The organism is Pseudoalteromonas sp. KS88 (genome assembly GCF_004766475.1).
Classification (GTDB): domain Bacteria; phylum Pseudomonadota; class Gammaproteobacteria; order Enterobacterales; family Alteromonadaceae; genus Pseudoalteromonas.
Map to the genome: position 1 here is coordinate 202720 of NZ_PYHV01000004.1, position 47427 is coordinate 250146.

Annotated in this window: 45 protein-coding genes and 7 tRNA genes (1 of these 52 only partly in view); 36 read left to right on the forward strand and 16 right to left on the reverse strand. The window is 39.1% G+C overall.

The annotated features are described in order from the left end of the window. The 4 genes from C7Y70_RS02120 to C7Y70_RS02135 form a co-directional block, all read left to right on the forward strand. On the forward strand, positions 1–895 hold the final stretch of the coding sequence (locus C7Y70_RS02120; RefSeq protein WP_099296588.1) for a multidrug efflux RND transporter permease subunit. It extends 2216 nt beyond the left edge of the window; the window shows 895 of its 3111 coding nt (coding positions 2217–3111); the start codon falls outside the window, past its left edge; the stop codon is at positions 893–895. Positions 896–1007: 112 nt separating this feature from the next. Then, positions 1008–1328 carry an HI1450 family dsDNA-mimic protein gene (locus C7Y70_RS02125; protein WP_099296589.1) on the forward strand — a complete coding sequence of 107 codons (321 nt, stop codon included), beginning with the start codon at positions 1008–1010 and terminating at the stop codon, positions 1326–1328. Positions 1329–1388: 60 nt separating this feature from the next. Further along, a complete protein-coding gene (locus C7Y70_RS02130) occupies positions 1389–2204 on the forward strand; it encodes a DUF481 domain-containing protein (RefSeq protein WP_099296590.1) in 816 nt (271 codons plus the stop codon). A gap of 17 nt (positions 2205–2221) precedes the next feature. Further along, positions 2222–2671: a hypothetical protein gene (locus tag C7Y70_RS02135; RefSeq protein ID WP_099296591.1), complete on the forward strand. Its 450-nt coding sequence runs from the start codon at positions 2222–2224 to the stop codon at positions 2669–2671. 58 nt (positions 2672–2729) lie between these two features. Here C7Y70_RS02135 and C7Y70_RS02140 read toward each other — a convergent pair whose 3' ends face one another. Together C7Y70_RS02140 and C7Y70_RS02145 are read right to left on the reverse strand one after the other, a co-directional pair. Beyond that, positions 2730–3215 carry a peptidylprolyl isomerase gene (locus C7Y70_RS02140; RefSeq protein ID WP_099296592.1) on the reverse strand — a complete coding sequence of 162 codons (486 nt, stop codon included), beginning with the start codon at positions 3213–3215 and terminating at the stop codon, positions 2730–2732. 12 nt (positions 3216–3227) lie between these two features. Beyond that, a complete protein-coding gene (locus C7Y70_RS02145; RefSeq protein WP_135473211.1) occupies positions 3228–4139 on the reverse strand; it encodes a transcriptional regulator in 912 nt (303 codons plus the stop codon). A gap of 448 nt (positions 4140–4587) precedes the next feature. Here C7Y70_RS02145 and C7Y70_RS02150 point away from each other — a divergent pair, with 448 nt between their 5' ends. Beyond that, positions 4588–4839 carry a succinate dehydrogenase assembly factor 2 gene (locus tag C7Y70_RS02150; RefSeq protein ID WP_099296594.1) on the forward strand — a complete coding sequence of 84 codons (252 nt, stop codon included), beginning with the start codon at positions 4588–4590 and terminating at the stop codon, positions 4837–4839. Positions 4840–5219: 380 nt separating this feature from the next. Here C7Y70_RS02150 and nadB read toward each other — a convergent pair whose 3' ends face one another. Beyond that, complete coding sequence (gene nadB, locus C7Y70_RS02155; protein WP_099296596.1) at positions 5220–6836, reverse strand: L-aspartate oxidase; 1617 nt, start codon at positions 6834–6836, stop codon at positions 5220–5222. 265 nt (positions 6837–7101) lie between these two features. Between nadB and rpoE the strand changes: the two genes are divergently transcribed. The 10 genes from rpoE to pdxJ all read left to right on the forward strand — a co-directional run bounded on the left by rpoE (position 7102) and on the right by pdxJ (position 15582). Further along, a complete protein-coding gene (rpoE, locus tag C7Y70_RS02160) occupies positions 7102–7683 on the forward strand; it encodes an RNA polymerase sigma factor RpoE (RefSeq protein ID WP_058560042.1) in 582 nt (193 codons plus the stop codon). Positions 7684–7685: 2 nt separating this feature from the next. Further along, on the forward strand, positions 7686–8291 hold the full coding sequence (locus C7Y70_RS02165; protein ID WP_099296597.1) for an RseA family anti-sigma factor: 606 nt from the start codon (positions 7686–7688) through the stop codon (positions 8289–8291). Between the two features lie 4 nt (positions 8292–8295). Then, the gene (locus tag C7Y70_RS02170; protein WP_099296598.1) at positions 8296–9252 is read left to right on the forward strand and encodes a MucB/RseB C-terminal domain-containing protein; all 957 of its coding nucleotides are present in this window, start codon (positions 8296–8298) and stop codon (positions 9250–9252) included. Positions 9253–9258: 6 nt separating this feature from the next. Then, complete coding sequence (locus C7Y70_RS02175; RefSeq protein ID WP_135473212.1) at positions 9259–9708, forward strand: SoxR reducing system RseC family protein; 450 nt, start codon at positions 9259–9261, stop codon at positions 9706–9708. 69 nt (positions 9709–9777) lie between these two features. Further along, complete coding sequence (lepA, locus tag C7Y70_RS02180; protein WP_135473213.1) at positions 9778–11565, forward strand: translation elongation factor 4; 1788 nt, start codon at positions 9778–9780, stop codon at positions 11563–11565. 25 nt (positions 11566–11590) lie between these two features. Next, positions 11591–12526, forward strand: coding sequence for a signal peptidase I (gene lepB / locus C7Y70_RS02185; RefSeq protein WP_135473214.1), 936 nt, complete (start codon positions 11591–11593; stop codon positions 12524–12526). 2 nt (positions 12527–12528) lie between these two features. Further along, entirely contained in the window at positions 12529–13206 is a 678-nt protein-coding gene (gene rnc, locus C7Y70_RS02190; protein ID WP_135473215.1) for a ribonuclease III, read from the forward strand. After that, the gene (era, locus tag C7Y70_RS02195; RefSeq protein WP_099296603.1) at positions 13196–14128 is read left to right on the forward strand and encodes a GTPase Era; all 933 of its coding nucleotides are present in this window, start codon (positions 13196–13198) and stop codon (positions 14126–14128) included. The genes rnc and era overlap by 11 nt, the downstream gene beginning before the upstream one ends. Before the next feature lie 19 nt (positions 14129–14147). Then, the gene (gene recO, locus C7Y70_RS02200) at positions 14148–14834 is read left to right on the forward strand and encodes a DNA repair protein RecO (protein WP_099296604.1); all 687 of its coding nucleotides are present in this window, start codon (positions 14148–14150) and stop codon (positions 14832–14834) included. 16 nt (positions 14835–14850) lie between these two features. Continuing rightward, on the forward strand, positions 14851–15582 hold the full coding sequence (pdxJ, locus tag C7Y70_RS02205; RefSeq protein WP_135473216.1) for a pyridoxine 5'-phosphate synthase: 732 nt from the start codon (positions 14851–14853) through the stop codon (positions 15580–15582). Positions 15583–15635: 53 nt separating this feature from the next. On the opposite strand, the gene C7Y70_RS02210 is transcribed toward pdxJ, so the two are convergent. Together C7Y70_RS02210 and C7Y70_RS02215 are read right to left on the reverse strand one after the other, a co-directional pair. After that, positions 15636–15827 (reverse strand): hypothetical protein, encoded by a 192-nt coding sequence (locus C7Y70_RS02210; protein ID WP_064666403.1) that lies wholly within the window; start codon positions 15825–15827, stop codon positions 15636–15638. Between the two features lie 49 nt (positions 15828–15876). Continuing rightward, positions 15877–16047: a DUF1328 family protein gene (locus C7Y70_RS02215; RefSeq protein ID WP_087531995.1), complete on the reverse strand. Its 171-nt coding sequence runs from the start codon at positions 16045–16047 to the stop codon at positions 15877–15879. Positions 16048–16566: 519 nt separating this feature from the next. Here C7Y70_RS02215 and C7Y70_RS02220 point away from each other — a divergent pair. The 10 genes from C7Y70_RS02220 to C7Y70_RS02260 all read left to right on the forward strand — a co-directional run bounded on the left by C7Y70_RS02220 (position 16567) and on the right by C7Y70_RS02260 (position 27035). After that, complete coding sequence (locus C7Y70_RS02220) at positions 16567–16812, forward strand: OadG family transporter subunit (protein WP_099296606.1); 246 nt, start codon at positions 16567–16569, stop codon at positions 16810–16812. Between the two features lie 10 nt (positions 16813–16822). Continuing rightward, positions 16823–18604: a sodium-extruding oxaloacetate decarboxylase subunit alpha gene (gene oadA / locus C7Y70_RS02225; protein WP_099296607.1), complete on the forward strand. Its 1782-nt coding sequence runs from the start codon at positions 16823–16825 to the stop codon at positions 18602–18604. Positions 18605–18615: 11 nt separating this feature from the next. Then, on the forward strand, positions 18616–19746 hold the full coding sequence (locus tag C7Y70_RS02230; protein WP_099296608.1) for a sodium ion-translocating decarboxylase subunit beta: 1131 nt from the start codon (positions 18616–18618) through the stop codon (positions 19744–19746). A 149-nt stretch (positions 19747–19895) separates the two neighbouring features. Further along, entirely contained in the window at positions 19896–20072 is a 177-nt protein-coding gene (locus tag C7Y70_RS20480) for a hypothetical protein (RefSeq protein WP_167850782.1), read from the forward strand. Between the two features lie 499 nt (positions 20073–20571). Continuing rightward, the gene (locus C7Y70_RS02235; RefSeq protein WP_135473217.1) at positions 20572–21258 is read left to right on the forward strand and encodes a response regulator transcription factor; all 687 of its coding nucleotides are present in this window, start codon (positions 20572–20574) and stop codon (positions 21256–21258) included. Continuing rightward, positions 21255–22592, forward strand: a complete 1338-nt coding sequence (locus C7Y70_RS02240; protein ID WP_135473218.1) for a sensor histidine kinase — start codon at positions 21255–21257, stop codon at positions 22590–22592. The genes C7Y70_RS02235 and C7Y70_RS02240 overlap by 4 nt, the downstream gene beginning before the upstream one ends. 90 nt (positions 22593–22682) lie before the next feature. Continuing rightward, positions 22683–24818: a TonB-dependent receptor gene (locus tag C7Y70_RS02245; RefSeq protein ID WP_135473219.1), complete on the forward strand. Its 2136-nt coding sequence runs from the start codon at positions 22683–22685 to the stop codon at positions 24816–24818. Positions 24819–24866: 48 nt separating this feature from the next. Then, on the forward strand, positions 24867–25157 hold the full coding sequence (locus C7Y70_RS02250; protein ID WP_135473220.1) for a DUF3649 domain-containing protein: 291 nt from the start codon (positions 24867–24869) through the stop codon (positions 25155–25157). 25 nt (positions 25158–25182) lie between these two features. Further along, complete coding sequence (locus C7Y70_RS02255; protein ID WP_135473221.1) at positions 25183–26730, forward strand: PepSY-associated TM helix domain-containing protein; 1548 nt, start codon at positions 25183–25185, stop codon at positions 26728–26730. Between the two features lie 2 nt (positions 26731–26732). Next, the gene (locus C7Y70_RS02260; RefSeq protein WP_135473222.1) at positions 26733–27035 is read left to right on the forward strand and encodes a DUF3325 domain-containing protein; all 303 of its coding nucleotides are present in this window, start codon (positions 26733–26735) and stop codon (positions 27033–27035) included. 236 nt (positions 27036–27271) lie between these two features. Here C7Y70_RS02260 and C7Y70_RS02265 read toward each other — a convergent pair whose 3' ends face one another. Beyond that, complete coding sequence (locus C7Y70_RS02265; protein WP_099296615.1) at positions 27272–28585, reverse strand: peptidoglycan DD-metalloendopeptidase family protein; 1314 nt, start codon at positions 28583–28585, stop codon at positions 27272–27274. Between the two features lie 149 nt (positions 28586–28734). Here C7Y70_RS02265 and tyrS point away from each other — a divergent pair, with 149 nt between their 5' ends. After that, positions 28735–29934, forward strand: a complete 1200-nt coding sequence (tyrS, locus tag C7Y70_RS02270) for a tyrosine--tRNA ligase (RefSeq protein ID WP_135473223.1) — start codon at positions 28735–28737, stop codon at positions 29932–29934. Between the two features lie 93 nt (positions 29935–30027). Here the strand turns inward: tyrS and C7Y70_RS02275 are convergent, their stop codons facing one another. The 4 genes from C7Y70_RS02275 to folE2 all read right to left on the reverse strand — a co-directional run bounded on the left by C7Y70_RS02275 (position 30028) and on the right by folE2 (position 33386). Next, positions 30028–30972, reverse strand: a complete 945-nt coding sequence (locus C7Y70_RS02275) for a cobalamin biosynthesis protein (protein ID WP_135473224.1) — start codon at positions 30970–30972, stop codon at positions 30028–30030. Between the two features lies 1 nt (position 30973). Beyond that, a complete protein-coding gene (gene mtnN / locus C7Y70_RS02280) occupies positions 30974–31681 on the reverse strand; it encodes a 5'-methylthioadenosine/S-adenosylhomocysteine nucleosidase (RefSeq protein WP_099296618.1) in 708 nt (235 codons plus the stop codon). A gap of 110 nt (positions 31682–31791) precedes the next feature. Next, entirely contained in the window at positions 31792–32385 is a 594-nt protein-coding gene (locus C7Y70_RS02285; RefSeq protein ID WP_099296619.1) for a DUF2726 domain-containing protein, read from the reverse strand. Between the two features lie 80 nt (positions 32386–32465). Further along, on the reverse strand, positions 32466–33386 hold the full coding sequence (gene folE2 / locus C7Y70_RS02290) for a GTP cyclohydrolase FolE2 (protein WP_135473225.1): 921 nt from the start codon (positions 33384–33386) through the stop codon (positions 32466–32468). Between the two features lie 466 nt (positions 33387–33852). Between folE2 and arcB the strand changes: the two genes are divergently transcribed. Further along, a complete protein-coding gene (gene arcB / locus C7Y70_RS02295; RefSeq protein ID WP_135473226.1) occupies positions 33853–36177 on the forward strand; it encodes an aerobic respiration two-component sensor histidine kinase ArcB in 2325 nt (774 codons plus the stop codon). 24 nt (positions 36178–36201) lie between these two features. Here arcB and arcA read toward each other — a convergent pair whose 3' ends face one another. The 5 genes from arcA to trmB form a co-directional block, all read right to left on the reverse strand. After that, positions 36202–36918, reverse strand: a complete 717-nt coding sequence (gene arcA / locus C7Y70_RS02300; protein ID WP_099296622.1) for a two-component system response regulator ArcA — start codon at positions 36916–36918, stop codon at positions 36202–36204. A gap of 106 nt (positions 36919–37024) precedes the next feature. Beyond that, complete coding sequence (locus C7Y70_RS02305) at positions 37025–37543, reverse strand: YfiR family protein (RefSeq protein WP_237114038.1); 519 nt, start codon at positions 37541–37543, stop codon at positions 37025–37027. Between the two features lie 2 nt (positions 37544–37545). Further along, complete coding sequence (locus C7Y70_RS02310; RefSeq protein ID WP_099296624.1) at positions 37546–39171, reverse strand: ATP-binding protein; 1626 nt, start codon at positions 39169–39171, stop codon at positions 37546–37548. A 339-nt stretch (positions 39172–39510) separates the two neighbouring features. Further along, entirely contained in the window at positions 39511–40536 is a 1026-nt protein-coding gene (rsmC, locus tag C7Y70_RS02315; protein ID WP_135473227.1) for a 16S rRNA (guanine(1207)-N(2))-methyltransferase RsmC, read from the reverse strand. Positions 40537–40579: 43 nt separating this feature from the next. Further along, positions 40580–41305 (reverse strand): tRNA (guanosine(46)-N7)-methyltransferase TrmB, encoded by a 726-nt coding sequence (gene trmB / locus C7Y70_RS02320; protein WP_099296626.1) that lies wholly within the window; start codon positions 41303–41305, stop codon positions 40580–40582. A 161-nt stretch (positions 41306–41466) separates the two neighbouring features. Between trmB and mutY the strand changes: the two genes are divergently transcribed. Then, the gene (gene mutY / locus C7Y70_RS02325) at positions 41467–42528 is read left to right on the forward strand and encodes an A/G-specific adenine glycosylase (RefSeq protein WP_135473237.1); all 1062 of its coding nucleotides are present in this window, start codon (positions 41467–41469) and stop codon (positions 42526–42528) included. A gap of 39 nt (positions 42529–42567) precedes the next feature. After that, positions 42568–42840 carry an oxidative damage protection protein gene (locus C7Y70_RS02330; RefSeq protein ID WP_099296627.1) on the forward strand — a complete coding sequence of 91 codons (273 nt, stop codon included), beginning with the start codon at positions 42568–42570 and terminating at the stop codon, positions 42838–42840. A 58-nt stretch (positions 42841–42898) separates the two neighbouring features. Here C7Y70_RS02330 and C7Y70_RS02335 read toward each other — a convergent pair whose 3' ends face one another. After that, positions 42899–45673: an ATP-binding protein gene (locus C7Y70_RS02335; RefSeq protein ID WP_135473228.1), complete on the reverse strand. Its 2775-nt coding sequence runs from the start codon at positions 45671–45673 to the stop codon at positions 42899–42901. 363 nt (positions 45674–46036) lie between these two features. On the opposite strand from C7Y70_RS02335, the gene C7Y70_RS02340 reads away from it, so the two are divergent. From C7Y70_RS02340 to C7Y70_RS02370, 7 genes are all read left to right on the forward strand, one after another. Then, positions 46037–46112: transfer RNA gene (locus C7Y70_RS02340), tRNA-Phe, on the forward strand. A 69-nt stretch (positions 46113–46181) separates the two neighbouring features. Continuing rightward, positions 46182–46257: transfer RNA gene (locus C7Y70_RS02345), tRNA-Thr, on the forward strand. Positions 46258–46391: 134 nt separating this feature from the next. Next, a tRNA-Phe gene (locus tag C7Y70_RS02350) sits at positions 46392–46467 on the forward strand. Between the two features lie 56 nt (positions 46468–46523). Next, positions 46524–46599 (forward strand) — tRNA-Thr (locus C7Y70_RS02355). Positions 46600–46733: 134 nt separating this feature from the next. Next, positions 46734–46809: transfer RNA gene (locus C7Y70_RS02360), tRNA-Phe, on the forward strand. A gap of 94 nt (positions 46810–46903) precedes the next feature. After that, a tRNA-Thr gene (locus C7Y70_RS02365) sits at positions 46904–46979 on the forward strand. 220 nt (positions 46980–47199) lie between these two features. Next, positions 47200–47275, forward strand: a tRNA-Phe gene (locus C7Y70_RS02370). Positions 47276–47427: the final 152 nt, after the last annotated feature.

Here is a 47427-nt window from a genome sequence, read left to right on the forward strand (position 1 = left end):
TGATATATTTATTACCTTACAGGCTCAATTAGGGTCACTGTATATTAATGATTTTAATCAGTTTAGCCGAACTTACAAAGTAATCATGCAGGCTGAAAGTGAGTTTAGGAAAAACCCCAGTGATCTACAGCATTACTTCGTCCGCAACGATCAAGGTGATATGGTTCCGCTGACTACGTTGGCTAAATTAGAGCCTATCCTTGGTCCTACCACATTGAACCATTTTAACTTGTACAGAAGTGCCAGTATTAGTGGCCAAGCAGCAACTGGGTTTTCCAGTGGTGATGCCATTGCGGCTATGGAAGAGCTTGCAGCGCAATTACCAAATGGTTATATATTTGAATGGGCAGGACAGTCAAAGCAAGAGATTGAAGCGGGGAATATGGCGCCAATTTTATTTGGTTTAGCGGTTATTTTTGTCTACTTGTTTCTCGTGGCACAGTATGAAAGTTGGACTATTCCGTTTTCGGTTATCGCTGCTATACCGCTGGCTATGTTTGGTGCAATGCTTGCGTTATATGTACTGGGGATGGAAAACAATATTTATGCCCAAGTTGGCTTAGTGCTCTTAATTGGTATGTCGACCAAGACAGCCATTTTAATTGTGGAATTTGCGATGGAAGAGCGCCTCGCTGGCAAGAGTATTTTTGAGGCTGCGCTAAGTGCGGCAACAATGCGATTTAGAGCTGTATTGATGACGGCATTTTCATTTGTATTGGGTGTATTGCCACTGGTTTTCGCAACGGGGGCTGGCGCAGGTAGTCGAGTATCGTTGGGTATTACTGTTTTAGCAGGCATGTTAGCTGCCACGATATTTGGTACATTATTAGTCCCGCTGTTTTATAGTTTGGTACAAACCATGCGAGAGAAAGTCAAAGGCACTGCTAATACTTAAAACTTAAAAAGACGCTATTTAAAAAAGTCAGGGAAACCTGGCTTTTTTTTGGCAAAAATTTTTTTAGGTTTGATACTATAAGGCAATTGATAATGTTGAAGGGTCCACTGTAATGACTGGTCCACGTTTATACAGCGAAGAAGAAGTAACACATCAAGCATATGATATCTTTTTAGAGTTAGCACCAGATAACTTAAGCGAACAAGATATTGAAGATTTTAATATGCACCGTGAAGAGCTTGGCTTTATTGAAGAAGGTGAGCCAGATGAGCAATGGCAAGATTTTGTTGCGCTTGAGATTGAACCGGAGCACTTTTTACAGGTATTAGTCGGTTTGGAGTTTGAGAACCAAGATATTCTATTTGCCAAAATTTTAATTAGTCGCGATAAAGATGCCCCTTTTTGCCACATTTTATGGAAGGATAGCGAATAATCAGATGATCAATTTAGTACACCAAATAGTTAATTTCCTTACCATGTTAGTGGGTAAATAGTGAATCGTTTTATTCTGTTACTCTGCGTATTCGTCAGTTTAAAAAGCTGGGCAGTCGATCCATTTGAAGACTTCCATGAGTATGGACAACTATCAGAAGAGGAAATACATAAAATTCACCAAGGTGAATTACTTTATGGTGATACTGAATTTGGTTTTATTGTCAGCAGTGGTAATACAAATTCGACCAGCTTTAAACTTAAAGGCAATTTATATCAAGACCTCGAAAATTGGCGCAATCAATTTAAAATAGACACGCTTTATAAACGTGATGAAAATGAGGCAACAGGTGAGAATGAAGTTTCTGCTAATCGTATCTTTATATCTGCTCAGGGAAACTACAAGGTAGGTGTCAAAGATGCATCATTCTTTATTTATGGCGATTATGAAAACGATGAGTTTAGTGGCCTTGCATTTAAAAGCACATTAGCAACAGGTTACGGTAATCGTTTATATGAGGGTGAAAAAAACCAAGTCGATTTTGATATTGGGCCGGGCTTATATCGCTCAGTTGCAGATAGCGAGACCGAGCTTGAAGAGGGGGAAGATGCCACGAAAACAGGTTATCTTTTACGTCTAGCCCTTCAGTGGGAACGCACGGTATCTAAACGCACACGCTTTAACCAGGATGTAAGTATTGAGCAGTCTTTATCCGGGCTCAATTCACGTTTAAAATCTGAAACATCATTGATCAGTCAGCTTATGGGTGACATGTCTTTAAAGTTTACTTACTTATATCGCTATAACTCAAAACCTGAAGACGATAAACTCAAATACGATTCAGAGCTTAGCGCGACTTTGGTTTATAGTTTTTAACTCCTATTGAGATTTTTATGTATAAAAATAAGCAGTATGCATTATTCATTTTTGCGGTCCTTGCTTGGATTGGCAGTTTTGTTGGACTTGCTTGGTATTTAATTGGCGCAGATATGCCTTTAATGGTGTTTGCTGGCATATTAATTCTGGTTGGTTATGTATTCCATGGCTTGACCATTAAAGTGGATCACACATCTATTAGCTGGGGTTTTGGTCCTGGTCTATTTGGAGATACTTTATTGTTGCAGGATATTGTGGAAGCGAAAGCTGTGGAAAATTCATTTCGCCATGGTATAGGCTTACGCATAACTCATGACGGTTGGATTTATACTGTGTCAGGGTTTAGTGCGGTGCAGTTAACAATGAAAGACGGTAGTCAGTACAGGTTAGGTACAAATGACCAAGCGGGATTACTTGCTGCATTAGATGGTAAGATTTGTCCGTTAGAAGCAACTGAGGCTGCTTAAAACTGCCCAAAAAAAGCGCCTTAGGCGCTTTTTTTGTAACGACCTAAACTCAAGTTATTTAGTGCTCGTGGCCACAGCCGCCTTCACCATGAACATGGCCGTGAGCAAGCTCATCAGCGCTAGCATCACGGACTTCAAGAACTTCTACATCAAATTTCAAAGTAACGCCAGCAAGCGGGTTATTTCCATCAACAATCACTTCATCTTCTTGGATATCAATAATCATAACTGATTGATCACCATCATCAGTCGTTGCTCTGAACTGCATGCCAACTTCAATTTCCATGCCTTCAAACATAGACTTAGGCACAGCTTGCATTAATTCATCATGGCGCTCACCATAACCATTTTCAGGTTCAACAGTTACGCTTAATGTATCGCCTGCCTGCTTGCCTTGCAGCGCATCTTCTAGACCTGGAATCAAATAACCAGTTCCAATGATAAACACGAGTGGCTCGCCATCAAAAGAATTATCGATAGAGTTATTGTCATTATCCGTCACGGAGTAATGCATTTTTACCACTTTATTTTCTGCAATGATCATAGTCATTCCTATTTATTCGTCTTCAAGAGAGTAAGGCAGGACTTGAATGTTCAGCCCTACTTGTGGAGCATGTTTTACACGCAGTGATTGACTAGGTTCACTGTCGTTTGGCAACACAACAAGGCCATAAAAAGTACCTGATTCTTTATTGTATGCTTGCGCTATGATTTTTCCAGCTCGACGCCAGTTTTCGCCGATTTGGGTTTCTACATCTAATTCTTCAAATATGCCATCGCTTTTACCTGATACGATAAACATAGCGCGTTTATTTTTGCCTAAATACTTCATGCGAGCGACAGTTTCTTGACCTGTGTAGCAGCCTTTACGAAAGCTAATGCCACCAATCGCTTGTAAGTTAACCATTTGTGGTACATATTCACCTATAGCTTCATTGTTTAGCTGCGGCTCGCCAGTTAAAATTGAATGCTGTTGCCATAGTGCATCGTCCTCTAAACGGGTAACCGTCTCAGGTAATTTAAAGCCATCATTGAGCATAAGTAATAAGCGGTTTTCTGCTAGCTTAAGTGCTTTTCCTCCAGCAAAATCACAGGCAGTGATTTGCTCTGAAAAATCAAGCCCTAATTGCTCCTCTACTGAGCTTAAATCTTCTGCGATTAAACCGACCAATTGGTTTGCAGATAACTCAATATCTACCTTTGAAAAGACAGCATATTTCTTAAGTTCACCTAATGATTGTTCAATTTCTGGTTCAGAGGCAACAAGAAAGTAACTATCTTTAAATGCAAATAATTTAGCGACACTCCACAGTTTGCCTTTTGCATTACAGTGACCGGCCCAAAGAAAGTTATCTTGCTTAAGTATATTTATATCTTGGGTGATTTGGCCATGGAGATAGGCGAGTTTATCTATACCACTTATGCTGATCAGCTTGTGTGATAATGGGCATGCATATACAGTCGACATAAAAACCTGCTTTGCGAGAAATTTAGGTACTTATAATAACGTAGATGCTTCGATGGGTATATACTCAGGCCGCCTCAAGATGCGAGTTTCAGTTGGAATTAAAAGCGATTTAGGCAAGGCATTGATTGCAGGTAATAGTGGTTCTATTGTTAATATCAATAACGCAGAATAAATCGCTTTTAAACCAACCCTTTGGGGGGTTAATAGACACTTACTTTCATCGTTGTTACTTCTTAAAAGGGACTGCTATTGTTGCAAAGTAACGCCTTGATGTTAAGCCCCTATGAAATGCTGAATTCTGTATCTTTAGGTGGTTTGGGTGTAGATGCACTAAATGATAAATCAATACATTAGAAATTATTTCACGCAAAGATATGAAGTATTATTTAAAGCTGTTTATTCATAGGCATTTTGTTAAACTCAGTAACAACTAAGTACGAGGTAAAAAATGACTGAAATTCATAGTAAAGCACGTATTCGTTGGGCTTGTCGTCGCGGGATGTTAGAGCTTGATGTATTGTTTATGCCATTTGTTGAAGAAGCGTTTGATTCATTGTCAGCAAAGCAACAAGCAGTGTTTCAACGTTTATTAGAAGCGGATGATCCCGACTTATTTGCTTGGTTCATGGGCCATCAACCTTGCAAAGACGCTGAACTAAACGAGATGGTGCAGCTTATTTTAAATCGAGTTCGTGTATAGATTTTGTGTTACAAATAATAAAGCAGATCATAAAGCATTTGTGGTCTGTTTTGGTTTATTTGCGTGTTGTTTCAGTGCCTTTTTAACCACACTGTTTGCTCAAGTTTTGACTTTATGTTTGAGTTTACTAGTTGGGTTGTTTTGTTGGCGATGGTATACGCATCAACATCCGATAAAAGGTACGTTGATTATTGATTCTCCACACTGTCACTTTGTGAATTCAGAAAAAGAAATCACGGGTAAGATAGGCTGCAAAAGTAGAGCGTATCAGCATAGTGTTTGGTTGAACATTATTGGACTAAGTCGCACCCATTGGCTAATTATTAATGCTAATGGGTGCGATGAGCAAAGTTTTACCCGCCTAAAGCGAGCTGTATTGATTAGTTCTGCTGATGTGTCGGTGTCAAAATAGTTGGTTTAGGGTTGTTATCTTTATCTGGGTAATCAATGGTGTAGTGAAGGCCTCGACTTTCTTTTCGCTGCATTGCACTGCGAATAATAAGCTCCGCTACTTGCACTAAGTTACGTAATTCCAGTAAGTTATTAGAAACTCTAAAGTTTGCATAATACTCAAGAATTTCTTGTTGTAATAACTCAACACGATGAAGAGCTCGCTCTAAACGTTTTGTTGAGCGCACAATACCAACATAATCCCACATAAAAAGTCGTAACTCATGCCAGTTATGTGTAATTACGACCTCTTCATCCGAATTAGACACTCTGCTTTCATCCCATACTGGCAATGCTTGTTGTTCAGGGCTTTGATTAATTTTTGCTAGTATATCTTTGGCTGCTGCATGGGCAAAAACAATGCATTCAAGCAGTGAGTTGCTCGCCATGCGATTTGCACCGTGCAAACCAGTATAAGCGACTTCACCAATAGCATATAAGTTATCCAGATCTGTTTTGCCATTAAAGTCAGTCATCACGCCACCGCATGTGTAATGTGCTGCAGGTACAACCGGTATTGGTTCTTTCGTAATGTCTAAACCTACACTTAAGCATTTTGCATATATAGTGGGAAAGTGCTCAATGATAAAGTCTTTTTCTTTATGGCTAATGTCTAAGTAAACACAGTTAGCACCTAAGCGTTTCATTTCAAAGTCTATTGCGCGAGCAACGATGTCGCGCGGTGCAAGTTCTTCTCTTTCATCAAAGTCTTTCATAAAACGTGTACCATCGGGGCGCTTTAAATATGCCCCTTCTCCACGCATTGCTTCAGTAATTAAGAAGTTTTGTAGTTCTGGATGATACAGGCTTGTTGGGTGAAATTGGTTAAACTCCATATTTGCTACACGGCATCCTGCGCGCCAAGCCATAGCGATGCCATCACCACTTGATACATCAGGATTTGATGTGTACAAGTACACTTTACTTGCGCCACCAGTGGCTAATGCAACAAATTTTGCAGCAACTGTCTCTACACGTTTTGCTTGGCGGTTCCACATATATATACCGTGGATATGTTGCCCTTGTCGGCCTAATTTTTTGTCACCAATTAAATCTATTGCATTGTATTGTTCTAAAATTGTTATATTGGGGTGGGCTTGGACTTGGCTAATAAGAGTTGTTTGTACAGCACGGCCTGTAGCATCTGCGGCATGTAAAATACGTCGATGGCTATGTCCACCTTCACGGGTTAAGTGAAAACGTTCTTTGCCTTGACTATCAAACTCCATATCAAATGGAACACCTTGTTCAATTAACCATTGTAGGCAATCTTGTGCATTACTTGCTGTGTAATGCACCACTTCGCGCTCACATAAGCCGCCACCTGCATCTAATGTATCTTGAACGTGTGATTCAATGCTGTCATTTTTTTTATCAAAAACGGCGGCAATACCCCCTTGGGCATAAAGGGTTGAACCTTCCTTTAATTCACCCTTACTAATAACGATAACGTTGCAGTGATTAGCTAGCGATAAAGCTAATGAAAGTCCAGCCGCGCCGCTTCCAATAATAGCAACATCTGTGGTGTGGTGTTTATTTTGGTTCATGTCCGTGGTCTTTGCGGTTACAATGCCCGAGATACTAATTTATGAAATTGGTACGAGCAATCAATATTATTGTATATGCGTATATGTATCATATTTTAGGGCGACACAATTAGTCATTTTAAGCCCTCGTCTACATATTTATGAGCTATTTTATAAAAAAATAATATTAAATGAACTTTTTATTCACCCCCCAGTCAGAGTATTTGTGAACAATGACTAAGATATGAATAACAAGTAATAATTAGATATAGGAGTACCGGCTCGAATGAGCGAGCAGGATTTGGATTTAGCGCTGGTAAAAAGAGTTCAGCAAGGCGATAAGAATGCCTTCAACTTATTAGTAAAGAAGTATCAGAATAAAATAGCCGGATTGATATCACGTTATGTATCTAATCATGGTGACATTGCTGATGTTGCACAAGAAGCGTTTATTAAAGCTTATCGTGCACTTCCGAACTTTCGTGGAGACAGTGCTTTTTATACTTGGTTATACCGTATCGCAGTTAATTGTGCTAAAAATTATTTAGTGGCTCAAGGCCGCAAACCGCCAGCAAATGATGTTGATGCTGAGGATGCAGAATTTTATGAAGGTGCTGATGCGTTACGCTCAAATGCATCTCCAGAAAATTTGTTACTCAGTGACGAAGTTCGTGCTGTAATTTTTAACACAATTGATAGTTTGCCTGAAGATCTTAAAACCGCGATCACCTTACGAGAAATCGAAGGGATGAGCTATGAAGAAATAGCCGTGGTTATGGATTGCCCTGTAGGTACGGTGCGTTCGCGCATATTTCGTGCCCGAGAGGCAATTGATAACAAAATAAACCCATTAATAGGCGAGTCTTAAATATGACAAAAGCACACGTTAACAAGTTGGATGATCAAGACCTATCCGCGTTACTTGACGGCGAAGAGTTTTTAACCGATCAGGAAATTGCTGCTAAAGAGTCTGCAACACTAGGGCGTTATGCTTTGATTGGCGATGTTATGCGTGCTGAGTCTGAAGATGACTTTGTTTTAGATATTAGTGATAGCGTTGCCAAGGCACTTGAAAGCGAACCCGTATATGCTGATTTCAGCCAAAAACAAAACACTGAGCAAACAACCCAGGCCAGCGATAATGTCGTTGCTTTTAACTGGCGTAGACCTGTTGCACAGTTAGCAATTGCTGCAAGTGTTGCAATGTTTGCTATTGTAGGGGTTCAGACATTGCCACAAGGTGATGATTCACCAATGAATGAAATACCGATGTTGCAAAGCACGCCTCTAACAGGAGTTGCGTCGCCAGTGAGTTACTCGTCGGAGCCTGCACTTGAAAATGCAGAAAAAGGATTTCGTGAGTTACAGCAACAACGTATTGGAGCTCTTGTATTAGAGCATCAGCGTCAAGCACGCGTTGCATATTCATTAGAAAAGGCTCAAACTAAGGCGCAAGCCGAAGAGGAAAAAAAATAAGTAGATGAAATTCATTACCTTTATTTTATCGCTGGCATTAATAGCTCCTGCCTATTCTAGTGATGAAAAATCAGCAAAAGAGCTTTTGCTCAATATGGCTGAAGCCGTTCATAACCGCAACTTTGATGCATCATTTGTTGTTGTTAAGGGCAAATCTATGGAGCCCTATCGTTGGCTCCATGCAAAACAAGGTGAAACCGAGTTAGAGCACTTAAGTTTACTAAACGGTGCTGGCCTTGAAATAATTAGAATTGATGATCAGGTAACCTATTTCGAACCCCAATCAGCTCCTTATTCTATTGCCACAGATTCAATTGCAGGGCCAATACCTGAGGTTCTTTTTAAAAACATAGAGCGTTTAAATCAAGAATATGATTTTGTATTAGGTGGTAAAGGGCGCATTGCAGGCAGACCAGCACAACTCGTACGTATTGAGTCAAAAGATGAGTATAAATTTAACTATTGGCTTTGGATAGATGCGGAGTCATCGCTGATTCTAAAGTCAGCCTATGTGAATCACAATGGTGACATGCTCGAGCAACTACAGCTAACACATATTAGTGTGACAGAAGAGCCAGCACCTTTGTTACTTGAAATGCTTAACAAAGAGTTTCCAACACCGCTACCTAGTGATGCAATAGCACAAAAAACTGACAATTTAGCGAGTAACAATTGGCAAATAGGCTGGTTGCCCGACGGCTTTAGCTTATTAAAATCAGACAGGCATAAGCTTGATTTAAATAATGAGTTAACCGATTACTATCTGTATTCCGATGGTTTTGTAGAAGTGTCTGTATTTGTGCAGCGTCCGTTGCCAGGACGCAGACCAAGCGGTGCGTTATCATCAGGCGCTACAACTATTTATGTTCACAATGCTGGCAGTTTCGATGTGTCGGTGGTGGGTAATATCCCAGCGTCAACAGCCAAAACTATCGCAGAGTCTGTGGCAAGGCCCCTATAATTCAACATGATTGAACAAACCCTTACAGTGGTGTCTATTAAAGGCACCACTGCTAATTTAGAAGCTCAACAAAAAAAAGCATGTGAAGGATGCAATGGGCGCTGTGGTTCTCAAGTATTTGGTAAGCTTTTCGGCACTGCTAAAAAAACATTCCCATATAAGTTTGATACGCCCGTTGAGGTTGGTCAAAAAGTAACCTTAGCATTAGATGACAGCCATATGGTTAAGCATGCTTTTGCTGTTTACATGCTGCCTTTACTTTTAAGCCTTATATTTGCACTTGTTGCTAGTGAAATATTCGATGTTGCTGAGTGGATACAAATATTAGCCGCTGTTGTAGGTGGTTTTACAGGCTTTAGAATTGCTAAAAGTCGTGTTAAAAGCCTTAAGCACGATATAAAAGTAATAAAAATTCACCCAATTAGCCTTCCTTTAACTCAAATAGATGGTGATTGAGGCCAATTAAATGTAAAATTGCGCCTTTATACACTTATTCCATTAAAATAGAAGTTTAGAATCCAGTTTATGAAGCATATCCGTAACTTTTCGATCATCGCCCATATTGACCACGGTAAATCGACCCTTTCTGATCGTTTAATCCAAGTTTGTGGCGGTTTAACCGACCGTGAAATGCAAAAGCAAGTATTGGATTCGATGGACATTGAGCGTGAGCGTGGTATTACCATTAAAGCGCAAAGTGTAACGCTAAATTATACAGCCAATGATGGCGAAACATACCAATTAAACTTTATCGATACCCCAGGACACGTTGACTTTACTTATGAAGTATCACGCTCATTAGCAGCATGTGAAGGTGCTTTGTTAGTTGTAGATGCTGGTCAAGGTGTAGAAGCGCAAACATTGGCGAACTGTTACACCGCAATTGAAATGGATTTAGAAGTAATTCCAGTTTTAAATAAAATTGATTTACCGCAAGCTGATCCGTTACGTGTCGCAGAAGAAATCGAAGATATTATCGGTATTGACGCCTTAGATGCCGTGCAATGTAGTGCTAAAACCGGCGTAGGTATTGCCGAAGTATTAGAAATGATCGTGAAGGATGTTCCGCCACCGGTTGGTGATAAAGATGAACCTCTACAAGCACTGATCATCGATTCATGGTTTGACCCATATCAAGGCGTTGTATCACTTGTTCGCATCAAGCATGGTGAGCTGCGCGCTGGCGACAAAATAAAAATCATGTCGAATGAGCAAGTTCATATTGCTGATCATGTGGGTATATTTACGCCAAAACAAACCAATACTGGCGTTTTAAGAACCGGCGAAGTTGGGTTTGTGATTGCGGGTATTAAAGAGATTCACGGCGCACCGGTTGGTGACACTATTACGCATCAAAAAAATGCGGCACCTGAACGTTTACCTGGTTTTCAAAAAATAAAACCGCAGGTTTATGCAGGGATGTTCCCAATTGCATCTGATGAGTACGAATCTTTCCGTGATGCACTTAACAAATTAAGTCTAAATGACGCATCGTTATTCTTCGAGCCGGAAAACTCAACGGCACTTGGCTTTGGTTTCCGCTGTGGCTTTTTAGGCATGCTACACATGGAGATCATTCAAGAGCGTTTAGAGCGCGAATACGATATTGATTTGATCACCACCGCACCAACAGTAATTTATGAAGTAGTGACTAAAGAAGGTACTACGCAAATAGATAACCCATCAGACTTACCACCAGTGAATGATATCATAGAGATTCGTGAGCCTGTAGTGGAAGCCAATATACTTGTACCACAAGAATATTTAGGTAGTGTTATTACTTTGTGTGTCGACAAGCGTGGCATGCAAACGAAAATGAGCTATCACGGTAAACAAGTTGCAGTCACTTACGAACTGCCAATGGCTGAAGTGGTCATGGACTTTTTCGATAAGTTAAAATCTACTAGTCGTGGTTTTGCATCACTTGATTATAACTTCAAGCACTTCCAAGTTTCAGACATGGTTAGAGTTGATATCTTAATCAATGGTGATCGTGTTGATGCGTTGGCTATAATTGTACACAGAGAGAGTGCGCAATCACGTGGCCGTCAATTAGCTGATGCGCTTAAAGAGCTTATTCCTCGTCAGATGTTTGATATTGCAATTCAAGCAGCAATTGGTCAGCATGTAATAGCGCGTACCACCGTTAAGCAGTTACGTAAAAATGTAATCGCAAAATGTTATGGTGGTGACGTGAGCCGTAAGAAGAAACTTCTTCAGAAACAAAAAGACGGTAAAAAGCGAATGAAGCAACTAGGTAATGTTGAAGTACCGCAAGATGCTTTCTTAGCTATTCTTAAAGTTGGTAAATAAGTTTCGTAGATAAAGGGATTAATGCATGGCCGGTTACTTTTCAATATTTTTAGTGCTTTTAACTTTAGGTTCAGGCTTAATTTGGTTAATTGACCACTTTATTTTTGCACCCAAAAGGCAAGAGCGTATCGCCTTAGCGAGTAACTCTGCAGGTGGGGAATTAGATGAAGATACTGTTGCATTAATCGCGCCGGAGCCGGCAATAATAGAAACTGCAAAATCAATCTTCCCGATGATTGCAGCAATCACGATATTTAGATCGTTTTTGTTCGAACCATTTCAAATTCCATCGGGTTCAATGATGCCAACATTACTTGTTGGCGATTTTATACTAGTGCAAAAGTATTCATATGGGGTAAAAGACCCTGTTTGGCGTACTCAATTAGTTGATGTTAGTGAGCCTGAGCGTGGTGATATCGTGGTATTCAAATACCCACTCGATGAACGGGTTGATTACATTAAACGCGCAATTGGTTTGCCAGGTGATAAAATTGTATATCGAAATAAACGTTTATATATTCAGCCTAATTGTGAACAAGGACAAACACAAAAGGGTGATTTAATGTGTAATGAGTTTAATAAAATTGACATGGAAATCATCAATCGTGACGAATTTAAGCAAGGCTCAATGGATTTAGTGCGTATTAATGAAAATTTAACCACATTAGAGCATGATATTTTAATAAACCCAGAAGCGCTTGAAATGAAAGGGCGTTACTATCAACAACCGGGTACACGTTCAGATGAATGGGTAGTACCGGCAGATCATTATTTTATGATGGGTGATAATCGCGACAATAGCCAAGATAGTCGTGTATGGGGCTTTGTACCAAAAGAAAACTTGGTGGGTAAAGCTGTCTTTATATGGATGAGTTTTGAATTTGATAATGGCCCAGGTGACATTTTACCAGGCTGGGTTCCAACTGGAGTTCGTTTTGAACGCCTAGGTAACATTCAGTAACAATGAAAAAAAACGTAACAGAGTTATATAACAAAATAGGGTATACATTTACTGATCAAGGACTACTTGAACAGGCGATGACCCATCGTAGTCACAAAGGGCAGCATAATGAACGCTTAGAGTTTTTAGGAGATTCTATTCTAAGCTTTGTCATTGCCAATGCGCTTTATGGCAAGTTTCCAAAAGCCCGTGAAGGTGATTTAAGCCGTATGCGCTCTACTTTAGTGCGTGGTCAAACTCTCGCTGAGTTTGGTCTTGAATTTGGTTTAGGTGACTATTTACGTTTAGGCCCAGGTGAACTTAAAAGTGGTGGTTTTAGACGTGAATCTACACTTGCTGATGCTGTTGAAGCGATTATTGGTGCAGTATTCTTAGATTCAGGCATTGATGCATGTGGTGATTTAATTTTGCAGTGGTATGAGCCAAGACTCGATGCAATATCACCTGGATTAAACCAAAAAGATCCTAAAACATTGCTGCAAGAATACTTACAAGCACGCAAATTGTCTTTGCCAGGTTACACAGTCGTTGATACCAAAGGCCAAGCTCACAATCAAACATTCACGGTTGAATGTATTGTTGAAGGTATGGATAGCATAATCTCAGTAGGTAGCTCTCGTCGTAAAGCTGAGCAAAAAGCCGCTGAAAAAGCATTGAAGATACTTAAAAATGAATCTTGATACACTTATCCAACCTCATGAAGGTGAGCTAGACACTTATTGTGGCATGATAGCAATTGTCGGTCGTCCTAACGTTGGTAAATCAACCTTACTTAATGAAATCATTGAGCAAAAAGTAAGTATTACATCACGTAAACCACAAACTACACGTCACCGTATTATGGGTATTCATACAGAAGGTCAGCATCAAGCTGTTTATGTTGATACACCTGGGTTGCACGTTGAAGAAAAACGCGCCATTAACCGTTTAATGAACCGCGCAGCATCAAGTTCAATCGGTGATGTTGAATTAATCATTTTTGTGGTTGAAGGCACTCATTGGAATGCTGATGATGAAATGGTACTCAATAAGGTAAGCCAAAGTGGTAAGCCAGTTTTATTAGTTATTAATAAGATTGACCAAGTTAAAGATCGTGATCTTGTATTACCGCACATGAAGTTTTTAGGCGATAAGTTTGACTTTATAGGTATTATGCCTGTGTCAGCGACACAAGGTAAAAATATTAACTTGATTAAAGATGAAGTAACGAAGCGCCTTCCTCTGTGTGAATTTTACTTCCCAGATGACTATGTAACTGACCGCTCAATGCGCTTCATGGCAGCTGAAGTTATTCGTGAAAAGCTAATGCGATTCATGGGTGAAGAGCTTCCTTATTCAGTAACTGTTGAAATCGAGCAGTTTAAATGGCAAGACAACGGTGTTTGGCACATCAACGGCCTGATTTTAGTTGAGCGTGAAACACAAAAGCGCATGGTTATTGGTAATAAAGGTGAAAAGCTAAAAGTTATTGGCCGTGAAGCACGTAAAGATCTTGAAGAAATGCTTGATAATAAAGTGTTCTTAGAGCTTTGGGTAAAAGTAAAATCGGGTTGGGCTGACGATGAAAGAGCCCTGCGTAGTTTAGGCTATGGTGAAGATTAACTTCAGCCTAAATTAACCTATGGATAGCGACTTCTACACAGCATACTTATTACACCGGCGTCCTTATAGCGACTCACAAGTAATGCTTGATATGCTAGTAGAAGGCGTTGGCCAATTGCGAATGTTAGCCCGTATCAGTGGCCGACAAGCAACAAAGCATAAAGCACAGTTACAACCCTTCCAAACCTTACTAGTAAATTACACTGGTAAACATGATTTAAAATATATCCAACGCTTTGAATTACATGGTGGACAATCGCCACTTGTAGGTGATCAGCTTTACTGTGGCTTTTATTTAAATGAACTCACTAACCGCATTGTGCCAATTAATGAGCCAATTGATTATGCTTATCAGCTTTATAAAACTCACCTAACGCAACTAAACCAGCATCCAAACTTACAAGCCGTGTTGCGCTCTTATGAGTTTCAGTTACTAGAGTTGCTCGGTTATGGTGTTGATTTTACGTTTGATGCGGCGGGCGATCCAATTGATGCGGCGCACACGTATAGTTACTTTGCTGAATATGGCTTTGTGATTCAGGATTTAAAAGGCAGTGGATTTACTGGTGCACAACTAAATGCAATTGCAGATCATGACTTTAGTGCACCTGATGTGCTATATATGGCGAAACAATTAAGTCGTCATTTAATGAAGCCATTACTTGGGAAAAAACCATTAAAAAGCCGCGAGCTTTTTATTAAATAATTAATATAGGTAAAAAATGAAAGACATTCTGTTAGGTATAAACGTTGATCATATCGCAACCTTACGTCAAGCACGCGGAACAAATTATCCTGATCCGGCTCATGCAGCCAGTGTAGCTGAACATGCTGGCGCTGATGGTATTACAATTCATTTGCGTGAAGATCGTCGTCATATTCAAGACCGCGATGTTTATGTTATGGCTAAAACCATTCAAACACGCATGAATTTAGAGATTGCCGTGACAGATGAAATGCTCGATATCGCATTAGATGTTAAGCCTGAGTATGTATGCCTAGTACCAGAAAAGCGTGAAGAGCTAACAACTGAAGGCGGCTTAGATGTTGTAGGTAACCTTGAAAAAATTAAAGCAGCTACAGCAAAATTGACTGCTGCGGGGATAAAAGTATCACTATTCATAGATGCTGATAAAGCACAACTCGATGCTGCTAAAGCATGTAATGCTCCGTTTGTTGAAATCCATACAGGTGCATACGCAGATGCTGAAAATGATATTGATATGAATAAAGAACTTGAGCACATTCGCCAGGGTGTTGAATATGCGGCTAGTTTAGGTATGACGGTAAACGCAGGACATGGTTTGCACTACCACAACGTTAAACCTATTGCTGCAATGAAAGATATTTATGAACTAAATATTGGCCATGCGATTATCGCCCGTGCAGCCATTGATGGCCTCGATAAAGCCGTTCGCGATATGAAACGCTTAATGTTGGAAGCAAGAGCATAAACTTAACCAATAAAAAACGACTCTAATGAGTCGTTTTTTATATTATGCTTGGATTAGCAGTTAGTTTCTTCGGCGTTTACGCCTTCTTTAACTTCTTCACATGCATCTTCTACTTTGTTTTGAACGTCTGTTACAGCTTCATCAATGCGTTCACCGGCTTCTTCAGCGTGGTTGTCTTCACAACCCATAATAAAGAAACTTGCAAATAGTGCGATAACGGCAGTTTTTACTGTTGTTGATTTCATAATGTAATTCCTTGTAAATAATAAATAAATTAGTATGTATGTGTTTCGACTAAGGTGTTTTGCCTCGTAGCGCACCTGAAACTAGCGAAATAACTAATAATACTAAAAAGATAAAAAATATAATTTTGGCAATTCCTGCTGCGGCACCTGCGATACCACCAAAACCTAACACTGCAGCAATAAGTGCAATAACTAAAAATGTAATTGTCCAGCGTAACATTGTCGTCTCCTTGGTTTGTTAATTTGTACAAACTAGATTAAGCGAGTAACGTGCCATAAATTTAACTGTTATTTTTCAAAGGTTTAAATTGTATTGGAGAGCGGCTGAAAAGTTTGTAAGTAATATTTACTTTGTTACGTGTAACTTATGCTTGCTGTTGTATATTCTTTAATTAAACACTTTCTTTTTGGTAAGACCAATTTAACTTTATTTTTATTTGACTCTTAAACCAGTTAGTTTTACGAGCTTGAAATTAAAAACAGTCATGTTGGTTAAGCTGGAGCATAACTTTTAGCTATATTCACTATTTTTGTAATCTATATAACGTCAAATAGTACCAATATAGAGAGTGTTAACTTAAGTGTGGTTATGTTATTTTAATATTAATTGGTTTTACCAATTTACAAAGGTTGGATAGGGTTGATATCTTTGTTATGATTGTTGAATATTTATTTATATAAACTGGTTTATTATCCATTTGTGATAAATGGGTTCAAATTTTGTATTAAGGGAGTCTGCATGGATATTGGTCAATCACTTGCAACAGCTGCAAATTTAATGGTTACTGGCATGGTGGGGGTTTTCATTTTTTTATCATTGCTAATCTCAGCAATTACGCTTATGTCTAAGTTAATGAGCCGGTTTGAAGAGCCTGTGGCTGAAGCTGCTCGCACTCCATCGCTTAAAGCTCAAGGTGTGCCTAGTGGCCATATCGCTGCAATCAGTGCCGCGATTGCTCAATACAAAAATAATCAAAAACAATAAGGGGTGTTCTATGGCTAAATTAAAACTTACTGAGTTGGTACTCAGAGATGCACATCAGTCTTTGCTAGCAACACGCATGCGATTAGATGACATGCTGCCTATTGCTGAAAAATTAGATAACGCGGGTTATTGGTCTATAGAATCTTGGGGCGGGGCTACATTTGATTCTTGCATTCGTTATTTAGGCGAAGATCCATGGGAGCGTATCAGAGCACTTAAAAAAGCCATGCCAAATACTAAGCAGCAAATGCTGCTGCGTGGTCAAAACCTTTTAGGGTATCGTCATTACGCTGATGATGTAGTCGAAAAGTTTGTTGAGCGCGCCCACAAAAATGGGGTTGATGTATTCCGTATTTTTGATGCGATGAATGATGTACGCAACCTTGAAACGGCGATTAAAGCTGCTATAAAAGTAGGTGCACACGCACAAGGTACTATTTCATATACAGTTAGCCCAGTGCATACACTTGATATGTGGCTAACCTTAGCTAAGCAGCTAGAAGATTTAGGTTGTCACTCAATTTGTATTAAGGATATGGCTGGTCTACTTAAACCTTATGACTGTGAGCAGTTGATCAAAGGGTTAAAAGAGACGGTTTCAATTCCTATCGCAATGCAATGTCATGCAACTACAGGCTTAAGCACCGCGACTTATCAAAAAGCAATTGATGCAGGCATTGATATGCTTGATACCGCTATTTCATCTATGAGTATGACTTACGGTCACAGTGCAACTGAAACGATTGTTTCAATTGTTGAAGGAACTGAACGCGACACCGACTTGGATCTCAATCAGCTTGAAGAGATTGCTGCCTATTTCCGTGATGTTCGTAAAAAGTATGCGGCATTTGAAGGTAGCTTAAAAGGGGTGGATGGTAGAATTTTATTAGCGCAAGTGCCAGGCGGTATGTTGACTAATATGGAAAACCAGTTAAAAGAGCAAGGTGCAGCTGATAAGCTAGACCAGGTACTTCTTGAAATACCACGTGTACGCGAAGACTTAGGCTTTTTGCCATTAGTAACACCTACATCGCAAATTGTGGGCACACAAGCTGTATTAAATGTACTAACTGGCGAACGTTACAAAACCATCACAAAAGAAACGGCGGGCGTGCTTAAAGGTGAGTATGGTTCAACGCCAGCACCGATGAACAAAGAACTTCAAGAGCGCGTACTCGATGGCGGCGAAGCTATTACGTGTCGCCCAGCTGATGTACTTCAGCCTGAGCTTGAAACACTTCACACAGAGTTATTAAAAGAAGCGCAAGAGCAAGGGTTAGCGCTTGCCGATGAGCAAATCGATGACGTTCTAACATACGCACTGTTTCCTCAAATTGGATTGAAATTCCTTAAAAACCGTAACAACCCTGATGCATTTGAAGCAGTACCAAGTGCTGACTCTGCTAAGCAAGAGAAACCTTCTAGTAACAAGCCTAATAACAACACCGTTAAAGCTGAGCAATACAGCGTTAAAGTGGATGGCAAAGTATATGATGTTGTTGTAGCCCAAGGCGGTGAATTAAAAGAAGTAACCCTTAAAGATAGTGAGCTAATTCCTCAATCTGCATCGGTTGCATCTGGTGAAACATTAAATGCTCCACTTGCTGGTAACATTTTTAAAATCAAAGTTAAAGCTGGTCAAGCAGTGAACGCGGGTGATGTTGTGATGATCATGGAAGCGATGAAAATGGAAACTGAGATCCGCGCAACACACAGTGGAACGATTGCAGAAGTTCTCGTTGCTGAGGGTGACTCTGTCACAACTGGTGACGCCATGATTGCAATGGCTTAGGAGTGTAGAGGATGGAAGCATTACTAAATCTTTGGCAGGCAACGGGTATAGCAAACTTCACGTTTCCTGCATTAATAATGATTGCAGTAGGGTGTTTATTATTGTACCTCGCGATTTCGCGTAACTTTGAACCATTATTATTGGTGCCAATTGGCTTTGGCGCAATATTAACTAATATCCCTGTTGCTGGTTTATCAGATCCAGGTGGTTTGTTGTACTACGTTTACCATATTGGTATTGATACCGGAGTCTTTCCGTTATTAATCTTTATGGGGGTTGGGGCGCTTACTGATTTTAGTGCCCTGATAGCAAATCCGCGCATGATGTTGCTGGGTGCTGCTGCTCAGTTTGGTATTTTTGCGACATTATTTGGTGCAATTTTACTTAACTATGTACCAGGATTTGAGTTCTCATTACAAGATGCATCGGCGATTGCAATTATCGGTGGTGCTGATGGCCCAACAGCTATCTTTTTAGCATCAAAGTTAGCGCCTGACTTGCTCGGTGCTATTGCTGTAGCTGCATATTCTTATATGGCACTTGTGCCTATTATTCAGCCGCCTATTATGCGCGCACTTACAACGCCAGAAGAGCGCAAAATTCAAATGCCACAATTACGTACAGTGTCTAAGAAGGAAAAAATCATTTTCCCTCTAATGGTATTGGGCTTAACTATGTTGTTTTTACCCGCCGCAACACCGCTTGTTGGTATGTTTTGTTTAGGTAACTTAATGCGAGAGTCAGGTGTGGTTGATCGCTTAAGCAACAGTGCACAAAATGAGATTATCAATATCACAACGATTTTCTTAGGACTCGCTGTAGGGTCTAAATTAGCCGCAGATAAATTCTTAACTGTCGAAACACTGGGTATTTTAGCGCTAGGTGCATTAGCATTTTCTATCGGTACAGCCTCAGGTGTGTTTATGGCAAAAGGTTTAAACAAGTTATCTAAATCACCAATAAACCCCTTAGTGGGGGCGGCGGGTGTTTCTGCCGTACCAATGGCTGCACGAGTAGTTAACAAAGTAGGCCTTGAAAATAACCCGCATAACTTCTTATTGATGCATGCAATGGGGCCAAACGTAGCAGGTGTACTAGGTAGTGCCGTTGCCGCGGGTATTTTGTTAGCACTTGTTGGTTAAAAAACCGCGGTGCTCATTCATCTTGAGGTGGTTTGAGTATATTTAAGTAAACTTTTACTTCCAACCGACTGGCGCAGTTTAAACTGCGCTTTTTTTTGGGCGCTTTTTGGGTATACTCAACGTTAGTTTTACAAATTTAAAGGAGTGGTATGAATATTTTTGTGATTTTAATATCTTTGGTTGTCGCTCTTGTCATTCTTGTGCCATTACTTGAAAAGTACCAATCAAAAATGGGTTTAGATGGTGCAACTAAATATGCTAAGTATATTTGGCCATTGGTCATGATTTCATTGGTTATACAATTGATTTATGTATTGGTGCGATAGAGCATAGCCGTCAACCGTCAAAATTGGATGCGTACGTAGACTTGCGCATCACGAAACGAAACCCAACGAATAATATTCTTTCAGTCTTTATTAAAGCACAGCATTATCACGTGTTTTAATTATTCAGTTTACTCTGAGTCGTGGGAAAATAATTTTAAATATTTATTTAAAACCAGTGGCTTAGATTTCCATGTGAAATTATAGAAATACCATCGTTTCTTTAGGTTTATCCTGTGCAATTAAGGTGCAGGATTTGAATTTCACACAATGCCTTAAACTTATATTGTCACACCATAATAGTTTCTTTTAATACATATTAGCGAAAATAGATCATGTTGCTTAGGGAAGTGCTCAGGAGATAAATCGCTTTTCTATACTCGTTTTGCAATATGGCTAAGCTGTTCCTTTTTTAAATCCCTAGCTACTTATTTACATTACATAGCTCAGTGATTACCATGCAAATAATAATAATTACCATTTCTATTGGTTTGGATTTCTAGTGTCAAAAATAAAAGTTTTATTAATTGAAGACGATAATACGTTAAATCATTATCTCACCGATTTATTGGTTAAATCAGGTTACTGTGTTGAACAGTGCTTTGATGGTTTAACAGGGTTAGAAATAGCTCAGCGTCGGCAGCACCACCTTATTTTACTTGATAAAATGCTCCCTAAGTTAGACGGTGTATCACTTTTAAAAACACTGCGAGAGACCAGCCAGCAGCCTGTTATTATGGTTTCAGCCAAAGGTGCAGAAGAAGAGCGTATTTTAGGCTTGAGCCATGGCGCAGATGATTATGTTGCCAAGCCATTTAATACCCAAGAGCTGTTACTCAGAATTGAGAGCCTATTAAGACGAAGCCAAGCAAGCGTCAAACCAAGCAGTCATGTAGAAATAAATATTGATGGCCTCATGCTCAACGTTCTCAAACAGGTTATTTATGTAAATGGTGAAGAGCTTGAGTTCACACCAATTCAGTTTAAATTACTTTGGGAGCTGGTTTCGCAACAAAATCAAATAGTCAGTAAATCAGATTTATACCAAGCAGTGCTTAATAAAAAGTTAGGCGCTTATGATCGTAGTATTGATATGCATCTTAGTCGAGTAAGAAGAAAACTAACAGACGCTAACTGGCTTGGGGAGCGCTTACAAACGGTGCATGGTAAAGGATACTGTTTTAAATGAAGCGAAAGTTACTTTGGAAATTATGCCTAATTTTGGCTACAGGTTTAGTTTCATTTTTTTATTTATTACACATATTTACCTTAAAAACAGAAGAGAGCATGAGTTTTATTGCAGAGCAAGATCGCATGCAATTACAAGCGTGGGGAGCACATGCTGAAAAGCTCTATACCACTGGAAAAATAGACCAATTAAATGCGTGGTTGGCACAGTTAAAAACTCAAGAAAACACTTGGGTATCCATAGCTGGTTTTACGGTAAGCCACATAGCTGGTGAATCATTTGATCAAAATATTGTTGGTGGTTATCACTTTGGGCGCAGCATTGAATGGAAAATTCATCTCTACTTTGAGCAAAATCCCATAATGGAAATTCCTTTCATTCATACTAATGGCAGCTTATTAATAAAATTACCTGAGCGTATGCGCCCAGGTAACTACTGGACAACAACTAAGTTTATGTTGCAAATAATAATGCCAATGCTGGTTTTAGTCGTGTTATCGATTATTTTATATCGCCATATTATTACGCCTCTACAGCAATTAGAAAAAGCGACTGCAGAATTTAGCCGTGGTAACTTTTCAGTTAGGGTGGCGAAATATTTAGGAGGGCGTAAAGATGAACTTGCCCAGCTTGCATTTACCTTTGATAAAATGGCTAGTCGTATTGGTGAGCTCATTAACAATCAAAGACAATTAATTTCAGACCTATCCCATGAATTACGCACACCACTTACGCGTTTAGATATAGCAGTTGAAAACTTTGATGAGCACGAAAGTAAACAGCACCTTGAGCGAATCACTCGCGAGTCAAAACATATTCGCAAACTCGTTGAAGATAGTTTAACCCTTGCATGGCTTGAAAATGAAAAGCCGATAATTAAACAAGAGCCCGTTGATCTGGTAGACCTGCTTGATGTGTTAATTGAGGATGCTCGTTATGAATTTCCTGATCGAAAGCTGGTTGTTCATGCTCCAGCAACCGCAGTGATTGAAAATAGCTGCCATCGTGCATTATGTCCACCCATCGAAAACGTGATTAGAAATGCGCTGCGTTATACACCGGTCAATGAGCAAGTTACTATTAGCATATCGTTGGAGTCTAGTTTTTACAAATTACAGATATGCGATCAAGGTCCTGGTATCCCTGAGCAATTTTTAAAGAAAGTATTTGAGCCATTTTTTAGAGTCGACGACGCACGAATAAGTGAAGGAGATAGCTTTGGTTTAGGTTTGGCCTTGGCTAAACGCCATTTAGCCAGTGTTAGGGCAAAGATCTACGCACAAAATGAGTTAGGTGGAGGGTTGGTAGTGGTGATAATGATTCCTATTTCTTAAATGTAACAATTGTAAAAGTCATATCATTAGTGACCTTAAATGGTAATAATTCTTAATTAAGTATTTAACACTTATTTTGAGATTTAATTCATGCCATCTGTATTAATAAATAAACCGTTTGTAAAAACCAGTATTGCCTGCGCTGTAATTGCGCTTTGTTTTAACGCCAATGCGGCTACTCAAGAAGAGACTAAACAAGAACAGAAGATAGAAAAAATCACAGTCGTTGGTGCTACAACAAATTCAGAAATCACACCACTTGAGCTTGAAAACTACCAGGCGAACGATTTAGATGATATTTTTCGTCATACACCATCGGTTACTGTAGGTGGATCATTAGGCATAGCACAAAAGATATTTGTACGTGGTATGGAAGACTCAATGGTGAACGTAACAGTTGATGGTGCGCCGCAAACCAGCACGCTGTTTCATCATATTGGCCGTGTTGCAATTGAACCTGAACTATTACAAAGTATAGAAGTTCAAGCCGGTGCGGGTGAAGCAACAGCGGGTACAGGCGCTGTGGGCGGAGCAATTCGTTTTAAAACAAAAAGTGCTGATAATTTACTCCGCGATAACGAGCAGTTTGGTGGTATTGCCAAAGCGAGTTATTTTAGTAATGACGGCCACAAAGAAAGCCTATCATTATACGGCAAGTTAACTGATGAAATAGGGGTGTTAGCGTCCTATGTTAATGTTAGTCGCAATGACATGGATGACGGTGATGGCAGAAATCTAGAAGGGACAGCAGCCGATCAAACCCTTGCATTCATAAAAGTAAACGCCGAGCTTACTGAAAACCAAAATCTTACGCTAAGCTATGAAAATCGCCAAGAAGAAGGTGAGTTTGGTAAACAAACTAACTGGGCCCAAATTGCTGGAGCACCATTGTTTGAATCATGGGGAGAGCGCGAAACCATTGTATTAAATCATGCCTGGTACTTAAATAGTTTCGTAAACCTTGAAACGACTATTTACCAAACAGAGTCTTCATTTAAACGCGAACTTTATACCTGGTATGCTGCAATCGAAACAACGGGTTTTGATATCCGAAATACCAGTGATTTAGGCAATCATACTCTGACTTACGGTGTAGAACAAAAAGTAGATAAAGTTCATGCTGCTTCGTATGAAAACTTTGGTGGTATTTTTGATGAAGAAGGCACGGTGACGGGTGTATATATTCAAGATCACTGGCAATTTAGCGATGCTTTATTACTTAGCTTTGGTGCGCGTTATGATGCTTATGAACTTGATCACAGCGGTGTTGAAGTTAACTGGGTTAAAGTTGATGGTGTCTGGGTCATTGAAACCGACGCAAGTGGTACGCCAGTGACTTCGTCGGATGAGTTTTCAACTAAAAAACAAGATGGCATTAGTGGCAATATTGGTTTTGAGTATAGTTTTACCGAGTCATTAAAGTTGTCTGCTGGTTATGCACAAGCGCTTAGAGGTAGGCAAGTTGCAGATGCTTTCACTGTAGGTGAGTTGACATATAATCAAAACTTATCACCTGAAGAAGTCGATAATACTGAGCTTGGCTTAGTGTATAACGATGGCACTTGGTTGTTTGAAGCATCATTGTACCTAAGTGTAATAAACGACGTGGTGTTTGATAAGTTCAAAGGCCGTGAAGGTGTATTTAACGAAAATATCGGTGATTTAGAAACCAAAGGTATTGAACTTGTATCGGGTTATCAAGGCGATAATTTTGATGTTATCGTAAGTTATAGCCATAACGATGTTGAACTAAATAATGCCTCATTTGTGTGGCCAGACGCTAATGATGCCACTGGTTATAGCACTGTTATTATCGATGGTATTGATATGGCAGCCTATGAATATGGCGGTTTAGGTAATGCAATTGGCGATTCTATCAATCTTAACTTTAACTACCACGTGAATGAGAAAATTAAGTTTGGTCTAAACTATAACCATGTTGCTAGCCTCAATGATATTGAAGTATTCCACCGTTCGATTGAACTTGGTTGGTTGAATGAGCTCGAAACAATCAATAAGCCAGGCTACGATTTATTTGATGCCTATGTAACCTATGAGCCACTCACCAATCTAAGGTTTGATTTATCAGTGCAAAACTTACTAGACGAATCTTATTTAAGCCACGGTAGTGTTGCTGACTACGGACATATTACGGGTTATGAAGGTGTTGTAGGTATTAAAGAGCCAGGGCGTGATATACGTCTTAGTGTGTCGTATACATTTTAACTCCTGAATTAGTTAGGTGCTTTAAGAAAGCACCTAACGGGCTTATTGATGAATATCACAAAAAAACACCTCTCAGTATTTCATGTAACTACTCGTGTGCTTATTGCTTTAATTGGCGGTTATTTTGTGGCAATGCATGGTGCTATCTTGATTGGCAATCATTTATTAAGTGATAAGACTAACAGTATTATCACAGGATTAATGTCTAGCTTTATCATTTACCTCATCACAGTGCTATTTATATTTGCTACTAAAACAACGTTACGCGCTTTTGCCGTTGTATTGGTTTCATGTATTTTACTTTACTTTTTGAATTACTATTTGCAGGGGCCGCAATAGTATGAGACCTCGATTTAGACAATCTATGAGCTGGCTACATACGTGGTCTGGCTTTGTATTTGCTTGGCTACTGTTTTTTATTTTTATTACAGGCACTGCAGGCTATTTTGAAAATGAAATAGACCGCTGGATGAAACCAGAAATAGCCATAGTAAATGAACCCATCGATGACTTAGCAATACTTGATATTGCTCAGCAACAACTCACAGACAATGCAGAAGATGCAACTCAGTGGTACATTAGTTATCCATCAGCACGTAATCCTTATATTGATATTTCATGGTTGCAGCCAGCAAATAAAGAGACTGGGGCACGTAGGCAGTGGTATGAAAAAAACCTTGCGCCTGATACCAGCGAGCTTATAACAACCAGAGAAACCAGTGGTGGCGAAGCGTTATACCGACTGCACTATAGTTTACATTATGTACCGATTGTTGTTGGCTATTTGGTCACTAGTTTAGCCACGATGCTGATGCTGATTGGTTTAGTCACTGGGGTGATTATTCATAAAAAAATATTCATTGAGTTTTTTACTTTTCGTGCCAATAAAGGGCTGCGTAGTTGGCTCGATATACATAACATTTTTAGTGTGTTGCCACTGCCTTTTCATTTAATGATCACATACAGCGGACTTATTTTATTAATGGGTATTTCATTTGCCCCTGTGGTGGATGCAACCTATGGCGAAGGACAAAAAATGCATCGCCAGTTATACAATGAAACGCAAGCCGAAAACATTACAAAGCAATTTATAGCGTTACCCGCTGAAAACTTATCACTTGAATCAGCATTAAATGATGCGAAGTCGCGTTTTAAAGATCAAGCAGTAAGTTATTTAGGCTTAATAGACCGAAATACTGAGCAGCCAGGGTTTGAAGTGTGGTTCGATGCACAAGAGGGCATCGAGTTTGCAAAGCTTATTACTTATCGCGCTGTCGGTGGACAAGTTCAAATAGAACAAGCCACAGGAAAAAAATACAGTGCGGCAGAGGTTTATGATGTGCTGGAGCATTTACACGAAGGATTGTTTGCTGATACTTATTTAAGGTGGTTGTACTTTCTATCTGGCTTGCTAGGGGCTGGAATGATAGCAACGGGAATGATTATTTGGGTGCAAAAACGTAAAAAGCAGCAATCTAGGTTTATCAATGTTATCGATAAGCTTAATGCAGCTGTGGTCGTTGGCTTACCCATAGGCATCGCGGCTTATTTTTGGGCAAACCGTTTATTACCTGTTGAAATGGCCAGTCGTGCACAGTGGGAAATGCATAGTTTATTTATTGTATTTGCATTGTGTAGCTGTTTTTGTATTACGCGAGCAGCAGAAAAAGCTTGGCAAAATATGCTGTGGTTAGCAGCTGTAGCCTATGCCTTGATACCACTTGTTAATATGCTCACAACAAAGCACAGTATATTATCGAGCTTACAGAATAATGATTGGTTAATGCTGGGGTTTGATTTAAGTATGCTGGTTTTTGCTGGGGGCTTTGCTGTTACGGCGATTGTGTTGCAAAGGCGAAGTGTTATTGGCTCTGCAAACGCACATATAAAGCAAACAGTAAAAGGTATTTAAATATGTTGATATTACTACAAATAATGCTGCAATTAGTGGGCTTTACACTGCTGAGTTTGTCATTACAACGCTATTATAACCATGTATTTAGTCAAGCACTGGGCTTAAAAAAAAGCACCTGTATATTGTGTAGATGTGCAGGCTTTGCATTACTTATTGTTGCAGCAATTCATGCAATCAGTCTGTGGGGCAATTCACTTGGCTTAGTCTATGTTTTTGCAACCGCAACACTAATAACGACTTTATTAGCTGTTTTATTAGCTTATATTACTTACAAGAGCAAAGATAATCGCCAAATAAATTAGCATAACAGTAACACTCATCACGGTTGTGATTTATCAGTAATTATTAAATACGGTTGAGTCATTATACCGTTAATTGGTAGAGCACATTTGGTAATATTATTCTTTACTGTTAGTTTAAAGTCTTACTTCAATTGCAAAAAAGTCGATCACAAACGCAACGATTGACTTTGTTTAGACATTAAAAAACCGTTGCTATGTGAATAGCAACGGTTTTATTTTCTGACGGCTGACCGCTCTTATTTAAGCGCTAGCTGTAACTCTCTGTTGCGCTCTAACTGTGCTAAGAATGTATCTGCAATCGGCTTAAACTTCGCAAGCTCTGCGCGAGGTAATGGCTCAGATTTAGGTAGTTTAACTGTTTTAGGATTACGGTGAACGCCGTTCACTAAAAACTCATAGTGTAGGTGAGCGCCAGTTACGCGGCCTGTAGCACCGACAGTACCAATTTTTTGGCCTTGCTTAACTTTTTGGCCTTTTTTAACCGCGCGTTTGTTCAAGTGCAAATATTTAGTAACGTACTGCGTGCCGTGACTAATAAATACATAATTACCATTATATTTGCTGTAGCCTGATTTAATAACTTTACCGTTACCCGATGCAACAACGGGAGTACCTGTGCGAGCTGCATAATCAATACCACGGTGTGCTTTTACTCGTCCTGTAACAGGGTGTAAGCGCCGTGGATTAAAACTAGAACTTATATATTTAAAATTAACGGGTGCCCGTAAGAACGCTTTTTTCATACTGCGGCCTTCCGGTGTATAGAAGTTATCATCACTGTGGCGAATTGCGGCGTAGCGTTCGCCTTGATTAATAAATTCAGCGGCAATAATTTTACCAGTGCCTATAAATTCACCATCAACATAATGTGATTCGTAAATTAAACCAAACTGATCACCTTTACGAATGTCATTAGCGAAATCCACGTCCCAGCCAAAAATATCAGCAAAGTTCATAATTTGGCGTTCGCTTAAACCCGCTGCAATACCAGAAGTCCAAAAGCTATTACTGATTTCACCGCCGGTAGATTTAGTTAAGGTTTCGATTTCTTTGCTATCGATTGAAGTATCGTAGTTACCGTCTTCGTTTAATGTAACAAATAAAGTGTCTGTTTTTGAAATCACATAACGTAACTGCGCTAAAGAGCCGTCTTCAGCTGTCGCAAAACTGAGTATTTCACCTGGGTGAATTTTAGTTAGCTTACGTGTTTCTGCATTGGTGTTAAGTAATTTATGAACGGTTTGCGCATTAAAACCAGCGCGCTTAAAGATAAGTGCTAAATTGTCACCGTTCTTTACTTCAAAATCGACTAGGTCATATTCTGGTAATTTTGCTGCGTCTTCTTGCGAATTTAATTCAGTTAATTGTTCAGCGTCATCAACTTTAATTTGTAATTCGTAGCGTTTGCCGATTTCCAGTGCTCCCGCACTGTTATCTTTTGAGGCGGTTGCTTTTTCTGAAGGAATAAGGGTTAGGGCAGCAATAGCAGAAACAAAACCTAGAATAAGCAATTTGTGTTTTTTTGGGAGTTTGTGCACAACGTGAACCATAACGTGCCTTTTTCTGCTGTCAAGATAATTAATCATTAATATTGCAGGATATACTTAATAAAGCGTTAATACCAGTGTTTTGTGGATTTAAACTGTGGCTAATTTACGCTAGAATCCCTAGGTTGACTGAATTTTTTGGAGTAATACAAGTGGATTTACAAACCGCTCTAGCAGAGATTAAACGCGGTGCAGAAGAAATATTAATTGAAGACGAATTAGTCGAGAAGCTAAAGTCTGGTAAAAAGCTGAAGATCAAGGCGGGTTTTGATCCAACTGCACCTGACTTACACTTAGGCCATACCGTATTAATTAATAAAATGAAAACCTTCCAAGACTTAGGTCACGAAGTGATTTTCTTAATTGGTGATTTCACCGGTATGATTGGTGATCCAACTGGCAAAAATGTAACACGTAAGCCACTTACTCGTGATGATGTATTAGCAAATGCTGAAACGTATAAAGAGCAAGTATTTAAGATTCTAGATCCATCCAAAACAACAGTTGCGTTTAACTCATCGTGGATGGAGAATTTAGGCGCTGCTGGCATGATCAAATTAGCTGCACGCCAAACTGTTGCACGTATGCTTGAGCGTGATGACTTTAAAAAGCGTTATGCAAATGGTCAATCCATTGCAATTCATGAGTTTCTATACCCTTTAGTACAAGGTTGGGATTCAGTTGCATTAGAAGCAGATGTTGAATTAGGTGGTACCGATCAACGTTTTAATTTGCTTATGGGCAGAGAGCTACAAAAAGATGAAGGCCAAAAGCCGCAAACGGTACTAATGATGCCTTTATTAGAAGGTACCGACGGCGTGCAAAAAATGTCTAAGTCGCTAGGGAACTACATTGGTATTACAGACGCGCCGAATGACATGTTTGGTAAAGTAATGTCAATCAGCGATGAACTAATGTGGCGTTATTATGATTTGCTAAGTAGCTTATCGATTGAAGAAATTGCTGCGTTAAAAGAAAAAGTTGCACAGGGTACTAACCCACGCGATATCAAAATCGATTTAGCCAAAGAAATGATTGCTCGTTTTCATAGTGACGAAGCAGCACAAGGCGCACATGAGGATTTCATTAAACGTTTTCAAAAGAACGCATTACCTGATGAAATCCCAGATGTAACTGTGACAATTGACGAAGACACTGTATTTGTAACGAACATGCTTAAAGAAGCAGGGCTCGTCGCTAGTACTTCAGAAGCTATGCGTATGATCAAGCAAGGTGCGGTAAAAATTAACGGTGAAGAGAAAGTAACAGACTCTAAACTGGAAATCGCAAAAGGTAGCACGGCTATTTACCAAGTAGGTAAACGTAAATTTGCCAATATTACGGTTGCTTAATTAGCTCTATAGCTAAGAATGAAAATTCAGTAATAATATAGCCAAACTAGCTAAGAGGTTTGGTTATCCAAAAACCAGCTTCTGCTGGTTTTTTTATATCGTTTTTATAATCTCAATACCAAAAATCACCAATAACCAAAACCCGCGAGCCTGATTTAAACGACTTACCAGCACCGCTATGTCTTCAGCTTTTGGTAGCCTCTCAGTACCTATACGCATTTTGTTAAAGCGCTGCGCCTGATACATAGCAGGTCCGCCAAGCTGCACACCCACTGAAGCTGAGCATGCACTCAATAACCAACCTGAATTACTTTGATAAAAGTGTCTTCCATAATGTTTTATGTAATGAATGCTTTGCTTGGTCGCTTTACTGAGAGCAACAGTTATAGTAAGCAAACGGATTGGCAGCCACTCGAGAATAAATAATAGCCCTGAAATAGGTCTTAAAAAAGCATTGTTAGGAGGAAGGTCGCTGCGCCAGGCTTGATGCATTAAGCTCAATAAGTGATAACTTAACGTTGCCATGGCGCCAAAAACCAAATATATAAAAATAACGGCAAAATAATGGCGGGCAACTCTTAGCGCGAAAGTTTCCATGGTCGCTTTACAAATACCTGCATTTGAAAGCTTACTTACATCACGAGCAACTAATGGCTTGAGTAATTCTCGCGCGGTTGCCTTTTGGTTTTGCCTTAGCAGACGAGCTATACGAAGCGCTTTTTTTTGTGGTGTTTGCCATTGCAGACATATATACAAAATTAACCCAGCGAGTAACTCAGGGTAATAAGCAAACTCTAGCAGTAGTACTGCAATAGTTATTATTACTAGTATAACTAAACTAAAACACAATATTGAGGACAAATATTGGTAACTATTAGGTTCTTTGTCGCGATAAACGCGTTTACCCAAAGCACGATAGATTACAGATAAAAATGTATCAGGGTGATACCAACTACTCAAAGGTAAAAAGCGCTCAACAAGGAGCGCTAATAAAAACACAATAAAGTCCAAATGCTGTTGAACTAGATTGGGTAACACCTTATAAACTAACCGATGTTAGTTTTTCAAGCAAAGCAACAACCATCTTCGAAGAGTTGATTGATGCCGTTTCTAAGTATTCTTCGAATGATTGCGGCGATTCTTTACCTGCAATATCTGACATAGAACGAATAACCACAAAAGGGGTTTCTAAGCTATGACATACTTGAGCAATAGCAGCGCCTTCCATTTCTACTGCAAGCATAGTTGGAAAGTCAGCACGTGCCTTATCGATTCGTACAGGGTCACACATAAATGAATCGCCAGTACAAATTAAGCCAATCAATGTCTTAACGTCACTGATTTGAGCAATACTTTGCTCAGCAGCTTCAATCAATTTAGGGTGTGCAGCAAAACCTGCTGGCATTTGTGGAACTTGGCCAATTTCATAACCAAACGCAGTTACATCAACATCATGATGGCGTACTTGTGATGAAATAACCACATCGCCTACGCTAAGTGATGGATCAAAGCCACCGGCAGAACCTGTATTGATCACGCAATCAGGATTAAAATTATCAATCAATAATGTTGTTGCTATGGCTGATGCTACTTTACCAATACCTGATTGAACCAAAGTAACCGTGTTGCCAGCTAATTCACCCGTATAAAAAGTAAAGCCTGCTTTAGTTAAAATTTGTGGGTTTTGCATTGCCTCACGCAAAATTTTAACTTCTGGCTCCATTGCGCCAATAATACCAACATTCATAATTTTTGATTCCTCGAATTAGATGCCGTGATTATACTGCAAAAATGAGAGTAGGGTAAAACCAAACAAAAAAATGCGAGATTAATCTCGCATTTTTATAGTTTCAAACTTTAAATTTCGGCTAATGCTGTTGAATGCGCTTTTGCCTGAGAAGGGGAAAGTACTGCTGGCTTAGTCACTCTGTTACGGCTTGGTCTAACACTCGGAGCCGCTGGTTTTCCAAGCTTAAACATAATGGCATTACGAACTTCACTTGGTCGATAACCTGATTTAACTTTCATGCGAATGTGAGGGATCCCTGCTGATTCTAATGCACCATTAACAAACCAATCGCGCTGCGCTTTGTGGCCGTCTTTGTTAGCGTTATTAACTAAATCGACAGCTGCAACAATCGTCATTTTTTCTTTGTCGATCAAGACAAAATCTAGCTGTTTATTCTTTGCTTTGGTAATTGCCGCGCGTTTAGCCTTAGGCGACAAGCCCTTTTTACAATCAATAACATCTATCAGTTTAACTCGGCTGACAATCTTATATTGATCGCCAACAGCGCGCTCAAGTAAGTTTAAAAAAGCACTTTCTACTTGTGTAAATACACTCTCTTTGCGGGTGAAAGGATAAGGATTGCCGCCATCATCGGTAAATTTTGATGCAACAACAGATGCCCCTACAACTAATACTAATATTGATAATAAAGCGAATTCCATATGGTAACTCCACAACAACAAATTGACACTGTAAATTAATAGCAATTAACGTGCCTAGTTGTAGTGAAGTCACTTTTTAATTAAGGCTGGTAGCCGTCTTCTAAGCCTTTGACTGCAATAGCAACAGCATCATGTGCGTGTAAAGATTCATAATGATTTATTCTTAACCAATAATCGGTGTACTGTGCGTCTTCTAATCGCGATTTGATTTTACGTGCAGCATCCTCACAGAACATTAAATTTTGACCATTTAGACGGGCAAACTCTTGCTCATCTTCGCGCTTAACAGCCGCTTGTACTGGGGTCTTTAGCTCATTTTCTAGCGTATCTATTAAGTTAACAACATCAAACTCTGTGATTTGTTCATCTAGCTTAACTTTTACATTCGCAATAGAGCGCTGAGAGTGCGGAGTAGCAACAATTCCCTCTGTACTGCCCAACCAATTAAGAACCTCTTGATGGTTAAGCGCATGTTTATCAAATTTTTCAACAAACGCATTTTGTATAAGTTGGCGTGCTAAAGCCGCTGAGCAAGGACATGTTGAAGAATAAGTAACATCGACACTCAGTTCAAAACTTAGCTGCCCGCGGTCAATTTTTGCCTCTAACACTAGTGGGTAGCTTTTCCAGCCAGCTTTGCCACTGAGTAATGATTTTCTACGCAGTGGAAGTTCAAATTTAAACTCTACTTTAGCTTGGTTACTCAAATCTTCGTGGCTAGATATAAATTTATCAAGCGCTTGAGCGATGGTTTTAGGATTAACTTGCTGTTCGGTAGATAAGGTATCTAGCGCTAAAAACAGGCGCGACATGTGGATACCTTTGGCATCTTCTTTATGAAGGTTTACAAAAGCGCTTGCTTTGGAATTAACGTTAACAGGTGTAAGGCCACGAGATTCAAAAATAAATGGCAGTTCAATTTCTGACATACCCACCCAGTTTAATTTACCTGTTTGAAGGGCTGGAGCCGTATCCGCTATATCGGGCATAGTACTTTGCATGAAAAATCTCGTTATTGGCAAGTTTAAAAGGCGGTATTTTACACGAAATAATTTAAAAAAACGTGGTAGATGAAAATTTTATGTTTTCGTCGCGGAACATGAAAATTGTTAAAGTAAAAATGCTAAAATACTTCAATAGAGAGATAAGTTTTAGTTCATCTAGCCAGATCATTATTGCTTGGTTTTGATGAGAAGGCATATCAGTAATGGCTGGTATATGTTTCTAAGTTGTTCTATTAACTCAAATCATTAAGTTACTTTTGTATCAATTTGAATTTGAGAATACTTATTTTCAGCCATAGTGATGGTATTTACTCTCTATCTTTTATAGCTTTACTTAAATTGTAGGCCTTCGGATAGTATAATTAGCAATCTATCTGCGTATTGAGCCACTTATTCAACGCTATCACTGCGCTAATTGCTTTTACAATGATATCAAGCGCATAGCCACGAGACAGATTTAAATATGATAGATTCTCCTTTGAGCCCTTGGGTTCGAATGCTTTCCAGTTTGATTACACGTTTTGGTGAATTTAAAGCAGCCGCTATTTGCTATGCCCTATTATTAGTTGTTTCGCTGATATTGGCCTGCATGTTCTATTACGTTGCTATTGGGCAAGTGGTTATTGTAGATGTACTTGCGATGCTGTTTTTTACTGCAGTTGTATCGCCTATTATAATTAGTGTGTTGATTAACTCAATTCGCCAACTCGACGCAACATACGCCTACCTTGATAGTGCAACTAAGCAAGAAAAGCTTCTTAACCAAACGCTTAAAGATAATATCAAGCGTTTAAATGTTGAGATTGATGAACGTAAAATGGCTTTTCAAGCTAAGCATAGTGCGATTGAAGAGTTACGTAGAGAGATTGCAGAGCGTAAAAAAACGCAACAGGAACTTGCACAACAGGGCATGTTACTTCGTTCTATTGTCGACTCCTCTCCAGATCTATTTTATTACCGTGATAATAATGGTGTATTTGCCGGGTGTAATAAAATGTTTGAAAAGGTGATAGGTAAACCTGTTAGTGAGCTAATTGGGAAAACAGCCGAACAAATATACCCTGAATCCTACTTGCCAGAGGTACTCACAACAGATAATAAAGTAGAAGAAACACACCAAGCTCTTACGCTCGATGTCGAGTATCCAGTAGATAATGAAAATCGTTGGTTTGAAATGCGTAAGTTGCCTTTTATTAATGATGAGGGCGAATATATTGGTTTACTGGCGTTTGGTCGTGATATAACCAGCCGAAAAGAAGCAGCGCAAGCACTTGAAACTGCCTATAAAGACAAAGGGAAATTTATTGCCACACTGAGCCATGAATTGAGAACGCCATTAAATGGCATTGTTGGTTTAACGCGTATGCTGTTAGATACTGAGCTCGATAAGCAGCAACGTAGTTGGTGTAATACTGTATTCTCAAGCGCTGAAACCCTGGGTAATATCTTTAATGACATTATCGATTTAGACAAAATAGATCGAGAACAGCTAGATATAGTTACCGCACCAATTAACGTATCAGACTTTATCAATGACGTGGTTAACTTTGCAGGACTAATTGCCGAACAAAAAGGGCTCGAATTCGATATAGAACGAAAAGGTATGCTTGATGTATACGCTGCTTTAGATCCTACACGATTACGCCAAGTTGTATGGAACCTGATAAACAATGCAGTCAAATTTACACAGCAAGGCAAGGTGCAATTATCGTGTTTACGCGAGAATCGCGCAGATGGTACATGGCTAGTTATAAATGTGACTGATACTGGGCAGGGCATACCTCAAGAACAACTTCAGCGTATCTTCGATATGTACTATAAAGCCCCAGATATAAACGGCACAAATGCAATTGGCTCAGGGATTGGACTGGCAGTAACAAAAGCGTTAGTTACCGCAATGAGTGGCCATATCCGTGTGAGCAGCACTGAAGGAGAAGGGAGTAGTTTTGTGGTAGAAATACCACTTTCACTGTGTGTTGCTCCCGCTGAGCAGAATTATGTAGGTAGAAGCTTAAATATTTTACTTGTGGAAGATGTGCCACTAAACGCAGAGATCGCTACAAACTTGCTTGAGCAGCGAGGGCATGAGGTGATTTGGGCTGAAACAGGTGAAGATGCACTTTCATTCGTAGAAACTGAAGATGACTTAGATCTTGTCCTCCTTGATATGCAATTGCCTGATATTAATGGTGATGAGGTTGCCAGACAAATTCGTTCAGACAGTTTCTTTGATAAATTACCTATTGTTGCCTTAACAGCGAATGTAAGAAGTGCAGAAGAGGAGCTAGAAGGTATTTCTATTCAAGGAGCATTAGCAAAGCCTATTAATACAACAAAGCTTGATAGAATGCTGGCGGACTTATTTGACATCAAACTTACACAATCATGTGATGAAAATCGCCTTACGGTAGTCAATAAAGACTGTACTGATATAAAAGTTGAGTTACTCGATGTGGAAACAATTGAAGACTTTGTAAACTCAATGGGAATTGAAATATTCAAACGAAGCAGTAGCTTATTTGAAAAGTTAAACCCGCAATATCAACAGGAATTAGCTACGTCATTAAAACAAGATGATAGAGAAGAATATAAATCAGTTGCACACAAGCTAAAAGGAGCAGCAGGCTCTGTAGGTTTAAACGATGTACAGTTACATGCTAAAAAAATGGAGCATGGGGCGCTTGATGAAGATATCGACCTGTTACAAACATGGTTGGTTGAACTTGGAGATAAAATAAATGAAGGACAACATGCCCTTCATTTATTCTTACAGCAACTAGAGAAGTAGTTGCTGAGGCGGAATTAACGTAGTTTAGGCGTCAATTTTACCGATAAAGCGATAGCCTTCACCATGGATGGTGCTAATCAACTCTGATGTACTGTTATCGCTTTCAAAGTGCTTACGAATGCGACGGATTGTTACATCAACAGTGCGGTCATTTGCACGTAGCTCACGACCAGTCATATGTTTGATTAGTTGTTCACGGCTGAAAATGCGACCTGGTGAATCTAACATTAAGCGTAACGCTCTGTACTCACCTTTAGGAAGGCGTTTAGCGTCACCATTTGGTGATGTTAAACAGCGACTATTTTCATCAAGTTCCCAGCCATTAAACGTAATAACACCATTTGTTTCGAGACTAGACTCTTCACCACCAAGGGCTGTGCGAGAAATTAAGTTACGAGCACGAATAGTTAATTCACGTGGATTGAATGGCTTAGTGATATAGTCGTCTGCACCAATTTCAAGGCCTAAGATACGGTCAACATCATTGTCGCGACCGGTTAGGAAAATAAGTCCAACGTTACGCTTTTGACGTAATTCACGTGCTAAAATAAGCCCGTTTTTACCTGGTAGGTTGATATCCATAACTACAAGATTCACATCATCATTATTTGTAAGCTTGTCATGCATGTCATCGCCATCAATGGCTTCAATAACTTTGTAACCTTCAGCTTCAAATAAACTAACGAGGTTTAGTCGAGTTACGTCTTCATCCTCTACAATCAGAATGACTGGCGTTTGCATTATTAATTAACCTTTTCGGAATATTTTATTTACAATTAATTCGGTATTGTATTATAAAACCGAATACAGAGATTATAGGAGTATATCCATTTGTTAACAAGTAAAATCAATTTGGATGAAACTTAGAAACAGCTAATAACCGAGACTGAACTTTAAAGTTACTGCCCATCAGTTGCTGCTTATTGATATACAGTCGGATTCTATTCCCTTCTTGGACCAAAGCGGCGATACCACCTTTTTCTAAAAAACTGATACTCTCACCCACTGTTAAGGTGTCTGATGAAGTGGTATCGATCCAAAACGGAATTATATCATCTTCCAACGTTTCATCAATGTATGTGATATCACAAAAGCTATAAAGTTCCGAAGTTTGTTGGTTTTTATTAATTAAAACGACTTCAATCGGCTTTTCATTTATTGTTAGTGACGAATTACTCTTTAAAACGCCCCCTATACCTTGTTCTAAGTTATAAAAACAAAACCTAACAGCTTGATTCTTTGACTCAGGATTAAACTCTACAAACTTACTCATTTGAAACAAAAAAGCGGCTTTGACCTGCTCTGGCGATTTCGCCAATACAGAGTTGGATGATATACATATTAATAAGATTAATAATGCTCTCATCCTCATTTCATTTTCGCTTCATCAGTTGGTAGAGTAATAATAAAGCTGGTTCCACGGTCATCCTTCTCGTCGTAAAAAACGTTTCCACCAAGGGCTTGTGTAACTAAGTTGTAAACTAAATGCATACCTAGGCCACTGCCACCTTCACCTCGTTTTGTGGTAACAAACGGGTCAAAAATACGTTTCTTGATTGTCTTGTCAACACCAACACCATTGTCTCGATAATTAATAATTAAACTGCTCTCATTACGTTCAATGGTGAATTCAATTTCATTACCGATATTATCTTTAAAGCCATGAATTACTGAATTGCTAATTAATTGCTGTAAAACTTGTTGTAATGGACCGACTTTCGTTTCGAAGATTAGTTCGCTTGGGCAATGAACCTTTACTTCAGGTTCTTTGGGTTGCATGTCTGCACGCATTGATAAAAGCACATCTGAAATTAGGTTGTAAACATTAACAGCAGACTTAATTTCACCGTCTTGGGTTACTGCAACCTTTTTAAAGCTCGATACTAACTCAGCCGCTCGATTCAAATTTCGATAGATAAGATCTAGATTCTCAATGCCGTCATCAATAAAGCGTTTTAACTGGGTTGAGGTGAGGGTTTTCTTTTCGAATCCATTGTTGATTTCGCTAAGTTTATCTCTAAGTAGAGTAGAGCCTGTAATACCAAGCCCGATAGGTGTATTTACTTCATGAGCAACACCAGCAACCATTTGACCTAAAGAAGCCATCTTTTCACTTTCAACAATTTGATTTTGATACTGATGCATTCTTTCTAATGTGTTCAATAGCTCTTGGTTCGCTTCACGTAGGGCAATCGTGCGTTGATTAACTTTTTCTTCAAGGCTTTGGTTTAATTGTTTTATTTCAAGTTTATCATTCTTGTGGCGCTCAATTTGGTTTTGAGTGCGAGTAAGCATTATGTTGAGGCTACTAGCGAGCATATTTATTTCGCTGATATTTGTTTTTGGTGCGCGAACATTATAATTATGATTTTTTGACACATCTTGCAATAGTAAGCTGAGATCATCAATTGGGTTGGCGATCCGTTTTTGAATACGTTTTGCGACAAAAAACACCAGCACTAAAACAAATAAAGTGAGGAGAATATCAATGATTATTTTTTTGTTTATATAATCATTTAACCTTTCTAAGCCGCCCCGTATGTATACATAACCCTTAACTTCACCCTCATACATTATGGGCTTAATTAGCTCAACCTGGTTGTCCGTTATCCTTGCTTCTTTGAGTTCATCAATACTATCTACACGCAATGGAACAGGCGGGGTTTTCTTTGCATTAAAGCTAGTAAAAAACTCAGGTTTGTTGGAAATTTCATTTATAGAATAGATATGAATATTTTTTACAAGAGGAATGCTCTCAAATGACTTAAGTCGTTGCTGCTCAGTTTTATTATCATCAAATAAAACGGTGATTTGTGCATTAAAAGATATTATTTCGGCAAGAATGTTAAGTTTACTAATAATTAATTGTTTTTGCTCTTTAACATCAAGATATGTAGATATTGAAATCGATAACGATAAGCATAATGCTGTAACCAGCATAACAGCGCTGATAAGAGCTTTTCGTATACTGGTTTGTGGTAGAGGTTTAGGCATTTTTTAGATGAAGCCCGAATGCTGTCGTTATTGTAAGTTTTTTAAGTCTAGCAAAAGCAAAGGAAAGAGACTAAAAAATATCAAAAAAATTATTGAGTTGTTTAATGTCTGTTGGCCTTTGTGGATTAAAACTCGTTCAAACTAGGGGCGATTTAATCGCGGCGCGAGGTTTGCAACTTAGTGAGCTAAGTAAAAACCGAGCAAATTTTCCGCATCCTACTCACACTCTTTACCTACACCCATTTAGGTATTAAGAGTTAACCGCCCATAAATGGGGAATAACCACGGCACATAGGTGCAGCCTTACGCAGCGATAAAAATTTTTACTATGTACTTAAATTAGCTTGAATACACGGCAAACTTATTATTTTTATGAACAGTTTGATATTCACCAAATTGGGTTTCTAAAATAGGCGGGTATTTTAAAAAGCAGTTTGCAACTATGGTTAGCTTGCCTGATTTTGTTAAATGTTGTTTGGCATTACTCAAAAATTGCTCTGCAATTGTATAGTCCGTTGCAATACCTGTGTGAAAGGGCGGGTTAGAAATTATTAAATCAAACTTACCTTTGACATTAGCAAGGCCATCACTAAGGATGGCTTCACCATTAATGTTATTCAGCGCTAAAGTTTGTGTTGTGGCATAGGCAGCAAGTGCACTTACATCAGAACAAACAAATGATAGTGAGGCGTTTTTAAGCCCTAAAAAGGTTGCGATTAAACCCGCACCACAGCCAAAATCGAGCACTTGGCCATGTTTAATGTTCGGTGCGTTTTCTAGTAACATCTTAGTGCCGGCATCAAGTTCGCCGTGATTAAATACCCCAGGGATACTTATTGCAGCAAATTGTGCCTCAGCTACATCAACAGTAAACTGTTTATGGTAACGACTAATGTTAAATTCAGCTGACTGTGTAATGCCTGAAAATAAATACAAGGCACAATGACGAGCGCTATCAATTTTACGGCTGAACTCACAGTTAGCGCTAAATTGTTTTTCTATTGATTTAACGCCGCTTTTATTTTCGCCAACAACAAGTAAATCCGCATCTGCATTAATTACTGCTCGAATGTTATCCAGAGTCATCAATGCCTCTGGCTTGGCTTTGGGGTAATAGTAAATCACTAAATCAAATTGCTTGTTGGCAATTTCATGGCTCACGGATACATCTATACCACTCATATTTTTAGCAAACTCACCATTTGCATGGTTATAGCTAAAGGCTGTGATGTTACTTTTAGGATTTAAACTTTTAAGTTGAGATAAAAAGCCATCTTGCACAAAGTTAACCACCAAAATAGACTCAGCATTGAGTGACTCGCTATTTCGCAGTAATAATGAACTTGGGTTGGTTAATGCGCTCATAAATGGCTTTACCTTAAGTTTATTTAATTAAATTGGTTGTTGCTTAGCTAATGCGTTCGAACATTAAATCCCATACACCATGACCTAAGCGATGACCACGTTGTTCAAACTTAGTAAGTGGGCGTAAATCAGGACGAGGTACATAATCATTGGTATCTGATTGATTTTTATAGTGCTCAGCAGCTTGCATTACTTCAAGCATATGCTCTGCGTAGTTTTCCCAATCTGTTGCCATGTGAAAAACACCACCAAGCTTTAATTTACTACGTAAGCTTTCAACAAATGCAGGTTGTACAATACGACGTTTATGATGACGTTTTTTATGCCATGGATCAGGGAAAAACAACTGCAGTTTACTAAGAGCGCCATCAGCTATACAGTCTCTTAGGACTTCAACAGCATCATGCTCAAAAACACGTAAGTTGGTTACACCAGCTTCATCTGCGTCCATTAAACATGCACCAACACCTGGGCGGTGTACTTCGATACCAATAAAGTTTAAATGTGGTGCGTTTTTAGCCATTTCAACTAATGACTTACCCATACCAAAGCCAATCTCTAAAACAACATCATTGTCATTGCCAAAAACTTGAGCTAAATCAAGCATGCCGTTTTGATGCTCAAGGCCCATCGTCGGCCAGCACTTTTCAATTGCTGCTGCTTGTCCTTTGGTTAAACGACCTTCGCGTTTAACAAAGCTACGAATTGTACGGATATATTTACCTTCTTGCTTTGCTTGCTCAAGGTTATCGTTACTTGAATCACTCATATATTTTGGCCTGATGAAAACAACATGTTTAAAATGGTGGCGTATTATCCCCGACCGTGAGCTTGATCACAAGGTTTTATCCTTTAGTATGTTTAGAACTTGATATTTTAACTCACTGCAATAGACTGCCCGCTATCAAGGGTAGAGTTATAAAAGTAGTTATTTTGAAGTTAAACAACACTGACGCAAGCTGGTTTTCACAGCAAGTAGTTGATTGGTATCAGTTACATGGGCGTAAAACCTTACCATGGCAATTGAATAAAACACCCTATAAAGTTTGGGTGTCTGAGGTAATGCTACAGCAAACTCAAGTTGTTACAGTTATTCCTTATTTTGAAAAGTTTATGGCAAGCTTCCCCGATATTATTGCTTTGGCGGATGCAGATGAAGATGTTGTGCTGCATCATTGGACTGGGCTAGGTTATTACGCCAGAGCACGCAACTTACATAAAACCGCTAAAATAGTGCGTGACCAATACGGTGGTGTATTCCCAACCAGCATAAACGAAGTGATAGCGTTACCAGGAATAGGGCGCTCAACAGCCGGCGCTGTTTTATCATTATCTCTTGGCCAACATCATCCAATATTAGATGGTAACGTTAAGCGCGTGTTGGCTCGTTATTTTATGGTTGAAGGCTGGTATGGGGTTAAAAAGGTTGAAAACCTACTATGGCAATTAACAGAACAACTGACCCCAAAAGATAACGTTACTGAGTTTAATCAGGCAATGATGGATTTAGGTGCAAGCTTATGTTCACGAAGTAAGTTTGACTGTGAACCATGCCCACTTAACAGCCGTTGTAAGGCATTTAACAACTCGGTCGTTAAGCAGTTCCCTCATTCAAAACCAAAAAAAGCAGTGCCTAAAAAAGCCTGTCATCAATTAATTATCCAATGTGATGACCAAGTATTAATGGAAAAAAGACCTAACTCTGGTATTTGGGGTGGCTTGTTTAGCTTTTTTGAATTTGAACAAAAAAGCCAGTTGGATGCTTTTTTAGTGCAACAGGGACTTGAGTTAATTACCAAAGAAGTTGAGCCGTTTACTCATGTGTTCTCGCATTTTGAATTAACGATTAACCCCCATGTGCTTAAAGTTAATAAAATGCCTGATGTAGTTAATGAACGTCAACTCGTTTGGTATCCACTTGATCAATCAATTGAGGTTGGTTTAGCTGCGCCAACTAAAAAGCTAGTTAAACAAATCGCTACAATAGTTTAAACTAGGTGTAATTAAATTTAAGCGTATAAGAGGTCTATCATGGCACGCACAGTATTTTGTCAAAAGTTACAAAAAGAAGCGGATGGTCTTGGCTACCAGCTTTACCCTGGTGAGCTGGGTGAAAAGATTTTTAACAATATTTCAAAAGAAGCATGGGGACAGTGGCAACACAAGCAAACGATGCTGATTAATGAAAAACACCTAAACATGATGGACCCTGAACATCGTACATTTTTAGAAGAGCAGATGGTTGGCTTTTTGTTTGAGAATAAAGATGTTGAGATAGAAGGTTATCGACCACCTGAAAAGTAACTTTTAGCTTTGTTAAAATAAAAGGGCTGTCAGCCCTTTTATTTGTTTTGTTCAAAAATTAAATGTCTTCGTCAGCATTTTTTATCTGTTCTTTTAAAAACTGAGCAACCCGCGAATACTCAATCTCTAAGTTATCCCTAAGCTCAATTAGCTCATCACTCGTTAAATCTTGTTGATTACAATGTGTTTCAAAATCTATGGCTAGTTTTGCAATACTTTCTGCACCAATAGTTGTCGAGATTGATTTTAATTGATGGCAAGCTTGAGCTATGCTTTGCGTGTCATTAATAATCACTGCGCTATTAATGTCCTTAACTAGCACGCTACTTTGCTCAATGTACATTTTGAAAAAGCGAATCTGTTTTGCTTCGTCGTTATTAACGTATTGAGAAAGTTTGTCCATATCAATTGGTGCCGAAGGGCCTTTCATTTCCTCGACGGCCGGCAAAGCGGAGTCTTCTTGGTTTTTATCTCGCCAATTGTTAAGTAGCTTTTCCAGAGCATTCAGTTCAACGGGTTTAGTTATATAATCGTTCATACCCGCATTTAAACAGCGTTCTTTTTCGCCTTTAAGTGCATTTGCCGTTATTGCAATAATATACGGTTGTGCGTTTATGTCGTCTAACTCAGATGCCTCTTCTCGGATCTTTTCAACCATATCGTAGCCAGACATTTTTGGCATATGTAAGTCAGTTAAAATAAGCATGTGGCGTTCTTTGCGCCAAATTTTAAGCCCTTCCTCACCATTGTCAGCAACTTCTACACCAAACCCTAATAAGTGAAGTTGATCTGTTAATACTTGCTGGTTCAAAAGATTATCTTCAACTAATAAAACCAAATTATTCTCGCTTCTTGCTTGCTCTATATTCAAGAAGTTATTGAGGGTTTTTACCTGTTTTATTTTTTTGGGGGTATGTAGTCCAGCCGCTACAAGTACTGAGATCATAAAACTTGACTTACATAACGGAGTGGCATTGAGATAAAAGATATTTTTATGATTAATCGCAGCTTCATCAAGTTTACTTAAAACCACAACTTGCTGGTTATAATCTTCTAACGTATAGACTAATCGGCGTAATAGTGAGTTTGTTTTATCAATAGACTCGATACCATCAAGAACCCATATCAACTCACTGTGTTCTTGAATTTCTTCTATTTCAGAAATTGATTGTGCGTAATGTGTATTGGCTCCCATAAATGATAAGTAACGGCTTAATGTTTGTCTTCTTGATGAGTCGTTGGTTACAAGAGCGACATGCTTGCCTTTTAATGTGTTCTTATGGGCATAATTAATGGTGCTTTCAGTACTAAAAGGTAGTTCAACGATAAACTCACTGCCAATACCAACATCACTAGACACAGATATAGTGCCCAGCATTAACTCAGTCAGGCTTTTACAAATAGATAATCCTAACCCTGTTCCACCGTACTCACGCGTAATAGAGTTTTCAGCTTGAATGAACGGGCTAAATATTTCTCTTAACTGAGTTTGGCTCATTCCCTTACCGTTATCACTCACGGTAAACCTTAGGGTAAAATGGTCTGTCGTATTTTGCGCAACCTCAACACCAATGCGAACATGGCCGCGGCGCGACTCATCAGTACTCGTGAACTTTATAGCATTGCTGCATAAATTATAAAGTACCTGACGCACTCGAATGGTATCACCTATTAAATTTGTAGGGATATCCGGTGCAATGGATAGCTCAAGATCTAGTTGGCGTTTTTTAGCAATAGAAGAAAGAACACGAGCAACTTCTTCTATGGTATCTGTAACAGAGAAAGGGGTTGTATCGATGTTTAATTTACCCGCCTCAATTTTAGAGAAATCTAGAATATCATCTAAAATGCCAAGCAAAGAGAACGCTGAGTCACGGATTATTGTGCTCAATCTATGCTGAGCACCGTCAAGCTCGGTTTGCCTTAATAAATCAATGGTACCAATAACACCATTCATAGGAGTGCGAATCTCATGACTCATGGTTGCTAAGAAAGTTGTTTTTGCTTCACTAGCTTGTTCAGCGCTGTGTGTCGCTTTTTCAAGTGCTAGCGTTCTATTATGAACTTCGGTTTCTAGGCTACTTTGTAATTTTTCTAGATCTGATTGAGCTACTCGGTTATTACTTATGGCTGTTTGTACTTGGCCTAGCAACAAATTGACGTTTTGAGCAACATTATCTAAACCAACGTCGAGTCCTTCATCTACGGTTTTATTGTAATCTGATGATTCTGTTATTGATTGTAATTCAAGAGCCAACGTATTGGTTGATTTACGAATTCTTACATTAATATAAGCATTTATGAATAGAGAAAAAATAATTAAACACACAAGTGCAGACAGAGCTAGAATTAACGATAGTGAGGAAGACTCAGAAGTAATTACAGAGTCTTTGGGTATTACTCTTTTGATAATTAACTCACCAACAGGCTGGTCATTTAACTTTAATTGCTTGTAAACCGTATTTTTATTAGGCGTGTGTAAATCAAGCATCAATGGCTCAATCGCTGGTTTAGTCGTTGAATAAACTAACTCTGTTGGTGAATTTACACCATATCTATATAAGTGATATTCAAACTCAGAGCCAAACGCAGCGCTTACATTAAGTAATTTAGCGGCTCTATTTTGCCCAGGCTCTGTCAGTGCAGTAACCAGAGGTGAGGCGAGCTTTTCAGATAAATCAACTAAGCTAACAGGTTCTTTAGGTGCAAGCTTACTGGTTTGCTCAGAGGGATAGAAAGCGAAAGCAGCTAGTGCGATTGTAGTTACAACAAGGTTTATGACTATTATAAGTGGCAACAAGCCTTTCACCGGAGAAGAAAATTTACTTTGCATTTATTTTCCAATTATTATCATTATTAACTGCGGCCAAATAGCGGCTTTGTACTGAAAATTAATCCTATCATTTACCAGAAATAATTCACTGGTTAATGTTCATTAAAATGAAATTTACATGATATTTCGTTAAAAAAGCGCTTTAATACATTTAAACCTTTAAAAGCGCTCTAAAAAGCAACATTTCTTGTGTTAATTAATCACATTGGTGTAAAACTGTTCAAACAGTTTGACTCTACAAAAAAAAAGTTGACTTGCAAGGGCAAAACCAGTTTAATACGCCGCACGCCCAAACAGCTCAGTCAGAAGAATGCTTGGGAAGTGTTCTAAAAATCCATGTGGTTTTTAGTTAAATCTGAAGCTGCCTCGATAGCTCAGTTGGTAGAGCAGAGGATTGAAAATCCTCGTGTCCCTGGTTCGATTCCGGGTCGAGGCACCATTATTTAGTAATAGTGTTTAAATGAAAATATAGACGTTATTACGCGTGCCAAAGCACACGATTTAGTGTGCCGACTTAGCTCAGCTGGTAGAGCAACTGACTTGTAATCAGTAGGTCAACCGTTCGACTCGGTTAGTCGGCACCATTTATTTCGATAATTTGAACAGAGCAACTGACTTGTAATCAGTAATTCATTTAAGTTATCCGTTCGACTCGGTTAGTCGGCACCATTTATTTAGTTATCTGTTCAATTGAACATTTAACAAGCACTGTTTAAGTGCCTCGATAGCTCAGTTGGTAGAGCAGAGGATTGAAAATCCTCGTGTCCCTGGTTCGATTCCGGGTCGAGGCACCATTTATTAAGTTGTCAATCTTTAAAATTGACACGTGCCATAGCACACAGTTTAGTGTGCCGACTTAGCTCAGCTGGTAGAGCAACTGACTTGTAATCAGTAGGTCAACCGTTCGACTCGGTTAGTCGGCACCATTTATTTCGATAATTTGAACAGAGCAACTGACTTGTAATCAGTAATTCATTTAAGTTATCCGTTCGACTCAGTTAGTCGGCACCATTTATTTCGTTATTTGTTTAATTGAACATTTAACAAGCACTGTTTAAGTGCCTCGATAGCTCAGTTGGTAGAGCAGAGGATTGAAAATCCTCGTGTCCCTGGTTCGATTCCGGGTCGAGGCACCATTTAATTAAAAGCTTCGCAATAGCGAGGCTTTTTTAATTAAAAAAGTTAATCAATCTTCAAAATTGATATGTGCCATAGCACACAGTTTAGTGTGCCGACTTAGCTCAGCTGGTAGAGCAACTGACTTGTAATCAGTAGGTCAACCGTTCGACTCGGTTAGTCGGCACCATTTATTTCGATAATTTGAACAGAGCAACTGACTTGTAATCAGTAATTCATTTAAGTTATCCGTTCGACTCGGTTAGTCGGCACCATTTATTTCGATAATTTGAACAGAGCAACTGACTTGTAATCAGTAATTCATTTAAGTTATCCGCTCGGCTCAGTTAGTCGGCACCATTTATTTAGGTTTATTGATAGTCATATCATTAAATCAGCACTGTTTAAGTGCCTCGATAGCTCAGTTGGTAGAGCAGAGGATTGAAAATCCTCGTGTCCCTGGTTCGATTCCGGGTCGAGGCACCATTTATATTAAAGCCCTGCATCCGCAGGGCTTTTTTGTTTATTATTTTGTCTTGTCCTGAAATGTGTTTACACATTTAGGACTTATTTATGAAGACCACCGAAACTAAAGGCACTAAGCGTACTCAACGAGATTATACATTGGGCTTTAAACT

Coding starts and splice junctions, on each gene's coding strand:
- C7Y70_RS02165 (WP_099296597.1), top strand. CDS start 7,686: ATGACAAAAGCACACGTTAACAAGTTGGATGATCAAGACCTATCCGCG.
- nadB (WP_099296596.1), bottom strand. CDS start 6,836: ATGAACCAAAATAAACACCACACCACAGATGTTGCTATTATTGGAAGC.
- folE2 (WP_135473225.1), bottom strand. CDS start 33,386: ATGCAAAGTACTATGCCCGATATAGCGGATACGGCTCCAGCCCTTCAA.
- C7Y70_RS02240 (WP_135473218.1), top strand. CDS start 21,255: ATGAAGCGAAAGTTACTTTGGAAATTATGCCTAATTTTGGCTACAGGT.
- C7Y70_RS02135 (WP_099296591.1), top strand. CDS start 2,222: ATGTATAAAAATAAGCAGTATGCATTATTCATTTTTGCGGTCCTTGCT.
- C7Y70_RS02210 (WP_064666403.1), bottom strand. CDS start 15,827: ATGAAATCAACAACAGTAAAAACTGCCGTTATCGCACTATTTGCAAGT.
- C7Y70_RS02305 (WP_237114038.1), bottom strand. CDS start 37,543: ATGAGAGCATTATTAATCTTATTAATATGTATATCATCCAACTCTGTA.
- C7Y70_RS02310 (WP_099296624.1), bottom strand. CDS start 39,171: ATGCCTAAACCTCTACCACAAACCAGTATACGAAAAGCTCTTATCAGC.
- rpoE (WP_058560042.1), top strand. CDS start 7,102: ATGAGCGAGCAGGATTTGGATTTAGCGCTGGTAAAAAGAGTTCAGCAA.
- C7Y70_RS02125 (WP_099296589.1), top strand. CDS start 1,008: ATGACTGGTCCACGTTTATACAGCGAAGAAGAAGTAACACATCAAGCA.
- C7Y70_RS02140 (WP_099296592.1), bottom strand. CDS start 3,215: ATGATCATTGCAGAAAATAAAGTGGTAAAAATGCATTACTCCGTGACG.
- C7Y70_RS02220 (WP_099296606.1), top strand. CDS start 16,567: ATGGATATTGGTCAATCACTTGCAACAGCTGCAAATTTAATGGTTACT.
- rnc (WP_135473215.1), top strand. CDS start 12,529: ATGAAAAAAAACGTAACAGAGTTATATAACAAAATAGGGTATACATTT.
- pdxJ (WP_135473216.1), top strand. CDS start 14,851: ATGAAAGACATTCTGTTAGGTATAAACGTTGATCATATCGCAACCTTA.
- C7Y70_RS02330 (WP_099296627.1), top strand. CDS start 42,568: ATGGCACGCACAGTATTTTGTCAAAAGTTACAAAAAGAAGCGGATGGT.
- trmB (WP_099296626.1), bottom strand. CDS start 41,305: ATGAGTGATTCAAGTAACGATAACCTTGAGCAAGCAAAGCAAGAAGGT.
- C7Y70_RS02250 (WP_135473220.1), top strand. CDS start 24,867: ATGAATATCACAAAAAAACACCTCTCAGTATTTCATGTAACTACTCGT.
- C7Y70_RS02285 (WP_099296619.1), bottom strand. CDS start 32,385: ATGGAATTCGCTTTATTATCAATATTAGTATTAGTTGTAGGGGCATCT.
- lepB (WP_135473214.1), top strand. CDS start 11,591: ATGGCCGGTTACTTTTCAATATTTTTAGTGCTTTTAACTTTAGGTTCA.
- rsmC (WP_135473227.1), bottom strand. CDS start 40,536: ATGAGCGCATTAACCAACCCAAGTTCATTATTACTGCGAAATAGCGAG.
- C7Y70_RS02170 (WP_099296598.1), top strand. CDS start 8,296: ATGAAATTCATTACCTTTATTTTATCGCTGGCATTAATAGCTCCTGCC.
- C7Y70_RS02175 (WP_135473212.1), top strand. CDS start 9,259: ATGATTGAACAAACCCTTACAGTGGTGTCTATTAAAGGCACCACTGCT.
- C7Y70_RS02260 (WP_135473222.1), top strand. CDS start 26,733: ATGTTGATATTACTACAAATAATGCTGCAATTAGTGGGCTTTACACTG.
- C7Y70_RS02215 (WP_087531995.1), bottom strand. CDS start 16,047: ATGTTACGCTGGACAATTACATTTTTAGTTATTGCACTTATTGCTGCA.
- lepA (WP_135473213.1), top strand. CDS start 9,778: ATGAAGCATATCCGTAACTTTTCGATCATCGCCCATATTGACCACGGT.
- recO (WP_099296604.1), top strand. CDS start 14,148: ATGGATAGCGACTTCTACACAGCATACTTATTACACCGGCGTCCTTAT.
- C7Y70_RS20480 (WP_167850782.1), top strand. CDS start 19,896: ATGAATATTTTTGTGATTTTAATATCTTTGGTTGTCGCTCTTGTCATT.
- C7Y70_RS02150 (WP_099296594.1), top strand. CDS start 4,588: ATGACTGAAATTCATAGTAAAGCACGTATTCGTTGGGCTTGTCGTCGC.
- C7Y70_RS02255 (WP_135473221.1), top strand. CDS start 25,183: ATGAGCTGGCTACATACGTGGTCTGGCTTTGTATTTGCTTGGCTACTG.
- arcA (WP_099296622.1), bottom strand. CDS start 36,918: ATGCAAACGCCAGTCATTCTGATTGTAGAGGATGAAGACGTAACTCGA.
- mtnN (WP_099296618.1), bottom strand. CDS start 31,681: ATGAATGTTGGTATTATTGGCGCAATGGAGCCAGAAGTTAAAATTTTG.
- C7Y70_RS02145 (WP_135473211.1), bottom strand. CDS start 4,139: ATGTCGACTGTATATGCATGCCCATTATCACACAAGCTGATCAGCATA.
- C7Y70_RS02230 (WP_099296608.1), top strand. CDS start 18,616: ATGGAAGCATTACTAAATCTTTGGCAGGCAACGGGTATAGCAAACTTC.
- era (WP_099296603.1), top strand. CDS start 13,196: ATGAATCTTGATACACTTATCCAACCTCATGAAGGTGAGCTAGACACT.
- C7Y70_RS02265 (WP_099296615.1), bottom strand. CDS start 28,585: ATGGTTCACGTTGTGCACAAACTCCCAAAAAAACACAAATTGCTTATT.
- C7Y70_RS02335 (WP_135473228.1), bottom strand. CDS start 45,673: ATGCAAAGTAAATTTTCTTCTCCGGTGAAAGGCTTGTTGCCACTTATA.
- oadA (WP_099296607.1), top strand. CDS start 16,823: ATGGCTAAATTAAAACTTACTGAGTTGGTACTCAGAGATGCACATCAG.
- arcB (WP_135473226.1), top strand. CDS start 33,853: ATGATAGATTCTCCTTTGAGCCCTTGGGTTCGAATGCTTTCCAGTTTG.
- C7Y70_RS02245 (WP_135473219.1), top strand. CDS start 22,683: ATGCCATCTGTATTAATAAATAAACCGTTTGTAAAAACCAGTATTGCC.